Genomic DNA, 57,053 nt, shown 5'->3' on the forward strand with positions numbered 1-57,053 from the left:
CATGGCCCACCTCCATCAACGTTTGGTCACCGCGATGAAGGTTTTAACGGTGTCATGCATGCATTACTTGATCTTAACCAATTGATCTAAATTGGAAATCTGCGGGGAAACCTCAGGGTCTGTCCCCGGTAGTTCTTTAGCTATCAAAGCAGATGGCCCAGCCCCTTTCGGGACTGGGTTTGATGCTAGCCGAAGAAGAACGTTAGCAGAAGGACGATGACTTGAACCAACTGCTGGTAGCTCAACTGAAGCTTGATTGTCAGTTTCAACATGGCATTAGCCCTGTTTACGCTGGCAGCGCTGCCAACTGGTTAGGGTTGGCTATTTGTTACACGCCGTTGCGTGGCGTGGCCCTTGGCTTACCGCGAATGGCCTAGAGCAGCAGCTTGGCTTATCCTTTGGGTAGCATGTGGCGGCTACAGACCTATGTCGCCAGGCCGAAGCGCACCTCCACATACGCCCGCAGGGGCCGCACCTTAAGCCGTGTAGTTGCACGGCAGCTTGGGTTACTAGCCCAAATTTGATATCCCGCACGCTGTTCAGTGCGTGTAGCAGAACGGACAATATGAATATTTCGCCAAAATTGCAAATGGCATTCTATGCACAGCTTTTAGCGCTCATTTAGTAGGTTGGCTGGATTTCGGTTTTGGCCGTTTTTCTCGGTTGACCGTGGGAATTGCTCAGCCCGCACCGCCAGCATCGCCGAGCCGGCTTTCGAGCTGCTCGTATTCGGAAATGACCTGGGCGCCGAGGAGCAGCAGGGTTGCGGCCAGTTCGATGCTGAACAGGACGACGACGGCGGTGGTCAGCGAGCCGTAGACGACGCTGGCGCTCGACAGGGTGGCGAAGTACCAGACCAGGACGTGGCGTACGATTTCCCAGATCACGGTGATGACCGCTGCCCCGAGCAGGGCGTGGCGGATGCGGGTGCGGCCGATCGGCAGCACGGTGTAGAAGAGGGTCAGGATCAGGATTTCTCCGGCCAGCCCCATGCCGTAGAAGGCGGGGCCGGAGAGGCGGCGCAATGACCATTCGGCGCCGAAGACGTAGAGGCTTTCCTGCGACAAGCTCTGGATGGTGACCGAGAGCACGGTGATGCCGAACAGGGCGACGCCAGCGAGCAGGAGCAGGCTGTAGGGCAAGAGCGCGGCGACCAGGGCGTGGCGTTTTTCGGTGGCATGGCGGTGGGCAAAGATTTGCGCCATGGCTTTCTGCAGGATGGAAAAGGTCAGCGAGCTGAAAAATATCAGGGTGCCGAGCAGGACGAACCCTATAGACACGCCGTTGTCGATGAAGCCAGAGACGTCGGCCAGCACGGCAGCGGCCTGGCTGGGCACGAGCCATTCGAGGTAGCGCTGCAGGGTGGCGAGCAATTCTGCCTGATCAACCCAGCGCGACAGGCCAAGCACCAGCAGAATGATCATCGGCAGCAGCGAGAGCAGCGCGTAGTAGGCGACGGCGCCGGCCAGCAGCAAGCCCTGATTTTTGCTGAAGTTGCGCAGCACGGCCAGGGTGAAGTCGATGGGATGGAAGATCAGTTGCTGATCGGTTTTGGTGATGAGGGACATGGGCGCTTGAGGTGAATGCGGAAGGAGCCTTCGGCGAATGACAGCCAGTTATAACCTGAGCGGCTGGCGCTGACTGTAACAATTTTCGATCTCCGGCGGCTCGTGCCCGGTCCGACGCAAACCGCTACACTTCGCGCTCCTGCTTATTTCAATCAATCATGGAAAACCTGCTTTACTGGATCGGCCTCGCCGCCGTCGCTGTCAATGCGCTGACCGGCGTGCTCGATGCCGGCCGCAAAAACATGGACCTGGTCGGCGCCGTCATGGTCGGCAGCGCCACGGCGCTGGGCGGCGGCACGGTGCGCGACGTGCTGCTCGACCGCCCGGTGTTCTGGATCAGCGACCAGACTTACCTGCTCGTCGCCTTCGCGACGACGCTGATCATTTTCTTTGCCGTGCGCGGCCTCAAGCTGGCGCCGCGGCTGTTCCTGATTCCTGACGCCATCGGGCTGGCATTGTTCACCATCGCCGGGACACAGGTGGCGCTGGAATGGCACGCGCCGTGGCTGGTCGCCAGCCTGCTCGGCGTCATTACCGGGGTAGTCGGCGGCGTGCTGCGCGATGTGCTGTGCAATGAAGTGCCGCTGGTTTTCGTGCGCGGCGAGCTCTACGCTTCGGCCGCCTGGGCCGGCGCGCTGGCGCTGGTCGGGCTGCAATATCTCGGTGTTTCGTCGGTGATCGCCGCCTGGGTTGGCATGGGCATCGTCCTCGCCGCCCGCCTGCTCGGCATGACTTTCCGCATCACGCTGCCGACTTATTCGGAGCGGGAATAGACAGTCTGCTAGCTGTCGAGCGACTTGATCAGCTCGAAAAGCCGCTGGTAGAAATCGTGAGCGATCACGGTTTCTTCGCCGACCTTGACCAGGGTGTCCTTGTCGATGGCCCACGGCAGTGAAACCGAGCCGAGCGCTGAAACGCTGACCCCGGCGCTGCTACCCTTGGATTTCATTTCGAACTGGGTTTCCAGGGCGCTGGCGTAGATGACTGCGCCGAGGCTGCTTGGCAGGCAGACGAGAGTGATGCTCAGGCGGTTTGCCTCGTCGGGCCGCGGCCGGAAAAATTTCTCGCCGCGTACGCTTTGCGGTTTTTCTTCATCGATCTGATAGCCTTGGCTGAGCAGGGCGCGCTTGCCGATTTCGCAGGCGGCTTCAGCATCCCGACTGCTGTAGTACTGGAACGGCGTCTCGCTGGAGAAGGCCTCCGACTGGTAGGACCGCGGCGCTTTCGTCGCCAGGCAGGCGCTCAGGCTCAGGCTGGCGAGCGCGGCCAGCGAGAGGGAACGGCACAGCGAGATCAGCGGTGATTTCATGGCTGGGTATTTTAAGGAATTTGTGGGTCAGCCGTGTGGCAAGCTCGACGGGAATGGTTTTTGGCATTTGCCAAGCCATTTCATTATTGGCCGTTTTTCCCGGTTGACCGTAGCAATCCCCTAGCGGCTGCCCTTCCAGTTCGCCACGCAGTTTTGCCGGAAATACTGCAAGGCGCGGTCCATATGGCTGTCCGGCATCTGCGGATCGTTGTCGGCGAGATGGATTTCGGCATCCGGCTGCAAATCCTGCGACCACATGAGCTTGAGGTCTTCACGCTGTTCGAACGGAGCGTGTTCCTCGATAAAGGCGAGCACCGCCTTGCTGTCGAAACCCTGGGTACGGAAGGCGGCGATGATGCTCTTGGCGTCCTTGAGCAGGGCCGCGGCTTTCGGCGGATGGCCGGTGGCGACGCTGAGAAAAATGGTCGCCAGTACGGCCGGGTCATCGGCGTTGCCTTTGGTGATGCGCACCCACTCTTTGGCGACCAGACGGTCGTAGGCAACGACGTCTTCTTCCGGCAGGTCGCGGACAAAAAAGGCACCCTGGGCTTCGGCGTGGAGAATCTCATCGGGCGATTTTTCCGGTGACTTGAGGCGCGGCAGGGCGTCATCGATGAAGTCTTGCATGGCCTGCCGGGTCATTTCCTGGAAGGCTGTCGGCGCTTCACGAAGGAACGCATCGACGCCGGCCGGCTTGTGCTTGAAGGTTTTCTTGCGCAGCGCCTCGATCAGTTTGACGAACTCCCGCTTCGACGGCATTTCCAGCGTTTTGGCGCCGACGTAAAGAAGCAGCATGGCCGAGCGGATGATCTCCTCGGCGCTGTAGTCTTCGCATTCTTCCGGCCGGGTGTTCAGTTGCCGCGCCAGCCAGCGGGCGAAATCGATGCGCATCTGGTTGGCCTGGCATTGCGCCACCTGCGCCCGATAGCTGGCGACGCTGAGCGGGAAGGCAAAGCTGCGCTCGTTGACGAAGATTTTCTGCCCCTGCGCATCAACTTTGCGGGCGTGCAGGCTGGTTTCGCCGGGCATCGCGTGCAGGCGCTTGAGCATTTCCGAGCCGCCGCGCGAATGCGAGAGCAACGTGTTGTCGCGCAAGGACATGGCGGCGGCGCGCAGGTCGCCGTTCGAGAAATCTTCGAGATAAAGGCTGATCAGGTTGGCCATGCGCGTCACGGCGCTTTCCAGATCGGTGCGCAGATATGCGGTGCCGAAATGGTCGGCAATCTGGACAATGCCCTTGGGCGCATCGGCTTCGATGCGGGCTATCGTTTCGCGCGTCAGGATGCCGTGCTCGAGCCCGAAGCGGACGGCTTTCTCGAAGAACGGGCGGTCATCGACAAGCGTGACTGAGTTGTTCATTGCCGCCATCCTTAGAGCGCCGATTCCTCGTCATCCGCTGCCGTGGCCGGGGCGGATTTCGGCTTGCTGTCTTCCGCTTCGCCTTCCTCCAGCACTTCGACGCGGTGCGCCAAACGGTCGCGCAGGGTGATGACGATCTGCTCGAAAATATCCGACAGCTCGTAGCGCAGCACCCAGGCGGTTTCCTGCCAGTCGTGGTCGGCGATTTGCGAACGCGGCACCTTGGGGCGCGAACCGGCGATGGAGTTGCCTTCGTGCAGGGCTTCGTCAAGCTCTTCGATCTTTTCGTTGAGCCACGAAATCGACTTCGATTCATGACCGTGCTCGGCGTCAAAATCCTCGGAGAAGACGCCGGAGATGGCGAAAGCGAGGAACTCGTCGTCGCGCTCGGCGAAATAATTGGCCAGCACTTCGTAGCCGCCTTCGATCTCGCCGATCGCCTCAAGGTACTCGGCGGCCATCTCTTCATCGCGATAGAGCACGGCGTTCATCATGCCGTGCAGGGCGGCGTGCGTCTGGTCGCGGTAGCGCGTTTCAAGAATGACGGCGCGGGCGAACTGCTCCGGCGTGACAAGCATATTGACGACCGACTGCTTGGAGCCGTCGAAGCCGCGCATGACGGCCAGCAAATCCTTCGGCGCGATATCGTTCATGACCTCAACCAGGGCGTCGTCGCCCTCGCTGTCGGCGATGTTGGCCAGCGCCGTTTCGGCGCCCTTGAGGTCGCCGGCCAGGATGAGCTGGGATGTCTTGAGTACAACGGGATGCGTCATGTCTTGCCTTATCAAATAGATCGAATTTTGCGAGCGTGAATCAGGACTTGAGCGAATCGAAGCCCTGTTCGCCGAGCCAGTCGTCGCCAGCCTCGGCCAGGTCGCGATCACTATCATCATCGTCGCGACCGTCATCGTCATCACTGCGCTCGCGGTCCGCATCCTCGTCATCTTCGGCCGCAGCCGGCGGTGCGCTGTGATCGAATTTGCGGATGAACTCCAGACTGGCCGCCGTCACCATGAATTCCTCGCCGGCCCGCGCGGCCAGCACGGCCGTCACGTATGGCGCCGCCCAGTCGGCCACCGTAACCAGCGGGGAGACAGCGTCCCAGCCCGGGAAATCGCCGTCATCCGGCTCGCAGTCGACCACCGCCGCCATCGCCTTCGGATTGGCGAAGGAAAATGCGTCGTAGAACACCGGCACGACCATCTCCGGGGCGAATTCGATCATCGGCAGGATGGACGCCAGTTCCTGACGTTTTTCCTTGAGCCGGGCCTTGAGCGCCGACTTGCCTTCCGAGTCGTTGAGCAGGTCCTGGATTTCGGCGTCGTACGACGATGACAGTTCGGCAAAGTAATAAGATTTTTTCACTGCTGCATTTTTCCTAAATGGCTGGACCAGATTTCGCGGGCTACGGCCAAGGGATCGTCGATCAAACTTGAGCGTCGCGTCTCGTCATAAACCTTGCGGCGATCAACATCCGCCAGCACTTCGTAAGCCTCCTGCACCTCCCGGAACTTGGCGGCCGCATCGGGCGCCGGGTTGCGGTCAGGGTGAAACTGCGCCGCCTTCTTGCGGTAGGCCGCCTTGATCAGCTCGGTGGTCGTATCGGGAGAGACGCCGAGTAATCCGTAATAGTCTTTCATAATCCCTTTGTCAGTGGTCAGGCCGGCACGTTCGCGCCCTGGTTAGCCCGCCATTTTACGCCACTCAGCCCGTGGCCCCGCTTTCCCTTCATCTGCCACGGTCAACGCCGATTTTTGCCTGAAAACCGATTTGCCGATGCCATAACAAAAGATCACCAATAGCTTAAGTGTCCAATAAAAACACGTGACTATTATTTATCAATAGCCCCGCCTAGCATTCAGTCCATGGTTTTTCCCCGACGAACAATCAAGGAGACAAGACGATGGACCAGTCAAACCGCTACGCCGACCTCAGCCTCAGGGAAGAAGACCTGATCGCCGGCGGCCGCCACATCCTTGTGGCCTACAAGATGAAACCGAAGGCTGGCCACGGCTATCTCGAAGCGGCAGCCCACTTCGCCGCCGAGTCATCTACCGGCACCAACGTCGAGGTGTGCACCACCGACGAATTCACCAAGGGCGTCGATGCGCTGGTCTATCAGATCGACGAGGCGACCGAGGAAATGCGCATCGCCTACCCGATCGATCTCTTCGACCGCAACATCACCGACGGCCGCATGATGCTGGTTTCCTTCCTGACGCTGGCCATCGGCAACAATCAGGGCATGGGCGACATCGAGCACGCCAAGATGTACGACTTCTACATGCCACGCCGGGCCATTGAACTGTTCGACGGCCCGGCCAAGGACATTTCCGACATGTGGCGCATCCTCGGCCGGCCGATCAAGGATGGCGGCTACATCGCCGGCACCATCATCAAGCCGAAGCTCGGCCTGCGCCCCGAGCCGTTCGCCCACGCCGCCTACCAGTTCTGGCTCGGTGGCGACTTCATCAAGAACGACGAACCGCAGGGCAACCAGGTTTTCGCGCCGATGAAGAAGGTGATGCCGCTGGTCTATGACGCGATGAAGCGGGCCATGGACGAAACCGGCGAAGCCAAGATTTTCTCGGCCAACATCACCGCCGACGATCATTACGAAATGGTCGCCCGCGGCGAGTATGTCCTCGAAACCTTCGGCCCCGATGCCGACAAGGTGGCCTTCCTGGTCGACGGCTATGTCGGCGGCCCGGGCATGATCACCACCGCCCGTCGCCAGTTCCCCGGCCAGTATCTGCACTACCACCGCGCCGGCCACGGTGCCGTCACCTCGCCCTCGGCCAAGCGCGGCTACACCGCCTACGTGCTGGCCAAGATGAGCCGTCTGCAAGGCGCTTCCGGCATCCACGTCGGCACCATGGGCTATGGCAAGATGGAAGGCGACAAGGACGACCGCGCCATCGCCTACATCATTGAGCGCGACAGCTACACCGGCCCGGCCTACCACCAGGAGTGGTACGGCATGAAGCCGACGACGCCGATCATTTCCGGCGGCATGAACGCCCTGCGTCTGCCCGGTTTCTTTGAAAATCTTGGCCACGGCAACGTCATCAACACCGCCGGTGGCGGCGCCTACGGCCACATCGACAGCCCGGCGGCCGGCGCCAAGTCGCTGCGTCAGGCCTACGAGTGCTGGAAAGCCAAGGCCGACCCGATCGAATGGGCCAAGGAGCATCCGGAATTTGCCCGCGCCTTCGTTTCCTTCCCCAAGGACGCCGACCAGATCTACCCAGGCTGGCGCGAAAAGCTCGGCGTGCATAAGTAATTGCCCCGGCCAACCCCGCTGCGGCGGGGTTTTTCATCTCAGCCTGCGAGAACGACCATGAACCACGCCGACGCCTACAAGCTGCACCGCGAACCCTTCTACCAGCCGCAGGGCAACGAAGTGACGCTCTATGCCGCCGCCTACGCCGCCCGCCTGCCGGTCATGCTCAAGGGACCGACCGGCTGCGGCAAATCGCGGCTGGTCGAATACATGGCCTGGCAGCTCGGCAAGCCCCTGATCAGCGTCGCCTGCAACGAAGACATGACAGCGGCCGACCTGGTCGGCCGCTACCTGCTCGACGCCAACGGCACGCGCTGGCAGGATGGCCCGCTGACGCTGGCTGCGCGCATCGGCGCCATCTGCTACCTCGACGAAATCGTCGAGGCGCGACAGGACACGCTGGTCGTCATCCACCCGCTGACCGACCACCGCCGCACCCTGCCACTCGACAAGAAGGGGGAACTGGTCAAGGCCCACCCCGACTTCCAGCTGGTCATTTCCTACAACCCCGGCTACCAGAGCCTGATGAAGGATCTCAAGCAATCGACCAAACAGCGTTTCACCGCCTTCCAGTTCGATTACCCGCCGGCCGACCTTGAAGCGACCATCGTCGCCAACGAAGCCACGGTCAACCCGGAAATTGCCCAAAATTTGATAATGGTTGCCCAGGCCGGCCGGCGCCTGAAAGGCCACGGTCTGGATGAAGGCATCTCGACCCGCCTGATCGTCTACGCCGCCCAGCTGATCAATCAGGGCGTCGCCCCGGCCGACGCCTGCAAGATGGCCATGGTCCGCCCGATCACCGATGACGCCGACGTGATTGCCACACTCGATCACGCCATCGCTGCCATTTTCGGCTAGCCGGCGATGGCCGTTCCCGGCATCCGCAGCGTCGCCGATGCCCGGCAACGCCTGATGGCCAACCCCGAATCGCAGGCGGCGTGGGCTGTCCTCGACTCCGGCTTCGCTGCCGCCGCCGATGTCTTTGACGAATGCTGGCTGGCGGCCAAACGCGTCATCGCCGCCGACGAGTTACCGGCCTTTCTCGAAGCGGCCCGGGTCATCGGCAAACTCGGGCGCGGCGCCGAACCCCTGCTCGCCTTTCTCGAACACTGGCCGCGCGTCGTCGACGCCAGGCGCTTGGCGCAATCGGCCACGCTGCCAGCCGTCATGGCCGCCATCCGCAGCCTGCAGAAATCCCCCAACGGTCCGGCCGTCACGCCGCTGCTGCAAACACTGGGGGCCGTTGCCGAACGCCTGCGCACGGCCGAGGCCCTGCAGCATTACCTGACGCTGAGCCTCGATCTGGCCGCCCGCACCTCGGGCTCCATCCACGGCCACCACGTCACCGAACCCAGCCCGTCGCTGCCGGTCTTTTTCGGTCAGGCACCGCGTCTGCTCGGCGTTGTTTCGCTGGCCGGCCTGAAGCGCTGGATCGACGACGGCATCCGCCTGAACGGCGACCACCCGGACAAGCAGCGCGCCTATTTCGCCCTCGAATCGCCGGAAAGCCGCGCCATCCTGCAGCGCGAACGCGAAGGCACGCTGTTCGCCGATGTCGAACGCCAGCTGGCGCTGACCCTGCAGGCACTGTGGCAGGACGACAGCGCCCTGGTTCCCTGCCCGACCATTTTCAGCGAGCGGCCGGTCCTGCCCTACCTCGCCGCCGACGGCCTGCGCCTGCCCGATGCGCTGGCCGACAAAGGTGATCATTCGGGCCTGGCCCGCTATCGCGCCATGCTCGCCCACCTGGCCGGCCATCGCTGCTGGAGCATGCCGCTGATCGCCGACAACTGGAGCCCGATGCAGCGCATGGCCGTTGAAACGCTGGAGGATGCGCGCATCGACGCGCTGATCATGCGCCGCTTCCCGGGGCTGGCACCGCTGCTCCTCGCCCTGCACCCGCAGCCGGCCGAAAACGCCTGCGACCCGGCACGCGAGAACTGCCTGCGCCATCGCCTGATCTGCCTCTCGCGCGCCTGCCTCGATGCCGCCCACGGCTATCAAAACCCGCTGCTCGTCGAATTCGCCCAGCGCTTCCGCGCACTGCTCGGCGAGGGCGCGGCGTCGACCCGCGCCATGGCCGATCTGGCCCTGAGCTATGTCACGCGCAGCCGGCAGGCCAGCGACCAGTTCGCCAAGGTGCATTTTGCCGACACCGAAGTCGATTACCGCGACGACAACCGCCACCTGTGGACCTTCATCGAAGCCGGCGACGAGGAGGAAAGTTTTTCGCCGCCGCCAGCCGAGGCCAGCGACGAAGCCAGCGGCCTGCCGCCGCGCTACTACCCGGAGTGGGACGACATCACCGGCGATTTCCGGCCCGACTGGTGCGCTGTATACGAAGCCCTGCATCCGGCCGGCAATCCGGCCGACATCGACCACCTGCTGGAAAAACATGCCGTCCTCGCCCGCCAGCTCAAGCGCCTGCTTGATCTGCTCAAGCCGCAGGACCGCGTCCGCCTGCGTTTCCAGGAAGACGGCAGCGAGCTTGATCTCGATGTTGCGGTACGTGCCCTGGTCGACCTCAAAAGCGGCCATCAGCCGGATTCGCGCATCAATGTCAGCCACCGTACCGCTGGCCGCGACATCAGCGTTCTGCTGCTCATCGACCTGTCGCAGTCGCTCAACGCTACGCTGCCCGGCAGTACGCAAAGCATCCTCGACACGGCCCGTGAAGCCGTCGCCCTGCTCGCCTGGGCCATAGCCCAACTGGGCGACGCCTGCGCCATTGCCGGCTTTCATTCCAACACCCGGCACGAGGTGCGCTATCACCACATCAAGGGCTTTTCCGAACCCTGGGACGATGCCGCCAAGGGACGGCTGGCTGCCGTCGAAGCCGGCTGGTCGACGCGCATGGGCGCCGCCATCCGCCATGCCGGCCACCTGCTGTCGGCGCGGCACAGCGAAAAACGCATCCTCCTCATCCTGACCGACGGCGAACCGGCCGACATTGATGTCAGCGAACCGCAGCACCTGATCGCCGATAGCAAAAAGGCCGTCGAATCGCTGTCGACCGCGGCCATCAGCACCTTCTGCCTGAGCCTGGACCCGCAGGCCGACAGCTATGTCGGCGAGATCTTCGGCCAGCGCTGGCGCGTGCTCGACCAAATCGAACGCCTGCCGGAAACCCTGCCCATGGTTTACCTGAATCTGACACGCTGATTGACGCCCGGAAAAAGCCCCCCTACATTAAGGAATCCATGAACCTTTCTCTCGCACCATTCAGCCACCAATGAACTTCGTTCGCACCCTGACCCTGCGCCAGCTGCAGATTTTCGTCGTCGCCGCCCGCCACCTGAGCTACGCCCGCGCCGCCGAGGAGCTGCACCTGACGCCGCCGGCCGTCTCGATGCAGCTCAAGCAGCTCGAAGACAACGTCGGTCTGCCGCTCTTTGAGCGCATGGGGCGCGGCGTCGCCCTGACCGATGCCGGCGATCTGCTGGTCCATCACGCCCTGCGCGTGCTCGGCGAAATCAAGGATGCCGAAGCCAACCTGCAGGGCCTGCTCGGTGGCGAAACCGGCCAGCTATCGGTCGGCCTGGTCAGCACCGCCAAGTATTTCATGCCCCGCCTGCTCGCCCAGTTTTCGCAGGCGCATCCGGGCATCGAGGTCCAGTTCTCGGTCGGCAATCGCGAAAGCCTGCTGCAAAAGCTGCAGGACAATGCCATCGACCTCGCCGTGATGGGTCGCATCCCGGTCGAAATCGACGCCCACGCCGAGCCGATGGCCAGCCACCCCTACGTGCTGATCGGCCCCTCCGACCACCCCCTGCGTGACGCCCGCCGCTTCGATTTACAGGAGCTGCGCCACGACACTTTCCTGCTCCGCGAGGAAGGCTCCGGTTCGCGCCGCGTCGCCGAGGAAATGTTCAAGAATCACCTGTTCACGCCGGCCAAGACGATCAGCATGGGCAGCAACGAGACGATCAAGCAGGCAGTGATGGCCGGCATGGGCATTGCGCTCATTTCGCTGCACACCCTGCCGCTCGAATTGAAGACGTCCGAAGTCAGCGTTTTCGACGTCATCGGCACGCCGATCGAGCGCACCTGGTACGTCGTGCACATGAACAGCAAGCGCCTTTTGCCAGCCGGCCAGCGTTTCCGCGAGTTCCTCCTCGAACAGGCGGCGCCGGGCCTGGAAAAGGAATTCGGACGCTATCTCACGGCCCGCACCGCATCCTGAAGTCCATACGCTACAATCTGCTGCACCGCAACAATGACGCCACCGACCTCGATCATGCACCCACGTCTGATGCTTTCCGAACTGCAGGAGCACCCGCTCCGCCAGCGCCTCAACAATGAGTTCCACGCCCGGCCGCCCGTGCCGCTGGTCGGCGCGATGCTCGTTTCGCACCTGGTCTTCAAGCACAGCACCGAGAAGGCGCCGGCCGCCCGCGACAACCTCGCCAAGCTCTGCCAGGGCCACGTCTGCAACTCGATCGACAGTTCCGATTCGCACATGATGATCGACACCGGCGCTTTCCGCATGCGCTGGGAGTTGCACACCGAGTTTTCGAGCTACACCTTCTTCCGGCCACTGGCCACCGGCGAGGAACTGCACCCGGACGTCACCGCCTTCGACGCGGTGCATCCCGAGTGGATCGCCGGCATCCCCGGCAAGCTCATCGTCGCCACCCATGTCGAGCTGCGGTCGACCGACGAAATCAGCCCGGATTCGGTGCTCGCCAGCCTGACGCCGAACGGCCGGACGATGGTCGCCGCCCGGGTCGCCGACGACACCGCCTGGATCTTCACCGACTTCAAGATCGACAACGGTTTCTCGCGCTTTCTTGTCCTCAATGACGGCATGACCCAGCGCCAGACCGGCCGCACCGTGCAGCGTCTGGTCGAGATCGAAACCTATCGCCTGATGTCCCTGCTCGGCCTGCCGGTCGCCAAGGAAGTCGGCCGCTGGCTCTACGACGGCGAAAAGAAACTGGCCGAACTGATGGACAACATCGGCCAGGCCAAGTCAGCCGATGACGAGCGCCGGGTACTCGGCACGCTGTCGGCACTGGCCGCCGATGTCGAACATTCAGTGGCCCGCACCACCTTCCGCTTCGGCGCCTCGCGCGCCTATCACGGGCTGGTCATGCAGCGCATCGAGGAACTGCGCGAAACGCGCATTTCCGGCCTGCCGACCTTCTTCGAATTCATGCAGCGCCGCCTGCTGCCGGCGATGAACACCTGCGAAGCGATCAGCCGCCGGCAGGAAGAACTCTCGGCCCGCGTCGCCCGCAACAGCCAGCTGCTGCGCACCCGCGTCGATATCGAACTGGAACGGCAGAACCAGGAACTGCTCGGCCAGATGAACCAGCGCGCGAAGTTGCAACTTCGCCTGCAGGAAACGGTCGAAGGCCTCTCCGTCGTCGTCCTCACCTATTACGGCTCGCAACTTGTGCAGTATCTGGCCAAGGGCACGAAGGAACTGCATCACCTGAACACCGACGTGATCACCGCGATTTCGATCCCGGTGATCGCCGGACTGGTGTTCTGGGGCACCCGCCAGATGCGCAAGAAACTTGCGGCCGAAGCCGGTGAAACGCCGCATTAATTTATAATCCTTCCCTTTTCGCCTTCAGGAAATCTGCCGTGACCACTCCGCTCTTCCAGTCCTCCATCACCAGCCTGCCCCTGCTCAACAAGGGCAAGGTTCGCGACATCTACGCCGTCGACGCCGACAAGCTGCTGATTGTTACGACCGACCGCCTCTCCGCCTTCGACGTCATCCTGCCGGACCCGATTCCGCGCAAGGGCGAAGTGCTCACCGCCGTCGCCGACTTCTGGTTTGAAAAGCTCGGCCACATCGTCCCCAACCAGCTGACCGGCATCGATCCGGAAACCGTCGTCGCCGAAAACGAGCGCGAGCAAGTCCGTGGCCGCGCCGTCGTCGTCAAGCGCCTCAAGCCACTGCCCATTGAAGCCGTCGTCCGTGGCTACGTCATCGGTTCCGGCTGGAAGGACTACCAGGAAACCGGCGCCATCTGCGGCATCGCCCTGCCGGCCGGCCTCAAAATGGCCCAGAAGCTGCCGTCCCCGATCTTCACGCCGGCCACCAAGGCGGCAGTCGGCGATCATGACGAAAACGTCTCCTTCGCCGTCGCCCAGGCCAACTGCGCCGCCGACCTGGCCGAAGCACTGGCCGGCACCGGCAAGAACGGCGCCCAACTGGCCGACGAAGCCCGCATCGCCGCCATCCGCCTCTACGAAGAAGCCTGCGCCTACGCCAAGGGCCGCGGCATCATCATCGCCGACACCAAGTTCGAATTCGGTATCGACGCCGCCGGCACCCTGCACCTGATCGACGAAGCCCTGACCCCGGACTCCTCGCGTTTCTGGCCGGCCGATCAGTACGAAGAAGGCAAGAACCCGCCCTCCTACGACAAGCAGTTCGTCCGCGACTACCTAGAAACCCTCGACTGGGGCAAAGTCGCCCCCGGCCCCAAACTGCCGGCCGACGTCATCGCCAAGACCAGCGCCAAGTACATCGAAGCCTACGAAAAGCTCACCGGCAAGACGCTGTAAACGACCGCCGCTTCAAGAAAAACGCCCGCATAAAGCGGGCGTTTTGTTTTGCGATTCCGGACCGGGAATGGAAAAACCACGAGGGCGAAGGGCGCTTTTGAGAGGTTGGATTGTGCCGAAAGCGGACGCTCTCGAACGATTAGCTGCTTGCCATACGACGACGATTGCCTGCGGTCACCTGACCCAGTTAGATCTTCTAGCGCCCTGCCTTGGCTTGTTCTTTCGAAAGATGCTCCGCATTGATACGCGCAGCAGATTCCAAGAGCCGTCGATATGCATCATTCATCCGCCGTTCGCTGGTGGTATTTAGATGCTCTGCAACTTCACTGTTTGCGAATGCTGTTGATTTTAGGAGCGTTACACCTAGAGGGGATTCATAGAATGCTCGCAGGCCGCTGGCTTCGCTTGGAGACAGTTTTTTAGCTAGGCTCTCTTCCCAGAGGCGAACAATCTGATCGGTAGTGTTGTCGGCTTGCGCTGAAGCTATATATTCATTCGCAGCAAAATCAAGCTCACGACGCGCTTCAACAGAAATACCCGGCCATGATGAATCAACTTGTTGCCAGAATATTGCGATCACCTTGTTAAGTTTTTCGGTTCTCGCTCTGCTGCGTTCATCAACCCAACTCTTAACACCAATAATTTCTCCAATTGCTTTGATGTCTTGTGTCTTCGCGTCGGTTTGAGCGCTGCAATTCTCAGAGGGGCTGGTCAAGGCTAGAACCGCTGCAAGAATGAAGGCGATATTGGATCGATTGCGCATTTTTGTAGATCTGCCGAAAGGTTATTAACCGGACCGACTTGGTCCAAATATCGACCAAAGCGATCAAAGGGGCCAAGCTCGAATTTTCGCCAGCGCCCGAGCCAAATAACGACGAAAGCATACACGTAGTACAGTCGATTGTCCGCTTGAGGAAACAGTGGTCGACCACCGCAATTTGCCCTCAACTGAACCCCGCCCCGCCCCCCCGGTCAAACGTCCGTGATCCTGACAGAGGAGGCTGCCATGAACCCGCTTTCCGATTTCCATGCCCAAGGGGTGCCCTTACCCCACATCCGGCGCATTGCCGCTGACCGCCCTTTGCACTGGCTGCGCGCTGGCTGGCAGGACGTCAAGGCCAATCCCCTGCCTTCGCTGGCCTATGGCCTGCTCTTCGCGCTGGGCGGTGACCTGATCATCCTCGCCCTGCTCCAGAGCCCGCATCTGCTCTCGGTCTCCATCTCCGGCTTTTTCCTCGTCGCGCCGCTGCTGGCGGCCGGACTTTACGAATTGAGCCGGCGCACGGAAGCCGGCGAGAAAATCCTGTTCATCGACTCGCTCAAGTGTTTCCGGCGCAACGGCCAGTCGCTGGCTTTTTTCGGGCTGATACTGGCCCTCATCATGCTGATGTGGGAGCGTTTTTCCGCCGTCGCCTTCGCCCTGATCGACGCCACCTCGGCGCCGATGGCCAGCGCCTACCTCAATGAAATCCTCTTCGACGGCCAACACCTCGCTTTCACCGCCACCTGGTTCCTGCTTGGCGGCATATTGGCGCTCTTCGTCTATGCGCTGAGCGTCGTTGCGGTGCCGTTCATGCTCGACCGCGACGCCGACGTGGCCACGGCCATGATGACTAGCCTGCGCGCCTTCTTGCGCAATGCCGCCCCCCTGCTGCTGTGGGCGGCCATGCTCGTCGGCCTGACCCTGCTCGGTTTCGCCACCCTGCTCTTCGGCTTGGTCCTGATCATGCCGATTCTCGGCCATGCCTCGTGGCATGCCTACCGCGAGCTTGTAGAATAGGGGGTCTGCCCCCAGATTCAACGGGCGGCCTGACCGCCCGTTTTTCTTGCCTGGAATATAAAAATGACGACCGCCAATCCCCTGCTCGACTTCTCCGACCTGCCACGTTTCGACACCGTTCAACCCGAGCACGTCAAACCGGCCATCGAATCGCTGCTGACCGAAGGCCGTGCGCTGATCGAACGCCTGACCGCCGACACCACCCCGGCCACCTGGAAAGACTTCGCCGGCGCCCTGTCCGATGGCCTGGAGCCGTTCGGTCGCGCCTGGGGCATCGTCGGCCACCTGCACTCGGTCAATGACATCCCGGCCTGGCGCGAGGCGTACAACGAGATGCTGCCGGAGGTCTCGCGCTTCTACGCCGAACTCGGCCAGAACCTCAAGCTGTTCGAGAAATACAAGGCGCTGCGTGACAGCGCTGAATACGCCATGCTGAGCGTCGAACAGAAAAAAGTCGTCAACAACGAAGTGCGCGATTTCCGCCTGTCCGGCGCCGAATTGCCGGATGACCAGAAGCCGCGCTTCCAGGCCATCATGGAAGAACTGTCGCAGCTTTCGGCCAAGTTCGCCGAAAACCTGCTCGACGCCACCAACGCCTTTTCCGAAGTCGTCACCGACGAAGCCCTGCTCGCCGGCCTGCCCGACGATGCCAAGGAGGCTGCGAAAACTGCCGCCGAGAAAGCTGGCGTCGACGGCTGGCGTTTCAGCCTGCAGGCCCCGTCCTACGGTCCGGTCATGCAGTACGCCGACAACCGCGAGCTGCGCGCCCGCATGTACCGCGCCTACGCAACGCGCGCCGCCGAATTCCACGACGGTTCGAGCAAGCCGGAATGGGACAACACGCCGATCATCCAGCGCATGCTGGAACTGCGCGTTGAAGACGCCAAAATGCTCGGCTTCAACAATTTTGCCGAAGTCTCGCTGGCCCCGAAAATGGCCGACACGCCGGCCCAGGTGCTGGCTTTCCTGCGCGAACTGGCGGCCAAGGCCAAGCCGTTTGCCGAGAAGGACATCGCCGAACTGCGCGCCTTCGCCAAGGATGAACTCGGCCTGACCGACTTCCAGCCCTGGGATGCCGCCTACGTTTCCGAAAAGCTGCTGCAAAAGCGCTATGCCTTCTCCGAGCAGGAAGTGAAGCAGTATTTCACCGAGCCCAAGGTGCTCGGCGGCCTGTTCAAGGTCATCGAGAGCCTGTTCAACGTCAAGGTCAAGCCGGACACGGCACCGGTGTGGCACGAGGATGTCCGCTTCTACCGCCTGGAAACCCCAGCCGGGGATCTGGTCGGCCAGTTCTACCTCGACCTCTATGCCCGCGAAACCAAGCGCGGCGGCGCCTGGATGGACGAAGCCCGCTCGCGGCGCCGGGTGCTCAACGGCATCCAGAAGCCGATTGCCTACCTCAATTGCAACTTCTCGCGCCCGAACGGCGGCAAGCCGGCGACTTTCACGCACGACGACGTCACCACGCTCTTCCACGAAACCGGCCACGGCCTGCACCACCTGCTGACGCGCGGCGAAGAGCTGGGTGTGTCGGGCATCCATGGTGTCGAGTGGGATGCCGTCGAACTGCCGTCGCAGTTCATGGAAAACTATTGCTGGGAATGGGAAGTGGTCGAGGGGATGACCGCGCACGTCGATACCGGCGCCACCTTGCCGCGCGAACTATTCGACAAGATGCTGGCCGCCAAGAATTTCCAGAGCGGCATGATGGCCGTGCGCCAGATCGAGTTCTCGCTGTTCGACATGCTGATCCATTCCGATTTTGACCCGAAATCCGGGTTGACCGTGATGGATGTGCTCAAGGACGTACGCAAGGAAGTCGCCGTGCTGCTGCCACCTGAATGGCACCGTTTTCCGAACAGCTTTTCGCACATTTTCGGCGGCGGCTACGGCGCCGGCTATTTCAGCTACAAGTGGGCGGAAGTGCTGTCGGCCGATGCCTATGCGGCCTTCGAAGAGGCTGGCGATCCGTTCGATGCCACCGTTGGCAAACGCTTCCTCGACGAGATCCTGTCGGTCGGCGGTTCGCGTCCGGCCATCGAGTCGTTCAAGGCTTTCCGTGGTCGGGAACCGAGCGTCGATGCACTGCTTCGTCATAGCGGTATGATTGCGGCTTAAGCGTTTCAGGGAGAAAAACCATGCGTTATCTGCTTCCCTTGTGCCTGGCACTGGCCGCAGCGGGCGTCCAGGCCGATACCTATCGGTGGACCGACTCGACCGGCCACACCGTCATTTCCGACACGCCCCCGCCTGGTAGCGCAAAGGCCGTCGCCAAGCTCGGCGGCAAGCCGGAAGCCAGCGATGGTCTGTCCTTTGCCACGAAGCGGGCGATGGAGTCGTTTCCGGTCACCCTCTACACATCCGCGGACTGCGTCGCCGAGTGCAAGAATGCGCGCGATCTGCTGACCGGGCGCGGCACGCCTTTCACCGAAAAAATGCTGCAGAAGCCGGAAGATTTTGAAGAACTGAAGCAACTGGTCGGCGACGTTTTCATTCCGTCGATCAAGGTCGGCAAACAGAACTTCCGCGGCTTTGAAGCAGGCGCCTACAACAACCTGCTCGACCTCGCCGGTTACCCGAAGAGCGCAACTTTCGGCACAAAGCCAGCAGGAAGCCCCGACAAGTAAAGAATACCCATCTGGCGTGTGAATTACTTCACATAACGTAATCAAGCAGGGAGTTATTCTGGAAATCCGGCAATGCAATTTGCATCCTTGACGGATATTCGGAATACTCATGAATCAAATTGAAAGCTGCCACAGCATTGAAGCTCTATTAAAAGAGGGTTATGCGCTAGATGAGTTTGCTGCCACCAATAATATTGAGGTTTCAGTCGAGTGGTTCGAACTCCTAGAAAAACACGTCTACTCAAACGATTCTGGCATTCGCTATTACTTTGACGTGAAAGAGGCCCGCCCCTCGACAATTCTGCCATTAAGATTAACCCAAAAAGGGATAGTCAAAATAATCACTTCATTGAGCAATTACTACACATCACTTTTCACCCCCCTGTTAAGCAGGAACAGTGAATTGCTCTCCCTGAGGAACATTCTATCAACCGCCTGCAACGATCATGGCAAAGCTCATGTCATGCGTTTTGACCCGATGGATCCCGAATCTGCCGCTTATAAAGGGCTCATGAATGAACTCAGGGCTATTGGCTGGATCCCTTTCGGTTTCTTCTGTTTTGGCAACTGGTATATTGACATCAACGACAACTGGGAAGGCTATCTCAAGACACGAAGCGCCAATCTGCGCAGTACACTAAAAAGGATGGTCAGAAAATTTACAACTGACGGAGGATCCTTCGAAATCGCAACCGGGCCAGAGAATATTGAGCAAGCGATTGCTGCATTTCAGGACGTATATTCAACAAGCTGGAAGAGTCCCGAGCCTTATACCGCCTTTATTCCATCCCTGATCAGACTGCTAGCATCCAACGGAATGCTTCGACTGGGAATTGCGCGCTTAAAGGGAACACCGATCGGGGCACAACTGTGGATCGTCGGCCAAGGCAAGGCCAGCATCTACAAAGTCGCATACAACGAAAACTTCGCCGAGTATTCACCGGGCACGATCCTGACTGGTTTCCTCATGCAGCATGTCATCGAACAGGATCAAGTGAAAAACGTCGATTTCCTGATCGGTGACGACAAATACAAAAAAATCTGGATGGACAATCGTCGGGAACGGTGGGGGATAGTCGCATACAACCGACGCACGCTCATTGGCTTGGCCTTGTCGGCGAAAGAAGGTTCGAAGCGAATTGCCAAACTAGTCATGAACAAATTCAAACAGGGATTCCTGCAATCCAAGAAATCCGGGCTGAGTCACTAGCAGGGGCTTCTTGCCCTTGAGGGAATTGATTCATCACCGCTATTTCGCCGATGATCACAGCTAGTACAAAGCAGAAGCGTCTGATCGGTCTACGTAGCTGCAGCATTTCCACAAAATCAGGGCCGAACTTAGCCCCAGCCGGGTATATGATTTCTATCTGCGAAATTTGGCATGGCATCATGTTGATTGGAGCAAGACCACTGGGGGAGAAAGAGGTACCTTACCCGCAGCAATCTCATCTATTCGAACCCATTTAGCCTGAACACATCTTGAAAATTGCCTCCTGGAATGTAAACTCGCTCAAGGTTCGCCTGCCGCATCTGCTCGACTGGCTGGCCGCGGCCAAACCCGATGCGCTGTGTCTGCAGGAACTGAAGCTCGAAGACCACAATTTCCCGCGCGCCGAAATCGAGGCGGCTGGTTATCACGTCGCCTTCTCCGGCCAGAAGACCTACAACGGCGTTGCCCTGCTCGCCCGCGAGCCGATCGCCGACGTGGTCTGCGGCAACCCGCATTTTCCGGACGAGCAGAAGCGCCTGATCAGCGGCACGGTCGGCGACACCCGCGTCATCTGCGCCTACATGCCGAACGGCCAGGAAGTGGGCTGCGACAAGTACGACTACAAGCTGCGCTGGCTCGACGGGCTGGCCGTCTGGGTCGGCGAGGAAATGGCCAAATACCCGAAGCTGGCGCTGTGCGGCGACTACAACATCGCACCGGACGACCGCGATGTACATGACCCGAAACGCTGGGCCGACTGTATTCTCGTTTCGCCGCCCGAACGCGCCGCTTTCCAGCGCCTCATCGGCCTCGGCCTGAGCGACAGCTTCCGGCTCTTCGAACAACCGGAAAAGACCTTCTCGTGGTGGGATTACCGGATGCTCGGTTTCCAGAAAAACCAGGGCCTGCGCATCGACCACGTCCTGCTCTCGAAACCACTGGCCGACAGCTGTACGGCGGCCGGCATCGACCGTGCGCCGCGCAAGCTCGAGCGGCCTTCCGATCACGCCCCGGTGTGGGCCGAAGTGGGCGCCTGACCATGACTTCCACGGTCAACCGGGAAAAAGTGCTGAATTTGTACCCGGCGCTGAGCGGCCTGCCGGCCGACCGGCTCGCCGCGCTGCTGCCGCCGCAAGCCTTCATGCACCTGCCGGCCGGCACCCAGGTCTTTGCCGAACACCAGCCCTGCCAAGGCTTTCCGCTGCTGCTCGAAGGCAGTATCAAGGTTATCAAGCTGGCCGCCAGCGGGCGCGAACTGATGCTCTACCGCGTCGCACCCGGCGGCTCGTGCATCATTTCATCGAGCTGCCTGCTCGGCCACACCGACTACAACGCCCGCGGCATCGCCGAGACACCGCTCACCCTGCTCGCCCTGCCGGTCGGCGCCTTTGCCGCGCTGATGGTCGAACATCCGCCCTTCCGCGATTTCGTCTTTCACCTGTTCGCCGACCGCATTGGCGAACTCATGCAATTGGTCGAAGAGGTCGCCTTCGCCCGCCTCGACCAGCGGCTTGCCAAGCTGATCCTGGCCCGCAATGAAACCGTGCTCGGCGTAACCCACCAGCAACTGGCCGACGAACTCGGCAGCGTCCGCGAAATCGTCAGCCGTCTGCTCAAGGGTTTTGCCGCGCAGGGTCTGGTCACGCTCGGCCGCGAGCAGTTGACGGTGACCGATCGGAATGGTTTGCAAAAACTTGCTGCTGTGTGACTGAGGTTACATACGCCCCCCGGCCACAACGTTACATTGGCGGCGTACACCTAACTTAACGGAGAACACACCATGGCTGCAAATGTTGGCGGTATCGACAAAATCCTTCGCATCGTTGCTGGCGCCGGCCTGATCGGCGCAACGGCTGCCGGCCTGCTGCCGGTCTGGGGCTACATCGGCATCGTGCCGCTGGCCACCGGCCTGATGGGCTGGTGCCCGGCCTACACGCTGCTCGGCATCAAGACCTGCCCGACGCAGAAGTAAATCGGCTTCAAGCCTGCAAAAAAACCCGCCGAGGCGGGTTTTTTCATGGACCCGAGTATTTCAATTTCGGGCCTTTTTTCCGGTTGACCGTGGAGTTCCGGCTACGCCCCGGCCGTCAGGTAATTGGCGATGCGCACGTAGTCCTCAACCGAAACATCCTCAGGGCGCAGGGTCGGCGCGATGCCGAGCTCGGCGAATCCGGCGTCGCTGAGCATGCCTTTCATCGTATTACGCAGCATCTTGCGGCGTTGCGAGAAGGCTGTCAGGACGACCTGCGACAGCTTTTCCTGGCTTTTGGCGGTGAGTTCCGAAACCGGTTTCGGAATCAGACGGACGACGGCGGACTGGACCTTGGGCGGCGGATCGAAGCTTTCCGGCGGCACATCGATGAGCCATTCGAGATAGAAACGGTATTGCAGCATGACCGACATGCGGCCGAAATCAGCGGTACCCGGCTCGGCGACCATGCGCTCGACAACTTCCTTCTGCAGCATGAAATGCATGTCGTGCAGGACATCAACGTAGTCGGCGAGGTGGAAAAGCAGCGGCGTCGAGATGTTGTAAGGCAGATTGCCGACGAGCCGCAGATTCTTGCCAATGCGGGCAAAATCGAAGGCCAGCGCGTCGCCTTCGTGGATGGTCATGCGTTCCGGCGTGTGCTGCTTTTTTAGCCGGGCGATCAGGTCGCGGTCGATTTCGACGACATGCAGGTGATCGACACGCTGCATGAGCGGCTCGGTAATCGCCCCCAGACCGGGGCCGATTTCGACGACAACATCGTCGCGCTTCGGGTTAATCGCCGAAACGATGGCGGCGATGACGCCGTGGTCGACCAGGAAGTTCTGGCCGAAACGTTTGCGGGCGACGTGACCCTTCATTGTGTTTTCCTTGTGGCCATGCGGGCGGCTTCGGCGACAGCTTCGAACAGGCTGCCGGGATCGGCTTTGCCTGTGCCGGCCAGTTCGAGTGCCGTGCCGTGATCGACCGAAGTGCGGATGATCGGCAGGCCGAGCGTGACGTTGATGCCCTTGCCGAAAGTGGCGTACTTGAGCGCGGTCAGGCCCTGATCGTGATACATGGCGAGGACGGCATCGCCCTGGGCGAGGATGGGCGGCGTGAACATGGTGTCGGCCGGATAGGGACCGGACAGTTGCATGCCTTCAGCGCGCAGTTTTTCGAGCACCGGCGTGATAACTTCGATTTCTTCCATGCCGAGGTAGCCACCTTCGCCGGCATGCGGATTGAGGCCGGCAACAAGGATGCGCGGCGCGGACAAGCCGTACTTCCCGCGCAGGTCGGCGTGCAGGATGCGCAGGGTTTTTTCCAGCACATCGGCGGTGATCGCCGCTGAGACGTCCTTGAGCGGCAGGTGCGTGGTGGCCAGCGCGACGCGCAACGGGCCGCGCTCGGTGTCGCCGGCCAGCATCATGACGACGAGCGGGGTATTGGTCTTGTCGGCGAGGTATTCGGTATGGCCGGTGAAATGGACACCGGCGTCGTTGATGACGCCCTTGTGCACCGGCGCCGTGGCCATCGCGGCGAACTCGCCGGACTGACAACCGGCCAGCGCACGATCAAGCAGCGCCAGCACGTAGGGACCGTTGGCGGCATCGAGCCGGCCGGCCTGTGACGCGACGGCGAGCGGAATATCGACGACGTCGAGAATTCCACGGTCAACCGGATTATTGGGGCAAAAATCACGAAACTTTGCCGCCAGCCCAATTTGCGACGCCCGCGCTTCAAGCAGATTGCGGTCGCCAAGAATGACCGGTTGCGCGTCGCCTTCATAGCCGGCCAGACGCAGGCAGAGTTCCGGACCGATGCCGGCCGGCTCGCCGCTGGTCACGGCTATGACCGGGCGCATCACTTTTCTTCGAGTCGGTTTTCGACGTAGGCGCGGTCGCGTAGCTGGCGCAGCCAGTCCTGGTAGGCTTCGTCGAGCTTGCGCTCGCGCAGGGCCTGACGGGCGACGCCGCGCTGACGCTCGGCCGAGACGTCACGCTCGCGGCGCTCGATGACCTGGATCAGGTGCATGCCGAACGGTGACTGGACGACCGGGCTGAGCTCGTTGATTTTCAAAGCGTCCATCGCCCGCTCGAACTCCGGCACGGTGTCGCCCGGATTGAGCCAGCCGAGATCGCCGCCCTTGGGGGCTGAACCGTCCTGCGAGTTGAGTCGGGCCTGCTCGGCAAAATCGACGCCATTGACGATACGTTCGCGAATGGTCTCGAGCTTGCGCCGCGCTTCGGCTTCGGAGACCACTTCGTTGATGCGGATCAGGATGTGGCGCGGATGGGTCTGCTGCACCGAGGCCGGGGCACTGCCACCGCGCTTGTTGACCAGTTTGACGATGTGGAAGCCAGCCGATGAACGCAGCAACTCGCTGACCTGACCGGCCTGCAAACGACCGGCCACTTCGGCATAGAGGGACGGCAGGCGATCCAGCGGACGCCAGCCGAGATCGCCGCCTTGCAATCCGTCCGGCGCATCGGAGAAAGCGGCGGTCAATTGGGCGAAGTTCTCGCCGGCCTGCGCCCGCTTGAGGGCCTGCTCGCCGCGCAGACGCAGCTTTTGCAGTTGCTCGGGGCTGGCCGATTCGGGCGCGCGCAACAGGATGTGGGCCAGCTGGTATTCCTCGCCGCTGCCACCGGCGGCGGTCTGGTTGGCCAGATAGTTGTCGATTTCACCGTCGGAAATAATCAGCTTGCTATCGACCTCGCGCTCGCGCAGGCGAACGGTCACCACTTCGCTGCGGATTTCCTCGCGGAACTGGGCGTACTGCACGCCGTCCTTTTCCAGCGCGGCGCGGAACTGCGGCACAGTCATCTTGTTGCCGGCAGCAATACGGCCGATGGCCTGTTCGAGCTGGTTGTCGTCGACCTTCATGCCCGAATCGCGGGCATATTGCAGCTGAACGCGCTCCATGATCAGGCGCTCCAGCATCTGCCGTTCCAGCACATCCTGCGGCGGCAGCGGCGTTCCCTGCTTCTGCAACTGCTTGAGGGCCGCTTCGAGGCGGGTGCGTAAATCAAAATAAGTGACAACCTCGTCGCCGACGACCGCGACGATACGGTCGGCTTCGATGGGTTCCTCCGGCGCGGCGGACACGGGATGCGCCAGCAGGCTGCCGAGGCAGCAGATCAGGACAAGCAGGTAACGAATAGATGAGGTCATGGTCTTCATTGGGAGGTGAGCAGGCTGCTGCTATTGGGCAGCTCGTTTATCTTGCCATAGCCCGGAATGCTGCGCCGGAGCAGGCCAATCGGATTGGTGCCGATACTACCGAAATCGTTGAGTTCCAGCTGGAAAAACAGCGTGTCGTTAGGTGTGCCGGAAATCGCCGCCAGGCGCTGGCCAACAACGCGAACGGCCCAGCAACCGGCGTTGTACTCGACACCGGCAATCGACTCAAGGGTCTTCTTGTCACGCAGCGAGTAGTTATAGCGGCCGACGGCATACCACTTCGAGGCGATCGGCCACTGCCCGGCAACGTCGATCTGGTCGACGGTCGAATCATTGGTCAGCTGATTGCGCGTATAGCGATAGCTGGCCGACAGGACCTTGCCGAGTTCCGGCTGGAAGCGGACACCGGCCGAAAACCGTTCGCTGACGTTGTCGCGGAAGTTGTACTCCCAAGCCACATCGGTATAGGTTTTTGGCGCAACCAGGCCGTTGACCGCAGCGACCAGATTGGAGAAATCGGCAGTGCGCGTCGTTTCGCCGGTAATCGCAACGCGCTGCGGCTTGAAATAGTGACGCTGGCCGACCATGGCCTTGAAACGCTCGACACCGGTTTCCCCGTCGAGCAGGCGCGTCGTCACGGCGGCGGTCAGCTGATTGGCATCGTTGATCCGGTCGTAGCCGCTGTAGCGATTTTCGGAAAAGATCTGGGCAAAGTTGAAATCGGACAGCGCGGTGTCGAAGAGCGGGATCTCGCTCTGGTCGTTGTACGGAATATTCACGTAGTAGAGGCGCGGTTCCAGCGTCTGGATATAGCCGTTGCCGAACCAGTCGCCCTCGCGCTCGAAAATCATCGTCGAATCGAGCGTAAAGGTTGGCAGAACGCGGTTGAAGCTACTCTCCTGACCGACAAGCTGATTGCTCAACCCGTAATGACTCATGTGCAAGCCGACCTTGGGCGTGATCTGGAAGGCCGGATGGACGAGGGGCAACGAGACCTGCGGATAGAAGACGAGACGATCGCCCTGTATCTTCGTGCTGTCGACATGGGTAAAGCGCGAGAACTGGCCGATCATGCTGATGTCGGTGTGCAGCACATTCGGCCGGTAGCCGGTAATGTTGAGCTGCGGCTCGAGAAAGTACGGACGGGTGATCGGCACCGTCGGGTCAAGCTGCAACGTCTGGTAGCGCAAGACCTGCATGCTGCTCTGCAGCCAGGGCGACGGCGCGTAGCTCAGCGAGACCTGCTTGGGCAACTGGGTCAATGAGGTCTGCAACAGGCGCGATGACATGTCCTGCCAGTAGAAGTCGTCAGAAACGCCGTTCCAGTTGATGGCCGCCGTCACCCCTCGCCCGAGATTGTGCACGTGCTCGATCCGGTAGCCGTAGCGCTGGCGATTCAGCGACTCGTCATTCGGCAGATATTCGGCCCGGGTCGTACCCTGGAAATTGTGGTCGAGGTAGCGCGCCTCGATCCCCAGTTGCGTGCCGCGCTTGCTCATGTAGCGCGGGAACAGGGTCAGATCGTAGTTCGGCGCGATATTCCAGTAATACGGCAAGGTGAAATCGACGCCACTGCGCGTCGAGGTCGAGAAATGCGGGTGCAGAAGGCCGGAACGGCGCTGGCCGTTGAGCGAAAACGAGGCGACCGGCGAATAGAAAAGCGGCACGCCGCCGAACCACAGCGAAGCATGTTTGGCCGTGCCTTCGTTGTTGTCGTAATCGAGATGCGTTTCCGAGGTTTGCAGATACCAGTCTTCCCGACCCGGCTTGCAGGTCGAGAAGGTATTCGAAAAGAAGGTGTACTGGTTCTCACCCTCGAAATCGACGCGTTCCGCCCGTCCGTTCGCTTCCGTCGGGCGCTGCGGTGGCGACTGCGTCGGCAGGCCATAGCTGTTGGCGACATTGAGCATCATCGGCGCGCCAGAGGTATTGGCATTGCTGCCGGCGACCGTAACCACGGTTGGCGTCGAGCTGTAGAAACGGCTCGGCGTTTCCTTGAGAATGCGGTAACGCACGTCTTCGGCCGAGCCAATCTGTTCATCGAGCTTCATTTTCAGATGCGGCGTCTCGATCTCGGTGCCGTCCTGCAGCACACGCACCGAGCCGAAGGCCTCGATCTCGTCGTCGAGCATGCGATAAGTCAGACGATCAGCCAGAATCAGCGACCCCGTCTTGCGCAACTCAACATTGCCCTCGGCCACCGTCAGCTCTTCGGCCTGGCCTTCGATCTGTTCGGCACTGACGAACAGCGGGTAATCGTCATCTTTCTTCAGCACAGCAGGAAATTCGATGCCAACCACGGCAGGCGTCGACGCTTGCCGTTTCTTGCCCTGCACATTGAAGCGGCGTTCCTGGCGGAGGCGAAGCGGCACATCGGCTGCTGCCAACAACATGACTTCGGGCGACTCTTCCGACGCCTCGGCAATCGAGCCGACGCCCGAAAGCTGCAGACGCAGCACGTCATCGGCGGCATGGCTCGTCTGCGCCCCGACAAACAGGCAACAGACAAAAACAGCGAGCGGACGGCGGGCAAAACCGGGCATCAAGGCAATCTATGGAAGTCCGGGACCGGAACGGCCGATGCCCGAGTGTTAAAATCGCGCCATTTTACAACGAAGCGAACCCTAGCCGCTTATGGAACCCATGCCGCGCGATCAACTTGTTACAGACTGGGTTGCCAGTCGCTTTCCCGAACAATCCGTCCACATCACCCCGGCCTCCGCCGATGCCAGTTTCCGCCGCTATTTCCGGCTGACCTGGCCAGACGGCCAGACGCGCATATTGATGGATGCGCCGCCGGAAAAAGAAGACTGCAAACCCTTCATCCACGTCGCCGGTCTGCTCGCCAAGGCAGATCTCGCTGCCCCACGGATCCTCGACAAGGATCTCGACAACGGTTTTCTGGTCCTCACCGACCTCGGCCGCATCGGTTATCTCGATGCGCTGAACGCCGACCTGAGCCTGGCCGACCTGCTGATCCGGCCGGTCCTCGATGTGCTGGTCAAGTGGCAATGCTCATCGACCCCCGCCACGCTGCCGCCCTATGACGGCACCCTGTTGCGGCGCGAACTCGATCTTTTCCCGGAATGGTTCATCAGCCGCCACCTTGGTGTCGAGCTCGATGACAGCGAAAAGTCCATGCTCGACCGGACCTTCAAGTTCCTCATCAACAACGCCCTGAACCAGCCCAAGGTCTTCGTCCATCGCGACTTCATGCCCCGCAACCTGATGGTTGTCGAAAGCGCCGAGCGCCTGACGCCGGGCATCATCGACTTCCAGGACGCCGTCTACGGTCCGATCACCTACGACGTCGTCTCGCTCTTCCGCGACGCTTTCATTTCGTGGGAAGAAGAGCAGGAAATCGACTGGGTCATCCGCTACTGGGAAAAAGCCCGCGCCGCCGGCCTGCCGGTACGCGAGGACTTCGGCGCCTTCTGGCGCGACTACGAGCTGATGGGCCTGCAACGCCACCTCAAGGTGCTCGGCATCTTCTGCCGCCTCAAGTACCGCGACGGCAAGGAAAAATACAGCGAAGACCTGCCCCGCTTCATGAACTACGCCCGCAAAACGGCCCACCGCTACGTCCAGCTCAAGCCGCTGCTCAACCTGCTCGACAAGCTGGAAGGCAACACCGAGCAGGTTGGCTACCGGCGCTAAGGGCAACATGAAAGCCTTCATCCTCGCCGCCGGCCGTGGCGAACGCATGCGGCCGCTCACCGACCACACGCCGAAGCCGTTGCTTATGGCCGGCGGCAAGCCGCTCATCGTCTGGCATCTGGAACGATTGGCGGCGGCGGGGTTCAAGGAAATCGTCATCAACCACGCCCACCTCGGTTCACTCATTGAGCAGACGCTGGGCGATGGTTCGCATTGGGGGCTGCACATCCAGTACTCGCCCGAACCACCGGGCGCACTGGAAACCGCCGGCGGCATCGCCACCGCCCTGCCGCTGCTCGGCAACGAGCCGTTTCTGGTGGTCAATGGCGATGTTTATTGCGATTTCGATTTTGGCCGTTTTTTCCGGTTGACCGTGGAAGGCTGGAAACCGGCCGCCCATCTGGTCATGGTCGCCAATCCGGCGCATCACACGGGCGGTGACTTCAGCCTGGACGGCGAACGCGTCATCTACGCCAACGGCGAGCAAACCTTCACCTACGCCGGCATCGGCGTCTTCTCGCCAGCCTTCTTTGCTGACGTCCAATCCGGCACGATCATGAAACTCCGCCCACTACTCGACGCCGCCATCGCCGCCGGAACGCTGACCGGGGAACGCTTCGCCGGCCGCTGGGTCGATGTAGGTACGCCACAACGTCTGGCCGAACTGGATCAGGAACTCAAAAACGCATGAGCCACGCCCACTTTCTCGCCCGCCGCAAGCGCCTGTTGAAAACCATCGGCGACGGCGTCGCCATCGTGCCGACCGCGCCGGAGGTCATCCGCAACCGCGACGCGCATCACCTCTACCGCTTCGACAGCTATTTCTGGTACCTGACCGGGTTCCCGGAACCGGAAGCCGTCGTCGTTCTGATCGGCGGCAAGAGACCCAAGTCCATCCTGTTCTGCCGCGAGAAGCATGAAGAGCGCGAAATCTGGGATGGCTATCGTTACGGGCCGAAGGCGGCCAAGGTCGCTTTCGGCTTCGATGCGGCCTACCCGATCGAGCAACTCGACAAGAAGCTGGCCGAATTCCTCGTCGACCGCGACACGCTGTGGCACGCCATCGGCCACGACGCCGAGTGGGACAGCCGCATCGCCAAGGCGCTCAACGAAGTCCGTGCCCAGACCCGGGCTGGCAAACGGGCGCCGCGCGCCATCCACGACCTGCGGGCCGAACTCGACAGCATGCGTCTGGTCAAGGACAACGCCGAAGCCGGCATCCAGCAACGCTCGGCCGACATCGCCAGCGCCGGCCACGCCCGCGCCATGCACGCCTGCCGCCCCGGCATGGCCGAATACGAACTCGAAGCCGAGCTGACCTACGAATTCCGCAAGCGCGGCGCCGACGCCCATGCCTACACACCCATCGTCGCCGGCGGCGCCAACGCCTGCGTGCTGCACTACGTCTCCAACGACAAGATCCTTAACGACAACACGCTGGTCCTCATCGACGCCGGCTGCGAAGTCGAAGGCTACGCGGCAGACATCACCCGCAGTTTCCCGGTCAATGGCCGCTTCAATGCGGCACAGAAGGACGTTTACCAAATCGTCCTTGCCGCCCAGGACGCCGCCTTTGCCGCCACCGCCCCGGGCCGCCATTTCATGGAAGGCCACGACGCTGCCGTGCGCGTGCTGACGCAAGGGATGATTGACCTCAAGCTGCTCACCGGCGACATCGAAAATCTGATCGAGAAGGGTGACTACAAGCGTTTCTACATGCACCGCACCGGCCACTGGCTTGGCCTCGATGTGCACGACGCCGGCGAATACAAGGTCGGCGACGAGTGGACCCGGCTTGTGCCCGGTATGACACTGACCGTCGAGCCCGGACTCTACATCCGCCCTGGCGCCGACATTCCGCCGGCGCTGGCCGGCATCGGCATCCGCATCGAAGACGACGTGCGCGTCACCGAGACCGGCTGCGACGTTTTCACGACGGCGCCGAAAACGGTCGCCGAAATCGAGGAAGTCATGCGCCATGACTGAAACGGTCGACATCCTGATCATCGGCGCCGGCCCGGTCGGCATGACGCTGCATCTGGCGCTGGCCGCCGGTGGTCAGAAGTCTCTGCTGATTGACCGTCAACCGCAGCAAGCCCGGCAAGACGACCCGCGCGCCCTCGCCCTGTCACACGGCGCCCGCCAGTTGCTGGAACAGATCAACAGCTGGCCGACGCGCGCCGCGACGCCAATCGAAACCATCCATATCTCGCAAAAGGACGGTTTCGGCCGGACACTGATCGACCATCAGGAATACGACCTGCCCGCCCTCGGCTACGTCGTCCGCTATCGCGATCTGGCCAGCGCACTGGCCGCCAATCTGGCCGCTGACGCCGTACTGTCAGAAGCCGAAATCCTCGACATTACGCCGGGCAATGAGTACGTCACCGTCGCGCTGCGCCATGCCGGTCAGTTGCGCACCATCCAGACCAAGCTGCTCGTCCACGCTGAAGGCACGCCAGCCGACGATCCGGCCGTCAAAGTCAGCGACTACGAACAGCACGCCGTGATCTGCGAAGTCACGCCAACGCCAGGCCACAACAAGCGCGCCTGGGAACGTTTCACCCCCGACGGCCCGCTCGCCCTGCTGCCGCTCGGCGACGAATTTTCCATCGTTTTCACCCTGCCCCCGGCCAAGGCCGACGCCGTCATGGCCATGGACGACGAAACCTTCACGGCAGCCCTGCAAGCCCAGTTCGGCCAGCGCATGCGCTTCGCCAAGCCCGGCCCACGCAGCCGCTTCCCGCTGTTTCTTCGCTTGCGTGACACATTGGTCAAAGACAACGAAGTATGGATCGGCAACACGGCGCAAACCCTGCACCCGGTCTCCGGCCAGGGCTTCAACCTCGGCATCCGCGACGCCTGGCAACTATCCGAAATTTTGCTCAAAAACGGCGTTGACCGTAGCAATCTCGAAAACTACGCCGCCAGCCGCCGCCTCGACCGACGCGGCAGCGCCTTCTTCACCGACCAGATCGTCCGCACCTTCTCCAACGATTTCGGCCCGCTCAAGCTGGCCCGCGGCCTCGGCCTGCTGGCGCTGGACATCTGCCCGCCGGCCCGCCACTTCGTCGCCAAGCGCATGATCTGGGGCGCCCGCGCCTGGCCTTGATCCAGCCTAAAGGCAGCAACCCCGGGCATCGGTTACAGTGCCGCTCCGCCCATCCGCCCACTGACGCATGAAAACAAGCACCGCCTGGTTCCTCGCCTGCCGCCCTAAGACGCTGTCCGTCTCGCTGTCGCCGGTGCTCGTCGGGACGGCCGTCGCCTGGCACGACAGCGGCACGCTGCTCTGGCTGCCGCTGCTCGCCGCAGCGTTCGGCGCGGCTTTCATCCAGATCGGCACCAACCTGTTCAACGACGTCGGCGATTTCCTGCGCGGTACCGACACGCCGGATCGCCTCGGCCCCAAGCGCGCCACGGCCGAAGGCTGGCTGACACCGAACATGGTCAAGGCCGGCGCCTGGCTCAGCTTCGCCCTGGCCTTCCTGTGCGGCATCTATCTCGTCGCCCACGGTGGCTGGCCCATCGTCGCCATCGGCCTCGCCTCGCTGGCCGCCGGCTGGGCCTATACCGGCGGTCCGAAACCGATTGCCTACGGCCCGCTCGGCGAATTTTTCGTCTTCATTTTCTTCGGCCTGGTCGCCGTCGGCGGCAGCTATTACCTGCAAACCTTGGGGCTGACAGCCACCGCACTGCTTGCCGCGGCGCTGGTCGGTCTTCACGCCGCCGCGGTGATCACCGTCAACAATTACCGCGACCTCGACGGCGATGCGCAAAGTGGCAAACACACGCTGGCCGTCCGCCTTGGCCGGCCACTGACGCGCCGCCTCTATGCCGCCGAAATGCTCGCGCCCTATGCCTTGCTGCCGCTGCTCGCCGGGCTTGGCTGGCCGGGCGCGCTGCCGCTGCTGTCGCTGCCACTGGCCGTCAAACTGATCCGCCGCTTCAACAGCGACGCCCCCGGCCCGGTGTTCAACAGCATCCTCGCCGCCACCGCCGGATTACAGCTTGTCTTCGCCCTGCTGTTAACACTCAGCTTTACAATTTGACTATTTTTTAGGCGCCGACTCAGGTAAAATTCCCGGCTTCCCGAGATTCGCCAGAGCCCTCGTACGCCCATGGAATTTGCCGGTTTCCAGCTCCGAAATAATTTGTTTGTTGCTCCCATGGCCGGCGTGACGGATCGTCCTTTCCGCCAGCTGTGCAAGAAAATGGGCGCCGGACTGGCCGTGTCCGAAATGGTCACCTCGAACTCCCTGCTCTATGGCAGCGCCAAGACGCTGCGCCGGGCCAATCACGAGGGCGAAGTTGCACCGATCTCAGTGCAGATCGCCGGCGCTGATCCCAAGATGATGGCCGAAGCTGCCAAGCACAACGTCGACAACGGCGCCCAGATCATTGACATCAACATGGGCTGTCCGGCCAAGAAGGTCTGCAACGTGATGGCCGGCTCGGCCCTCATGCAGGACGAAGAGCAGGTCGGGCGCATTCTCGACGCGGTCGTCGCTGCCGTCCCGAACACCCCGGTCACGCTGAAATTCCGCACCGGCTGGAACATCGCCAACAAGAACGCGCCGACCATTGCGCGCATCGCCGAATCGGCCGGCATCCGCGCCGTCGCCATCCACGGTCGTACCCGCTGCCAGCAATACACCGGCGAGGCCGAGTACGACACCATCGCGCTGGTCAAGACACTGATCCGTATCCCGGTCATCGCCAACGGCGACATCACGACGCCGGAAAAGGCCAAACACGTCCTCGACGTCACCGGCGCCGATGGCATCATGATCGGTCGCGCCGCCCAGGGCCGCCCCTGGCTATTCCGCGAGATCGAACACTTTCTGAAAACCGGCGAGCACCTGCCGCCGGCCAGGGTCACCGAGATCCACAGCATCCTGCTGGCGCACCTCGAAGACCTTTACGCTTTCTACGGCCCGGAAACGGGGTTCAAGGTCGCCCGCAAGCACATCTCCTGGTACACCAAGGGATTGGTTGGCTCAGCGGCCTTCCGTAAGGAAATGAACGTCCTGCCCAGCATCGAACAACAGATGCAGGCAGTGAACGAGTTTTTCATCCGCCAGGCGGAAGAAAACGATATTTTAAAATATGACAAAGAGGAGGCGTTGGCAGCATGAGCCAACATGATTTGGGGCAGTGCGTCATCAACGCACTGGAGCAGTATTTCCGCGATCTGGATGGGGAAAAACCGGGCGCGATCTATGACATGGTTTTGAAGAGCGTCGAAAAACCGATGCTTGAAGTGGTGCTCGCCAAGGCCGGCACCAACCAGACGCTGGCGGCGGAGATGCTCGGCATCAACCGCAACACCCTGCGCAAGAAACTCACCGAACACCAACTACTGTAATCGCCATGACCATCAAGCAAGCACTGATTTCCGTTTCCGACAAAACCGGCGTTCTTGAATTCGCCCAGGGCCTTGCCGCCCAAGGCGTCAAGCTGCTGTCCACCGGCGGCACCGCCAAGATGTTGCGCGACGCCGGCCTCGCCGTCACCGAAATCGGCGACTACACCGGCTTCCCGGAAATGCTCGACGGTCGCGTCAAGACCCTGCACCCGAAGGTACATGGCGGCATCCTGGCTCGTCGCGATCTGCCGGAGCATCTAGCGACCATCGAAGCCCACGACATTCCGATGATTGACTTGGTCTGCGTGAATCTCTACCCGTTTGCCGCCACCATCGCCAAGGCCGGCGTGACGCTGGAAGATGCCATCGAGAACATCGACATCGGCGGTCCGGCCATGGTCCGTTCTTCGGCCAAGAACTACAACGGCGTCGCCATCGTTACCGATCCGGAAGACTACGCGCCGCTACTCGCCGAAATGAGGGCCAACGCTGGCGCCCTGCAACTGGCGACCCGCTTTGGTCTGGCCAAGAAAGCCTTCACGCACACCGCCCGCTACGACAGCATGATCGCCAACTGGCTGACCGGCCTTGATGAAGGCGCCGAAGCCAAGCCGGCCGAAGCTGCGCCGGTCCCGGCCATCTTCCCGGCCAAGCTGCAACTGGCTTTCGACCGCGTAGAAACTCTGCGCTACGGCGAAAATTCGCATCAGTCCGCCGCCTTCTACCGCGAACCGAACCCGGTCGCCGGCAGCATCGCCGCCTACACGCAGCTGCAGGGCAAGGAACTGTCCTACAACAACATCGCCGACTCCGACGCCGCCTGGGAATGCGTCAAGTCCTTCGATGCCCCGGCCTGCGTCATCGTCAAGCACGCCAACCCGTGCGGCGTGGCCATCGACGGCACGCTGCTCGGCGCCTATGAAAAGTCCTTCAAGACCGACTCGACCTCGGCCTTCGGCGGCATCATCGCCTTCAACGGCGAAGTCGGCATCGACGTCGTCAACGCCATGAACGAGCGCAAGCACTTCGTCGAAGTGCTGATCGCCCCGTCTTTCACCGCTGAAGCCAAGGCCGCACTGGCCGGCAAGACCAACCTGCGCGTCCTGGTCGTGCCGATTTCCCGCGTACTCAATACGCTCGAATACAAGCGCGTCGGCGGCGGCCTGCTGGTCCAGACGCCGGACAACTTCACGGCCCAGGCATCCGGCCTGAAGATCGTCACCAAGGTCCAGCCGACCGCCCAGCAGATCGAAGACCTGCTCTTCGCCGAGCGCGTCGCCAAGTTCGTCAAGTCCAACGCCATCGTCTTCTGTGGCAACGGCATGACGCTCGGCGTCGGGGCCGGCCAGATGAGCCGCGTCGATTCGACCAAGATCGCCAGCATCAAGGCCCAGCACGCCGGCCTCGACCTCAACGGTTCGGTCGTTGCGTCGGATGCCTTCTTCCCGTTCCGTGACGGCGTCGATGTGCTGGCTGAAGCCGGTGCCAAGGCGGTCATCCAGCCGGGCGGTTCGATGCGCGACGAGGAAGTCATTGCTGCGGCCGACGAACATGGCTTGGCCATGGTCTTTACCGGCGCCCGCCACTTCCGCCACTGATTTCATGTCCGGCTACGCCCTGACTTTGTCGACTTCGCCTCGCCGTGCAATAGCACTGTCTTCGGCTCGTCTTCGCGTCATGGCTTTGCCGGCCACGAAATCATTTCGGACATAACAAGGAAACAGCCCCATGAAACTCCTAGTAATCGGTTCCGGCGGGCGTGAGCACGCCATGGCTTGGCGTCTGGCCCAGACCCAAGGCATGCAGAAGGTTTACGTTGCCCCGGGCAATGCTGGTACGGCGCGTGAGCACGAGCTGGAAAACCTGAACATCACCGACCCGGAAGCGCTGGCTGATTTCGTCGAGCAGAACAAGGTTCACCTCACCGTCGTCGGCCCGGAAGCGCCTCTGGCAGCCGGCGTCGTCAACATCTTCCGCGCCCGCGGCCTGAAGATTTTTGGGCCAACCAGAGAAGCCGCCCAGCTCGAATCCTCCAAGGATTTTGCCAAGCGTTTCATGGCCCGGCACAACATTCCGACGGCTGGTTTTGAGACTTTTTCCGAGTCGACCGCAGCACACGCTTACATCGACAAGCAGGGCGCGCCGATTGTCATCAAGGCCGACGGCCTGGCTGCCGGCAAGGGCGTCGTTGTCGCGATGACGCTGGAAGAAGCGCATGCCGCGATCGACGACATGCTATCCGGCAACAAACTCGGCGATGCCGGTGCCCGCGTCGTCATCGAGGATTTCCTCGACGGCGAGGAAGCCAGTTTCATCGTCATGGTCGACGGCAAAAACGTCCTCGCACTGGCCTCCAGCCAGGACCACAAGCGCATCGGCGACGGCGACACCGGCCCGAACACCGGTGGCATGGGCGCCTATTCGCCCGCACCGTGCGTCACGCCGGAAATCCACGCCCGGGCGATGCGCGAAATCATTCTGCCAACCGTGCGCGGGATGGCTGCAGATGGCATCCCGTTCACCGGCTTCCTCTATGCCGGCCTGATGATCGGCAAGGATGGCTCGCTCAAGACACTCGAATTCAATTGCCGCATGGGCGACCCGGAAACCCAGCCCATCCTCATGCGTCTGAAGTCCGATTTCGTCGATCTGCTCGAACACGGCATCGACGGCACGCTCGATCAGGTCGAAGCCGAATGGGATCGCCGCATTGCGCTGGGTGTTGTCCTTGCTGCTGCTAACTATCCGGACACCCCGAAGAAGGGCGACGTCATTCAGGGCCTGCCGGCTGGCAACAGCTTCGGCGACGATGCGCACGTTTTCCATGCCGGCACAGCCGAACAGGACGGCAAGGTCATCACCAATGGTGGTCGCGTGCTGTGTGTCACGGCATTGGGCGAAAACGTCAAGCTGGCACAGAAACGCGCCTACGAGGCCGCTGTGCAGATCAGCTTCGATGGCATGCAGTTCCGCAAGGACATCGGCTACCGGGCAATCTCCCGCTAAGGAATCAGGGCGATGATGCCATGGTTCGGCAGCAGTCTGAAAATGCGGATTGCCGTCGTATCGGTTCTGCTGTTTCTGGCCGGCATCAGCCTGATTACCTTTTTCGCCACGCGCATCCTGCATGACGACATGCAGGAGGTGCTATCCAACCAGCAGCTGACCGCAGTCAATTACATTGCCCGGGATATCGACGCCAAGGTGACGTTGCGACTGGAGAGCCTGAAGCGGGTCGCGCTGAATATGCCGGAAGCGCTCTTCAGCGACCCACCGGCGATGCAGATATGGCTGGAAGACCGCAAGGCCATCCACACCCTGTTTCCGATTGGCTTGATGGTGATCCCGCCCGATGGCGGGCCAACCATCGGCGAGGCCCCGCGCCTGCAAAACCGGCCGAAATCCTTTGGCGACCGTGACTGGTTTATCGGGGCGACGACGACCCGCCAGCCCTTCATCAGCAAACCCCTGATCACCCGGGCGACCGGAGAACCGGCACTGGTCATGGCCATTCCCGTTTTTAACAAGCAACAAAAACTGCTCGGGATTCTCGCCGGAATCGCCCCGCTGGCCGCTCCGGGTTTTCTCGACCTGATTCTCGGTACCAGCCCCGGAAAAAATGGCAGCTATCAGCTCATTGATCCACAACACCACCTCTTTGTGCTGGCCTCGGAGGTCAATCAAGCCGTCACGCCGATGCCCAACACCGGCGACGATCTGGTGCTTGATGCTGCGGTCAACGGCCAGCGCGGCATCAAGATCATTCGCAACGCAGCCAGCCAGCACGAACTGGTCGCCACCGCCGAAGTGCCGCGCGCCAACTGGCTACTGGTTGCCCGGCAACCGACTGGCGATGCCTTCGAGCCGGTCTCGAACACCCTGCGCAACACGCTGTTGATCACCGCCCTGCTCTCGTTGCCGAGCATCATTGTCCTGCTCGCCGTGCTCAATCGACTGCTCAAGCCTATCGCCCTGCTTGCCCGCGAACTTCACGAAATGGCCGAAGGAAAACGCCCGATGCAACCGGTGGCGACCCACACAGCCGACGAAGTGGCCGACGTCGGACATAGCTTCAATCGTCTGCAGGACCGCCTCCTGGAGCAGGAGCAACGCCTGGCGGAGATGGCCCACCATGACATGCTGACTGGCCTGCCGAATCGCCGGCTGATTGACGAACGACTGGAAAGCGAGCTGCACCGGATCCAGCGCAACCACTTCGGACTGGCCCTGCTTTTCCTTGACATCGATGGCTTCAAGCCGGTCAACGACACGCATGGCCATGGCATCGGCGACCGCGTGCTAGGCGAAATTGCCCGCCGCCTGCAGGCCGCCGTTCGCGATGTAGACACCGTCGCCCGCCTCGGCGGTGATGAATTCCTGATCCTGCTCACCGATACGGAAAAGCCGCAGAAAGCCGCTGAGCGGGTTGCCCAGAAATGCATCGATGCCCTATCCGAAGTGATCGTCATCAACGATCTGCAGATTCATGTCGGCGTTTCGATCGGCATCGCCACCTGCAGCTCTGAACAAGCCGGGACGACAACCGTCAAACAACTGGTCAGCCAGGCCGACAGCGCGATGTACCGGGCCAAGGCGGCAGGCCGAAACCGCTACGAACTGCAGTCGCCGGCCATCCCCCCAACAGATTCCTGAAAACACAAAAATGAGTATCGACACCGCCCAGCTAAAAACCTATTTCACCGGTCTGCAGGCCCGTATTGTCGCCGAGCTTGAAGCCTTTGACGGCCAGCCATTTCGCACCGACAGCTGGCAGCGTCCGGAAGGCGGTGGCGGCATTTCGCAGCTGATCGAGGAAGGCAGTTTCTTCGAGCGTGGCGGCGTCAATTTCTCGCACGTCACCGGCAATTCGCTGCCCGCCTCGGCTACCGCAGTCCGTCCACAACTGGCGGGCCGCGCCTGGGAAGCGATGGGTGTTTCGCTCGTTTTGCATCCACGCAACCCGTACTGCCCGACGGCGCACATGAACGTGCGCTGCTTCGTCGCCCGCAAGGAAGGCGAAGAGGATGTCTGGTGGTTCGGCGGCGGCATGGACATGACGCCTTACTACGGTCAAACGGAAGATGTGGTCCATTTTCACCAGACCTGCAAGGATGCGCTGGCGCCGTTCGGCGACGAGGTCTATGCGAAATACAAGAAGTGGTGTGACGAGTATTTCTTCCTCAAGCACCGCAACGAACCGCGCGGCGTCGGTGGCGTGTTTTTCGACGACCTCAACGAAGGCAGCTTCGAGCGCTGCTTCAATCTGACTCAGTCAGTCGGCAACGCCTTCACCAAGGCCTACCTGCCGGTGCTCGCCAAGCGCCGCGACACGCCTTACGGCGAGCGCGAACGCGATTTTCAGGCTTATCGGCGAGGGCGTTACGTCGAGTTCAATCTGGTCTGGGATCGCGGCACGCTGTTCGGCCTGCAGTCGGGCGGCCGCACCGAATCGATCCTGATGTCGATGCCGCCGATCGTGAAGTGGCGCTATGACTGGCAACCGGAAGCCGGCACGCCGGAAGCCGAACTTTATGAAGTCTTCCTCAAACCGCAGGACTGGGTTTGAGATAAAAAGCCAGGCGCCAGCGGCGCCTAGCGGGCGTCCAGCAGCGCGCTGGCCCGGTAATGTTTGTTGGCTTCTTCGGCCCGGTCGAGCTGGTCGAACAGCCGGGCCAGTTCGAGGTGTCCCTGCTGCGACGGCTCAACCGACAGCGAAGCCTCCAGATAGCTTTGCGCCTTGCCCCACAGACGCTGGCGGATGCACATGCGGCCCAGCGCCTTGAGCAGGCGGGCATCATCGGGGTGCTGGCGTAACCAGCCTTCGGCCTTGGCGATGCGGGCGGTCTGCTCGCTGTTGGTCAGGCGGCCGTAAATGGCCACCAGCTCGGGTTGCCACTCTTCGTTCTTGACCGCATCGAGCACCGTTTCGATCAGTTTCTGCGTCTCAGCCTCGGCGCCCAGAACGACCAAGGCGCGTGCCGCTGCGAGGACGACGCGGCGACCACGCTCGTCTTCGGGTACCGTGCGCAAATAGGCCGTCAGCTTGCCCTGATCGGCGACGCGTTTGGCGATGTTCCCGAGATGAGCCTGCGTGCAGATTTCGCGGACCACTTCAACCGGCAGCGCATCGCGCTTGACCAATTGACGGGCCAGTTTGAGCACGCCATCCCAGTCGCCGACACCCTGACGGGCGCGCAACTCGAGACGTAGCGCAGCGATATGGCGCCCCTGCTTGCCCTGCAGTTTTTCGAGAGCGGCCAGTGCCTCGTCGAAACGACGCGCCTCGTTGGCCATTTCGGCGTCGAGCATGAGCGTCGCCGCTTCGGTCCGCGGATCGTCAGTCTTGGCGTGTTCCAGCCAGTATTGCTGCTTTTCCGGCTCGCGCATGCGCTGGGCGGCGCGGGCGGCGATCAGCGCCGAGAGGCCAGGGGCCGTACCGGCGCCGTGGGCTTCAGTGGCCTTTTTCAAGGCCTGGCCGAAACGACCTTCGAAGAGCAGACGAACGGCGTCCTGAAAGACCAGTGCGGCACTTTCACGCTGGCGCTGGGCGCGGTATTCGCGCACGCGTTTGGGCAGGCCGAAGGTCACCGCCAGCGCCCGCGTGCCGGCATAGAGCACGAAGAACAGGGCGAGCAGCGCAATGATGAAAAGATTGAGCGAAACCTCGGCCCGCCACGGTGGAAAAACCACCAGCACGTAGCCATCGTTATAGCGGGCGCCGAGGGCGACGGCGACGGCCAGTCCGCACAGGGCGACAATCCAGAACAGCCCTCTCACCGCTTTTCCTTGCCCGGACGCAAGTTGCGCAAGGCTGCCTGGCTATCGTTGAGGGTTGGCAGCTCGACGTTGATTTCACTCGCTGTCATCTGGCGCAGCGTGGTCTGTGCCGTCTGGACGGCTTTGTCGCTGGCTTCGAAATGGCGGTTCAACATGTCCTGGGCAACTTTGAGCTCGTTGCGGAAGGTCCACTGATCGCGTGCAAACAGGGCGAGGCGGGCATTGAGCAGGCGCAGCTTGAGATTTTCACGGAGCAGGTAGCCCTGACCGGGCGCCAGCAGCGCCACGTCCTCGCGGTCGAAGCGCTGAATCCGAACGAGGCCTTTCACTTCCTGCCAGATGGCGCCGCCCGTGCGCTGCCACCAGGTTTTCGACTCGGCAGCCATTTCATTTTCAGCCGATTTTTCCGGTCGACCGTGGGAAACCAGCGGCAGCTTGTCGACACCGACCAGCACCTGTTCCAGACGCAGGCTGATGCCCGGCATATCGACGAAAGGCAGCGCGTTGAGGCGGGCCAGATCCTTGGCCAGCGCCTTGCGCAGGGGCAGGTGAGCCGGGCGGTCGAGGCGCGCCAGTTGGGCGTCGGCTGTCTGCAGTGCGAGCACGGCGACCGGCAGATTGCCGGCCAGTTGCAGTTGTTGCCCGGCGAGCACGATGGCCTGTTCGACTTCAATCAGGGCAAGTTCTTCGCGGCTGCGCGCGATGTCCTGATACAGAGCCTGCAAGGTCGTGGACTGGGCCTGGAACTCGGCGATCTTGCCATCGACGGCGCCGAGGCGGGCCTGCAGTGCTTCGACCTGCTCACGCGACAGTTTCTGGGCACCGCGATCTTCCTTGTTAGCGGTGTCGAACTCGGCCAGTTTCTGGCTGAGTTCCTGTTGGACATCGAACAGCCGCTGGCGGGTTTCGAACCACTGCCAGCCAGCCAGCGTCAGCGCAGCAATGGCCACGAACAGCCACGGGCTGATCCGCTTGGCGCGCGGCGCCGGGAGGTAGGTCATGGTCGTCGGGGAGGGATTTTCGTTTTCGGGCATCATGCCGGCCAATTATAAGCAACTAAGCCGGCGAGAATGCCGGCGTCGGCTGCATCGGTAAGGAGAATGTTGCTTAAACCCAAAGCCCGGGCATTTTCGGCAATACGGGCGTGGGGGACGAAGAGCGGCGTTTTTTGCAGGAAGGCACGGCCCTCAGGATCGAGAAGGTCGACCAGATAACGCAGACCTTCGCTGCTCGATACGGTCAGCGCATCAAGGCTACCAGCACGCCATGCCGCCATCAGCGGCTCGACGCCACAAGATGGGCCGGAACGACGATAGCAGGTGACGCAATCGACCGTCGCACCGCGTTCGCGCAGGGTGTCGGCGAGCAGTTCGCGACCGCCATCGCCACGAAAAATGGCGACACGTTTGCCGCTGACGCGCTCAGCTGCCAGCTCCGGCAACTCAAGCAGGGCTTCGGAGTCGAAACGCTCGGTCGGGGCAATGCAGCCGGGGATACCGCGCTCGGCCAGCACTTTCACCGTGCCTTGGCCGACTGCGGCTGGGATCAGCGATTCAGGCCAGGCTCGCTGCGCCAGCAAAACCGGCAGCGCGTGATCGGCGGCGTTCGGGCTGATGAACACCGCCAGGGCATAGTCGCCCAGCCGGGCAGCCGCGTCGGCCAGCGGTTGCGAATTGGCAGCCGGCGATATTTCAAGCAGCGGGAAAATCAGCGGTGTACCGCCGACGGCAACGATCGCCTCGGCCAGGGGCGCAGCCTGCGCCTGCGGCCGGGTGACAGCGATGGTTCGGCCGGCGAGCGGGCCGTTATGAGTCATTTGCAGTGCGCGAGCTTTTCCAGAATCGCGTCGGCGCCCTTGGCGCGCAGTTCGGCTGCCAATTGCAAGCCGAGCGCTTCGTCGTTGGCCGGGTTGCCGCGCAATTCGGCGCTGACCACTTCCTTGCCGTCCGCGGTGGCGACGAAACCGCGCAACCAGAGCTGACCATTTTCGATGATCGCGTAGCCGCCGAGCGGCACCTGGCAACTGCCGCCCAAAGCGCGCGAGAAGGCGCGCTCGGCCTTGACGCAGTGAGCCGTTTCCGGATCGTTGAGCGGGGCGACAACGTCGGCCATGTCGGCCGCGCCATCGATCAGTTCGATGCCCAGCGCGCCCTGACCGGGGGCCGGCAGAGATTGTTCTGCGGTCAACACGGATTTGATGCGACTTTCCATGCCCAGGCGGATCAGGCCGGCGGCGGCCAGGATGATCGCGTCGTATTCGCCGGCATCGAGCTTCTTCAGGCGGGTATCGAGATTGCCGCGCAGGCTCTTGATGACGAGTTGCGGGTACTTGGCGCGCAGGATCGATTCGCGGCGCAGGCTGGAGGTGCCGACGATGGCACCGGCCGGCAGGTCGTCGAGACCGTTGTATTTGTTCGAAACGAAGGCATCGAGCGGATTTTCGCGGGCCGAGATGGCGGCCAGCACGAAGCCTTCCGGCATGACCATCGGCACGTCCTTCATCGAATGGACGGCGAGGTGGGCCTTGCCTTCCTGCATGGCGACTTCGAGTTCCTTGATGAACAGGCCCTTGCCACCGATTTCGGCGAGCGGCCGGTCTAGGATCTGATCGCCCTTGGTGGTCATGCCGAGAATGACAACTTCGGTTCCGGGATTTAAACTCGATAAGCGTTCTCTGACATGCACCGCCTGCCACATGGCCAGACGGGATTCGCGGGAGGCAATGACAATCTTCGAAGGACGGGACATGAGCAGGCAATGGGCAGGGCTTTTGGGAGGGCTGATTCTAGCATGGCTGGCCGCACCATCCTGGGGTGCGACCGACCTGCCAGCCGCCATCGACCTGCGCGCTGAATCGGCACAAGCGGCCAGGGCCGGCGGCCCGCTGATCGTTATCTACAGCCGCCAGGACTGCAAATATTGCGAAGCGGTCAAACGCGACTACCTGAAACCACTCGCCGCCAACCCGCGCTTTCGTGACCGCGTGGTTATCCGGCAGATCAATCAGGATGGCGAAACCCAGGCGCTCACCGACTTCAAGGGCGGCGCCTCGACCCACGCCGGCGTCGCTACCGCCGAAAAGGTCAAGCTGGTGCCGGTCGTCGCCTTTTATGGCCCGGATGGCCGCCAGTTGGCCAATCCTATCGTCGGCGCCCGGCTGCCTGATTTTTACCAGAGCTACCTCGAAGACGCCGTCGAACAATCGGCCCGCGACCTGAAAAAGCCATGAGCGAGGCCATCAAGCCGCCGGAGCAGCGTCCGGAACACCCGGATTTCTGGTGCAAGCGCTTCGGCGAAGGCGTCACACCGTGGGATGCCGGCAAGGTGCCGGATACCTTTGCCGACTTCATCGCCCGCCAACCGGCGCCGCTCAATACGCTGATCCCGGGCTGTGGCAGCGCCTGGGAGGCGGCCCATCTGGCTGAAATCGACTGGCCGGTCACCGCACTCGATTTTTCGCCAATCGCCATCGAGACGGCGCGAAACATTCTGGGCAATGCTCCGGTCGACTTGGTCTGCGCCGACTTTTTTACCTTTTCGCCAGCCCGGCCCGTCGAGCTGATCTACGAACGCGCCTTCCTCTGCGCCCTGCCGCGCAAGCTGTGGACCGACTGGGGCAGGCGCGTCGCCGAACTGCTGCCGGCGGGCGGGCTGCTCGCCGGCTTCTTTTTCCTCTGCGACCAGCCGAAAGGCCCGCCTTTCGGCGTCCTGCCCGACCAACTCGATGAACTTCTGGTTGCCAATTTCGAGCGCATCGAAGATCGGCCAGTCAGCGATTCGATCCCGGTTTTCGCCGGCCGCGAACGCTGGCAGGTCTGGCAGCGGCGATAGTTTCCCCATCGCATTTCCGGGCCTGGGCACCCCACTTACAATTTGTTTCAGGTCGCCGGGTCATCCCGGCAACGATTGAACGCGTTATATAGCCACACCCCAACGAGGAACACACAACATGAAACGCATCTTGATGGCGATGGCCATGACCGTCGCCGCCGCTACCCTCAGCGCCCCCGCCTCCGCCCAGGTCTCGGTCAATATCGGCCAACCGGGCTTCTACGGCCGTCTCGACATCGGCGGTTTCCCGCCCCCACCGCTGCTCTTTCCGGAGCCGATGATGATCCAGCGCGTCCCGGTCAGCCGTCCGCCGCTCTATCTGCGCGTGCCCCCCGGCCATGCCCGCGACTGGCGCCGTCATTGCCATCGCTACGGGGCCTGCGGCGAACGCGTCTATTTCGTGCAGGACAACTGGTATCGACACGAATACGCCCCGCGCTATCAGGAGCGCCATATCCACCGTGACCGCGGCCGTGATGGCTACCGCGATGACTATCGCCGCCATGAGCGACGCGACCATCGGGACGACCATCGCGGTGATGACCGCGGACGTGGTCGCGGCGATGACCACGGTCGCGGGCACGGCCGCGATCACTAGCCGGACTGATGGCGCATGGCCTGCCTGACAGGCCATGCAGCCCGCTGAGGCGGGCCGCCAGCCCCCGGCCGGTTTGGCGTATCATCGACGGTTCCCCCCTGCCGTCCGCCAAAAAATGAAAACCACTACGCCCCAGACCGTTTACCTCAAGGACTACGCCGCGCCTGCCTACCTGATCGACACCGTCGATCTCGACTTCAACATCGAAACTGGTGGTACCACCGTCAGCGCCATGCTGGCCATGCGCCGCAACCCCGCCGTCCCGGCCCAGCCGATGGTACTCGACGGTGACGAGCTGAAAACATTGAGTGTCACGGTCAACCGGAAAAATGTGCCATTTTCGGAAACCGCCAACACACTGACCATCGCCGATCTGCCCGACACGTTCACGCTGGAAACCGTCGTTCGCATCGATCCCGACAAGAACACCCGGCTGTCGGGCATGTACCGTTCAGCCGACGGCTATTTCACCCAGTGCGAAGCGCAGGGTTTCCGCCGCATCACGTGGTTCCTCGACCGTCCGGACGTCATGTCCACCTACACGGCGACGCTGCACGCTGACAAGGCGACCTACCCGGTCCTCCTCGCCAACGGCAACCCGGTTGCTGCCGGCGATGAAGCCGACGGCCGCCACTGGGCCAAATGGGCCGACCCGTTCAAGAAACCGGCCTACCTGTTTGCCCTGGTCGCCGGCAAGCTTGACGTCCTCAAAGACACCTTCCAGACCGCCTCCGGCCGCACTGTTCAACTCGCCATCTACGTCGAACCGGGCAAGCTCGACCAGTGCCCGCACGCCATGGCCGCCCTGCAAAAATCCATGAAGTGGGACGAAGAACGCTTCGGCCTCGAATGCGACCTCGACCACTACATGATCGTCGCCGTCGGCGACTTCAACATGGGCGCCATGGAAAACAAGGGCCTCAACATTTTCAACACAAAATACGTGCTGGCGCGCAGCGATGTCGCCACCGACGTCGATTTCGAGAACATCGACCGCGTCGTCGCCCACGAATATTTCCACAATTGGACCGGCAACCGCGTTACCTGCCGCGACTGGTTCCAGCTCTCGCTGAAGGAAGGTTTGACCGTCTTCCGCGACCAGGAATTCGGCGCCGACCTGCACAACCGGCAGACTGCCCGCATCCGCGAAGTACGTGGCCTGCGCGCCGCCCAGTTCCCCGAAGACGCCGGCCCGATGGCCCACCCGATCCGCCCGAGCAGCTTCGTCGAAATCAATAATTTCTACACCTCGACGGTCTATGAAAAGGGCGCCGAAGTCATCCGCATGATCCAGACCCTGATCGGCCGCGACGGTTTCCGCCGGGGTATGGACGAATACTTCCGCCGCCACGATGGCCAGGCCGTAACCTGCGAGGATTTCATCGCCGCCATGGCCGCAGCCAGCGGTTTCGACTTCACGCAATTCATGCGCTGGTACAACCAGCCCGGCACGCCGCATGTCACGGTCGACGGCTTTTTTGATGCAGAAGCGAAAACCTATACGCTGACCTGCGCGCAGACCAACCCGCGCGCCAGTGATGATGCGCCGACCCTGATCCCGATCCGCGTCGCGCTATTCGCCGACAACGGCGATCTCCTGCCCGGCACCGAGCGCACGCTGCACCTGACTGCCACGACGCAATCCTTCGTCTTCAACGACATCGCCGCCGAACCCGTGCCCTCACTGCTGCGCGACTTCTCGGCCCCGGTCGTCCTCGATTTCGACTACACGCCGGAACAACTGACCCTGCTACTGGCTCATGAAAGCGACCCGTTCAACGCCTGGGAAGCCGGCCAGCGCTTGGCCTCGACCCTGATCCTCGACGCCACCGCCGCCATCGCCGCCGGTCAGGCGCCCGTCTGGCCGGCCAGCTTCGTCGACGCCGCCCGCCGCCTGCTGCAAACGCAAGCCGGGCGCGGCGCCGCCTTCGTCGCCGAAGCCTTGACCCTGCCCGGCGAATCAACGCTGGCCGAAGCCATGACCATTGTCGATCCCGACGCCCTGCACGCCGCCCGCAACGGCCTGCGCAAGCATCTGGCCGAGCAACTGGAAGGCGCATTCGCCGGCCTCTATGCCGACCTCGCCCCGAACGCCCCCTACGCACCGAGCAGCGAACAGGCCGGTCGCCGCGCCCTGCGCAACCTGTGCCTTGGCTTCCTGGCCGAACTCGATATGGCGGAAACCCGGCGCCTGGCCATGCAGCATTTCCGCCAGGCCGACAACATGACGGACCAGTTTGCCGCCTTGGCTGTGCTGGCCAACATCATCGACGACTGCCCGGAACGTCTGGAAGCACTCAACGAGTTCTACGCGGGCTGGCAACATGAAGCGCTGGTCGTCGACAAATGGCTCCAAGTCCAATCGACCAGCCGCCGGCCAGACACCCTGCGCACCGTCACCACCCTGACCGCCCACCCGGCCTTCGACATCGGCAACCCGAACAAGATCTACGCCCTGATCCGTGCCTTCGGCGCCAATCTGGCCCGCTTCAATGCGGCCGATGGCAGCGGCTACGACTTCATCGCCGACCAGGTCATCGCGCTGCACGACCGCAACCCGCAGGTTGCCTCGCGGCTGGCCCGTTGTTTCGACCGCTGGAAAAAGTTTGATGCCGGCCGCCAGGCCCACGCTCGCCTGGCACTCGAACGCATCCGCGACCACGCCGGACTGTCACGTGATGTGCTCGAAGTGGTGACGCGCTCGCTGGCCTGATCCTGTCCGGCCACCGCCAAATACCACGGTCAACCGGAAAAAATGGCCATTTTTGAAATGGCCGTCACCGCGCTTGTCGACACTCAGACAGAACGGGCGTATTCGGCGATCAGATCCGGCGGCATGGGCTTGCCAAAATAGAAGCCCTGAATATTGGTTACCCCGGAATCACGCAGGAATTCGAACTGCTCCTGGGTTTCGACGCCTTCGGCAACAATGTCGACATGCAGGCTGGAGCCCAGGGCGAGAATAGCCCGAATAATGGCGACATCCTCCTCGCAGCCAGGTACGCCATCGACAAAGGATTTGTCGATCTTGAAACAGGAGATCGGAAAAAGCTTGATGTGCGAGAGCGAGGAATAGCCGGTGCCGAAATCGTCCACCGAGAGCGAGATATCCATGTCCCGCAGTCGACGGAGTACGCACTTGACCTTTTCTCCGGCCTCCAGCGCGCCCTCGGTAATTTCCAGCTCCAGGTTCTCCGGTTTCAGGCGCGAATCGATGATGACCTGTTCGACGAAGCTGACGAAATCCGCATTCAACTGCAGTGGCGCCACGTTGACCGCCACGCGGCAGATCGGCACATCGTTATCGAGCCACTCGCGCATCTGACGGCAGGCTTCGGCAAGCACCCATTTGCCGACATCCTCGATCAAGCCAAGCTCTTCCGCCACCGGAATGAACTGGAGCGGCGGAATCAGGCCCCGCGTCGGGTGCTGCCAGCGAACCAGTGCCTCGACACCAATCAGGCGGCCATTGATCGCGCTGATCTGCGGCTGATAGTGAAGGCACAGCTCGCCTTCCAGTATGGCCCGCCGCAGTTCGCCGGCGGCGTTGAATTTTTCGCTGATCTCCCGGCTCATGATTTCCGTGAAGTAGGCAAAACGGTTTCTGCCGAGATCTTTCGCACGATACATCGCCGAATCCGCGGCCTTGATCAGGTCGCCCGGCGAAACGCCATCTTCCGGATAAATGCTGATCCCGACGCTGATCGTCGGCACCAGCCGGTGACCATCAAGCAACACCTCTTGACTGATGTCACGCTGCAGGCGGTTGATTGTCGTGTCGATCCCACTCTGGTCGGTGACGTCCTCGAGGACCATGACAAATTCGTCGCCGCCCCAGCGCGCCAGCGTGTCCTGCTTGCGACAGGTCTGCTGCAGGCGCTCAGAGATCACCCGCAGATAGATATCACCCGAAGCATGTCCCAGCGTGTCGTTAACCAGCTTGAAGCGATCAACATCGATAAACACCACAGCAATTTTTCCGGCACTGCGCCGCGCCCGGTCAATCGCCCCGGCCAGCTGGTCGGTGAAGCGCATGCGGTTCGGCAAACCGGTCAGTGCATCATGATTGGCGAGGAAATAGAGTTTTTCCTCAGCCTGCTTCGCTTTGGAAATATCAGAAAAAACGGTGACATAATTCCGCGCCTTGCCAGTGGCATCAACAATCGCTGTGACGCTGCCCCATTGTGGATAGATTTCACCATTCTTGCGGCGATTCCAGATCTCGCCGGTCCAGCGTCGTTTTATTTGCAAACTCCGCCAGAAATCCTCGTAAAAATTCGGTGTATGCACCCCGGACTTGAGCAGACGCGGCGTCTTGCCGATTGCTTCCTCGGCGCTGAAACCGGTAATTTCGGAGAAAGCACGGTTAACCGACGTGATAACTCCGTTGGCAGTCGTCACCATGACAGCTTCGATAGTCTGCTCGAGAATGACATCGGTTGCCGAAGCACTATCGCTGTCTGCCTGTTGGCCAACATCGCGGAAGACCAGCACCGCGCCGACAATACCCGGCCCATCAAAAAGCGGCGTGCAAACGAAATGAACCGACATCGACTGATCTGTCCGCGGCTGCGGAAGATCGATAGTCCCCTGCCGGGTCTCACCATCCAGCAAGGTGTTCAGAAAAGGGCAAGCTGCTCTTCGCTCGTCTGAATGAGGCCCACGATACAGCGTGCCGCAACAATCACCGCCGACAATCCGGACGCTTTCGATACCGAGCAACTGCCCCATGAACTCGTTGGCGTAAACAATTTTCCCGGACGAATCCAGGCTGAGCAAGCCCTCGCCGGAAGCATCCATGATCCGGGCATTGCGTCGATGCATGTCCTCGATGGCCAGTTGATAGGTATGGCGCTGCGTCACGTCGCGCGCATTGACGACGATTTCCGAGCTCTCTTCGATGCCCCGCGTGCGCTTCAGCGTTGCCTCCACCCAGATAACCCGGCCATCTTCCCGGCGGCAACGGAACAGGGTTGTCGAGTAACTCCCGAGTACGCCGAGTTCGGCCAACTCCCGGACAATGATCGCCCTGTCCTCCGGCAGCACCCACTCCTGCAGGGTTCGCCCCAGCATCCTGTCGGGTTGGCTTCCGAACAAGTCGACACTGGCTGGTGAGACAAAAAGGAAATGCCCCCCGGGGGCAAGACGGGCGATCAGGTCCGTCGAGTTTTCCGCAAGCAGGCGATAACCCGCTTCACTCGACTTCAGAGCATGCTGGGCCAGCACCTCGATCAGAGCCAGCGACAAGGCCCCCGCTGCATCGACTTCGACTTGCGACCAGGCCTGCGACTTGTCGCGATAGGTTTCCATCCACGTATCAAAGGACTGACGCGGCGAAATATGCACGCTCCCATCCTCATCACGAACCAGTTGTTTTTCCGGGCGACCGGCCCAGCGCAAGGTGCGCAACACTCCCGGCCGAAACCACATGACAAAATCACGCATCAGGTGGTCTAGCGGCGCAATCATCAAGCCGCTGACCAGATCACCCAAGCCCTCTTCCATGGAGATAAAATCAGCCAGATGGTCCGTACAGTACACGGCCATCGGCGGCAAAGCCTTGAGGGTGACCAGCAACCTCTCAAGGACGACATCGGGCAGTGTCAGGCCAATTTTGTGGCGAATACCGCCAATTGAAATGACGGCCCCACCGGCGTGAACCAGGCCAAGAAAATCATCCTGATAGGCCTTGACCACTTCCTCCAGATTGCTGCTTTGCCGAATCGACTCCGTAAGGCGCTGGAGCAGTATCCGAATCTTTTCCTGCAGACGCCCCCGTTCTGCACTTTCCATATTGCTCAATTTGAGCGACACCATGCGACCGATGAATTCGTCCATTTCCCGCGAACGCAAAGGAACGTATTTCGGCGAAAAATGATGGCAGGCGATCAACCCCCACAGGCGGTTGTTTTGCACGAGCGAAATGCTCAAGCTTGCCCTTATCCCCATATTGATCAGGTATTGGACATGCACCGGCGACATGCTGCGTAGCCATGACAGGCTTAGATCGAGCGGCTCTTCCAAGGGGCCGCCGGCGGAAAGGATCGGTGTCGATTCGCGCTCCACATCGACGATCAGACGAACCAGATTTCGTGTGTAAAGCGCCCGCGCCTGAGGCGGGATATCCGAAGCCGGAAAATGGTTGCCCAAATACGACAGCGAGCCGTCGACCTTGCTCTCGGCGATTACCTCGCCATCCCAGTTATGATCGAAGCGGTACATCATGACTCGGTCATAGCCGGTCAGTAACCGAACCTCGTCCACCACCGCCTGACTGTAACGCTGCATATCCTCTTCGGCGTCCAGCTTCCATAGCGAATCGCGAATCGGGATGAATTGCTGATGGAAGACATCGTTATCCGCCGGTGGCTCGTTCTCTATTTCAATTACGAGCAAGCCACCATCCCGAAAGACATGGACGTCAAACGCTGTACTGCGACCGTTGCGCATCAGCTCAATCGAGCAAATAACGCTTCCTGGCCAAATTTCCTGTGCTGCAAGATTGCGGAGTTTTTCAGTCTGCTTGCTGCCCAGCAGAAAATCGATCGGTTGGCCGATGACCGCCTGTGCCGACAATCCGAACATATCGCCAAGGTTTGCGCTGGCCATGCGAATGGTCAGATCACCATCATCAACGGCAATCAGCACCCCTGCTGGCTGAATCGTGCCTATCTGGTGAATGCGTTCTTCGGCACACTGCTTGAGTGCCTCTTCGAGAAAATATTGGTAGCGGGGATCAGCTTTCAAATTGGGCATGGCGTTCGTTCAATTGAGCCTCTATCAATTCAAATATCGCCAAGGCAGCCGCTTCAGCGCATTGCAGTTGGTCTGGCTCCCCGGCAAAGGCGTCGGCAAATGCACCGAACTCCCGCCAACACCTTTGTGTTTCACTGGCATCGCCATAGCCATTGAAAAACCGCGCTCCCGAGCCAGCTGTCAGAGAGTGCGTTTGGAAAAGGTGGCTGGAAACCACCTGCCCACCCAGCGTCGCACCCTCAATGGAATAGAGCCAGCCGATCAACGTGCCAACACTGGCTGGCAATGCCAACTCGATCGGCGCCAAAGGTTGCCAAGTCGACATATTCGGGTCGATACCGAAATGATCCAGATCAGCCATCAACCATGGCAGCTTCACTCGCTCGCCATAGCCAAAGGGGAAACAGGAGTTCCGCAGAAATTCGCCAATACCGCGCTCAATAGCCGCATATATATGATAATAAGCAGCCAGCACGACGGTATATTTATCCATCGAATAGCCCTGCTTGGTCAAACCTGAAAGCATGGGGTGCTGATTCAGGCGAACATGCGCCAGATGAGTCACTTGCCGAAGATGGGAACAAACGCCGCTATCACGAATCTTGATGCTCGAATGATGCGAATCCAATTTTTGATGCACCAACGGAATCCTGTTCTGGGCGGCTAGATGAATCATCTGATCCGGGAAGCAACCATGGCTAAATTGTGTCAAAGGCGATTTTTTGCCCGAGCTATGCTAAAGGTACTAAAACATTGAGTCAATTAAATTGTCCAGGCCAACGTGAAGTTTTCGACACTGCAAACGATACTTGCATGCCAATCGGGGTAGTCGAACGCGAAACCGGCCTGACTCGCGACACACTGCGCAAATGGGAAGTCCGCTATGGCTTCCCTGCCCCGATGCGCGACCTGAAAGGTGAGCGCCTCTACCCAACCAGCCAAGTAAAGCAACTCAGCCTGGTCAAGCGCCTTCTCGACCAAGGCATACGCCCTGCCAAGCTACTCCGCCTGAACGCCGAACAACTGCAGCATTTTGCCGAAACGCACACATCACCGGCTTGGCCCAGCCATGAAAAATTTGCAGAAACCGTTCTCGACGCTCTGCACAGGCACGATCCAGCAAGCTTGCGGCAATGCCTGCTACAAGAATTACTGGATAGCGGACTAGGCACATTTGTCCAGGCCAATCTAACTGAACTAAATCAAACCATTGGTGATGGGTGGGCTGATGGCACCCTGACAATCCATCAGGAGCATTTGTATGCAGAAACCGTGCAAACCCTCTTGCGGGAAGCCATTACTCCGCTGACAAAAAGTACGCACAGCCCCCGAATCATGCTCGCCACTCCGCCGGGGGAGTCTCATATCATCGGCATCCTGATGGCCCAGGCGCTGTTTTCGCTGAAAGGTGCCTATTGCATCTCGATGGGAAGCCAAATTCCAATGAGCGAGCTTGCCGCAGCATGCGAAGCTCACAAGGCAGACATTCTTGGGCTGTCATTCAGCATCGCCTATCCGTCGCGCAGAATCGCTCCACTGCTAAGCGAAATCAGGCGAATCCTGAACCCGTCGATTGAAATTTGGGCTGGCGGCATGGGAGTCTCGCGCGTTCGGAGCATTCCTTCAGACGTTCACAAGATCGTGACACTGACGGATGCAGCCGATGCACTGGAAAGCTTTCGCAACCGAACCCGAGTCTCTCCGGATGGATTTGAAGCCGTCATCCGGACTCCGGACTGAGAGCTACAGCCCAGAAACAAAACTCTTCAGAACGATTCAAATAATCAAAAACAAATGCATAAGGCATTCTAAAATACCGGGCAAGACAGCAGCCGGGGTTTGCGGGCAGGCAGATTGCCCGCAAAACAACAACATCTGGCGCGACGCATTGCAGTGATCTACTCAGGGGGTAGTCGTGGGCATTCTCGATCAAATCCGCTCGCTGTTCAGGCAAGCGCCAGCAACCCATGTACCGGCGCCAGTACCACCAGCCCCGGCTCCTGCCGTCGCCAGCACGGCGCCACCGCCCGAACGCCGTGGCAAGGAACGGATCAACGCCCGCGAAGGGACGCGCGTCTTGATCATCGACGACTCCAAGACCATCGTCACGGTACTCAAGAAATTTCTTCGCTCGGCCGGCTATGAAACACTCGAGGCGCTTGATGCAGAAAGCGGTCTGGCGCAGTTGCACGCGCAGCCCCCGGAGCTGATTTTTCTCGACATCGTGTTACCCGGCATCAACGGTTTCGCCGCGCTGCGCGCCATCCGCCGCGACCCGGCAACCCGCGACATTCCGGTCATCATGATGAGCGGCAACGAACAGGCGATGGAACAGTTTTTCGGCACCCGGATCGGGGCCGACGACTTCATGAAAAAACCTTTCTCGCGCTACGAAGTGTTTTTCCGGATAGAGCGCCTGCTTGATCACGATCTCATTCCCCGACGCGCCAAGCCGCGCATCGCCGAGCCGGGGACTCAGGCGCCAGCGTTGACCTGAGGCACTGCCTGGAATCGGAAGATCAGCTGCGTAGCCATGGCCCCAGAAAGTGGCGTAACGCCTGCTCGTTCCAGCCCTTGATAACCTCGTCGCCGACGACGATCAGGGGCACACCATTACCCCCGAGCTTCTTGTGTTGCTGGAGCGCCGTCGAACTTTGCTCGATGTCCTGCTCGGTGTACCGAATGCCGTTGGCGGCAAAGAACTCTCGCGTCATCTTGCAATAGCCACACCAGCTGGTGGCATAAAGCACGACTGCAGGCTGTTCGCCGGAAGCAGTTGCCAGGACCGCCGGGGTCCCCCCTTGCTGGAACAGCGGCCGGCCGAACCAGAAGGCAGCGCCGAGAACAATCAAAATGAGCAGCCATTTGCCCAAGCCACCGCGGCTCTCCGACGCGGCGGCGGCCCCATACTCGCGCAATGTCTCGGGTGGCTGGAAGCCACCGGTCTTGGCATAGGCTTTTTCGCAGGAAGGGCATTGCCAGTCCGGCGCATTGTCGGTGGCCTGGCGGGCATAGTTGCAGTGGGGGCAGATTCGGCTCATCAAAGGTCTCGGCGGGAAATTCAGGAATTCTTGACCAGCGCCTTGGCCGGCACCCACTGGCGGCGACTGACCGGCAACTTTTCCGGCACGCCACGCAGCAGCGCCCAGCCATAGGCTTCGGCATCGTCGCCGGCTGCTTTTTCGAAACCGGCCAGCGCAGACTTGGCAACCAGCACAGCGCGGTGCAGGCGGAGAAAGCGCTCGGCAAACTCAACTTCGAGGTGGGCCAGCGTGTCGTCAAGCAAGTATTCGCGCTCCATGGTCCGGGCGGTGACGTATTTGAGGTCGGCCTTGAAATAGAGCACTTCACCGATCGGCACCAGTAGCAAGCGGCCGCGTTCGTGACAGGACAGATGGGTCCTCCCGCTACCGCGCATTTCGTGGCCGATGCCGGCGAGCAGCGCCAAATCAGGCTGCGGCCCCGGCACCTTTTGCAGGGCGGCGAGCAGACGCTGGGTGCGCACGGGTTTGAGCAGATAGTCGACCGCATTGAGATCGAAGGCCTGCACCGCATAGTTGTCGTAGGCAGTGGTGAAAATGACGGCCGGCGGTTTTTCCAGGCGGCCGAGGTGGGTTGCCAGTTCGATGCCATCCATGCCCGGCATGCGGATGTCGGCGAGCACCACGTCAACAGGGTTTTGCCGCAAGACCTCGAGCGCGGCCAGGCCGTTTCCTGCCTCGCCGACCACTTCGCTCGGCAATTGCCCGGCGATATCGGAGAGCAGGGCGCGCAGGCGGTCGCGCGCCAGCGGCTCGTCATCGACGATAAGGACCCTCAGCGGGGCAGCGGCGGCTTGCGGCGTTGACATGGCAGGATGATGCGAACCTCATAAGAATGATCGTCCGTCTCGATTTCCAGACGGGCTTCGAGATCGTAATACAAGGCCAGCCGTTCGCGGATATTGGCCACCGCAATCTGGTTGCCAGCGGCATGCTGGGTCTGACCGACGGTCGGATTGGCGACGGAGATGCGCAGTTCCTGAGCGCGCTGATCGATGGCAATGTGCACCGTACCGCCTGCCGGTGCCGGCTCGATACCGTGATAGACCGCGTTCTCGAGCAGTGGCTGCAGCATCAGCGGCGGAATCGGCAGGTCCAGCGGAATTGCCCCGATTTTCCAGTCGACCGTAAGACGTTCGCCGAGCCGGAGCGTTTCGAGTTCGAGATACTGTTTGCCCAGCGCGATTTCGTCGGCCAGGCTGACCAACTCTCCCGGATCGCGCATGGCGGCGCGAAAGAGATCGGACAGCGCCTCGAGCGCCTCTTCGGCCTGTTGCGGCCGGGCGCGGATCAGCGACAGCACGGCATTCAGCGAATTGAACAGAAAATGCGGGCGAATCCGCGCGTTGAGCGCCGCCAACCGCGCCTCGCTGAGCACCGGGGTAATGGCGCGCGCACGCAGATCAAAATACATGAGCAACAAAGTGGCGGCGGCCATCGCCAATAGAACGGAGCGCCACAGGCTGCCGCCATCGGCCAGACCGAGCGAGGCCACATAGAAGAACAGGGCCGCCGCGACCCCGCCGGCCAAACCAAGCACGCATGCTTGCCCGAGGCGCAGCGGCAGGCGCCACAGGACATCGCGCAACAACGACAGCAGGCCCAGACCGACCAGCAACTGCGGCTCGACGACGGCCGCCAGTTCAAGATAGTGCGCCGCCCAGCCGGCCATATCCGGCGCCTGCAGCAGCGCAGCCAGGGCGGCCAGCACGTTGATGCCGAGCAGTACGCGTAGCATGACGCCGAAATTGCGCCAGTCAGGCAAGGGGTGAGTCGCGGGAAAGTGCCGTATACTTGTCATCTTTGTGCGGGTTTGTTCCAAATTCGTCGCCGATTTGCCCCATTCTAGACCAGAGTCATGACTTCCAACGCCAATCAATACACCTGGGCCGGACGCTTCTCCGAGCCAGTTTCCGATCTCGTCAAACGCTATACCGCCTCGGTCGATTTCGACCAGCGCATGTGGCGCCAGGACATCCGCGGCTCGCTGGCCCACGCCCGGATGCTGGCCAAACAGGGCATCATCGCCGCCGCCGACCTGGCCGATATCGAACGCGGCATGGCCGTCGTCACCGAGGAAATCGAATCGGGCAAGTTCGAATGGTCGCTCGACCTCGAAGACGTGCACCTCAACATCGAAAAGCGCCTGACCGCAATCGTCGGCGATGCCGGCAAACGCCTGCACACCGGCCGTTCGCGCAACGAC

52 protein-coding genes (1 of these 52 running past the window's edge) are annotated in these 57,053 nt (G+C 61.4%); 32 read left to right on the plus strand and 20 right to left on the minus strand.

Going from position 1 to position 57,053, the window contains the following annotated elements; all coding sequences use genetic code 11:
- Positions 1-680 precede the first annotated feature (680 nt).
- On the minus strand, positions 681-1,568 hold the full coding sequence (locus WBK19_RS08325) for a YihY/virulence factor BrkB family protein (protein ID WP_511288695.1): 888 nt from the start codon (positions 1,566-1,568) through the stop codon (positions 681-683).
- Between the two features lie 158 nt (positions 1,569-1,726).
- On the opposite strand from WBK19_RS08325, the gene WBK19_RS08330 reads away from it, so the two are divergent.
- Positions 1,727-2,341 carry a trimeric intracellular cation channel family protein gene (locus tag WBK19_RS08330; protein WP_511288697.1) on the plus strand — a complete coding sequence of 205 codons (615 nt, stop codon included), beginning with the start codon at positions 1,727-1,729 and terminating at the stop codon, positions 2,339-2,341.
- Between the two features lie 8 nt (positions 2,342-2,349).
- Here the strand turns inward: WBK19_RS08330 and WBK19_RS08335 are convergent, their stop codons facing one another.
- From WBK19_RS08335 to WBK19_RS08355, 5 genes are all read right to left on the minus strand, one after another.
- Positions 2,350-2,877, minus strand: a complete 528-nt coding sequence (locus tag WBK19_RS08335) for a DUF2242 domain-containing protein (RefSeq protein ID WP_511288699.1) — start codon at positions 2,875-2,877, stop codon at positions 2,350-2,352.
- 120 nt (positions 2,878-2,997) lie between these two features.
- A complete protein-coding gene (locus tag WBK19_RS08340) occupies positions 2,998-4,236 on the minus strand; it encodes a hypothetical protein (protein ID WP_511288701.1) in 1,239 nt (412 codons plus the stop codon).
- Positions 4,237-4,247: 11 nt separating this feature from the next.
- Positions 4,248-5,009, minus strand: a complete 762-nt coding sequence (locus WBK19_RS08345; RefSeq protein WP_511288703.1) for a hypothetical protein — start codon at positions 5,007-5,009, stop codon at positions 4,248-4,250.
- Between the two features lie 40 nt (positions 5,010-5,049).
- Positions 5,050-5,601 carry a hypothetical protein gene (locus tag WBK19_RS08350; RefSeq protein WP_511288705.1) on the minus strand — a complete coding sequence of 184 codons (552 nt, stop codon included), beginning with the start codon at positions 5,599-5,601 and terminating at the stop codon, positions 5,050-5,052.
- Entirely contained in the window at positions 5,598-5,876 is a 279-nt protein-coding gene (locus WBK19_RS08355; protein WP_511288707.1) for a DnaJ domain-containing protein, read from the minus strand. The genes WBK19_RS08350 and WBK19_RS08355 overlap by 4 nt, the downstream gene beginning before the upstream one ends.
- A 263-nt stretch (positions 5,877-6,139) precedes the next feature.
- Here WBK19_RS08355 and WBK19_RS08360 point away from each other — a divergent pair, with 263 nt between their 5' ends.
- The 6 genes from WBK19_RS08360 (at position 6,140) to WBK19_RS08385 (ending at position 14,047) form a co-directional block, all read left to right on the plus strand.
- Positions 6,140-7,519 carry a ribulose-bisphosphate carboxylase gene (locus WBK19_RS08360; protein ID WP_511288709.1) on the plus strand — a complete coding sequence of 460 codons (1,380 nt, stop codon included), beginning with the start codon at positions 6,140-6,142 and terminating at the stop codon, positions 7,517-7,519.
- A 57-nt stretch (positions 7,520-7,576) separates the two neighbouring features.
- Positions 7,577-8,380 carry a CbbQ/NirQ/NorQ/GpvN family protein gene (locus WBK19_RS08365; RefSeq protein WP_511288711.1) on the plus strand — a complete coding sequence of 268 codons (804 nt, stop codon included), beginning with the start codon at positions 7,577-7,579 and terminating at the stop codon, positions 8,378-8,380.
- Positions 8,381-8,386: 6 nt separating this feature from the next.
- Entirely contained in the window at positions 8,387-10,684 is a 2,298-nt protein-coding gene (locus tag WBK19_RS08370) for a nitric oxide reductase activation protein NorD (RefSeq protein ID WP_511288713.1), read from the plus strand.
- 70 nt (positions 10,685-10,754) lie between these two features.
- Positions 10,755-11,705, plus strand: a complete 951-nt coding sequence (locus WBK19_RS08375; protein ID WP_511288715.1) for a LysR family transcriptional regulator — start codon at positions 10,755-10,757, stop codon at positions 11,703-11,705.
- Between the two features lie 33 nt (positions 11,706-11,738).
- Positions 11,739-13,076, plus strand: a complete 1,338-nt coding sequence (locus WBK19_RS08380; protein ID WP_511288717.1) for a DUF3422 family protein — start codon at positions 11,739-11,741, stop codon at positions 13,074-13,076.
- Between the two features lie 38 nt (positions 13,077-13,114).
- Entirely contained in the window at positions 13,115-14,047 is a 933-nt protein-coding gene (locus WBK19_RS08385; protein WP_511288719.1) for a phosphoribosylaminoimidazolesuccinocarboxamide synthase, read from the plus strand.
- 196 nt (positions 14,048-14,243) lie between these two features.
- On the opposite strand, the gene WBK19_RS08390 is transcribed toward WBK19_RS08385, so the two are convergent.
- Positions 14,244-14,810, minus strand: a complete 567-nt coding sequence (locus WBK19_RS08390; RefSeq protein WP_511288721.1) for a DUF2059 domain-containing protein — start codon at positions 14,808-14,810, stop codon at positions 14,244-14,246.
- A 243-nt stretch (positions 14,811-15,053) separates the two neighbouring features.
- On the opposite strand from WBK19_RS08390, the gene WBK19_RS08395 reads away from it, so the two are divergent.
- From WBK19_RS08395 to WBK19_RS08425, 7 genes are all read left to right on the plus strand, one after another.
- Positions 15,054-15,827 carry a DUF2189 domain-containing protein gene (locus WBK19_RS08395; protein WP_511288723.1) on the plus strand — a complete coding sequence of 258 codons (774 nt, stop codon included), beginning with the start codon at positions 15,054-15,056 and terminating at the stop codon, positions 15,825-15,827.
- Between the two features lie 63 nt (positions 15,828-15,890).
- Positions 15,891-17,945 carry a M3 family metallopeptidase gene (locus tag WBK19_RS08400; RefSeq protein ID WP_511288725.1) on the plus strand — a complete coding sequence of 685 codons (2,055 nt, stop codon included), beginning with the start codon at positions 15,891-15,893 and terminating at the stop codon, positions 17,943-17,945.
- 20 nt (positions 17,946-17,965) lie between these two features.
- Positions 17,966-18,454, plus strand: a complete 489-nt coding sequence (locus WBK19_RS08405; RefSeq protein ID WP_511288727.1) for a glutaredoxin family protein — start codon at positions 17,966-17,968, stop codon at positions 18,452-18,454.
- 109 nt (positions 18,455-18,563) lie between these two features.
- A complete protein-coding gene (locus WBK19_RS08410) occupies positions 18,564-19,664 on the plus strand; it encodes a GNAT family N-acetyltransferase (RefSeq protein WP_511288728.1) in 1,101 nt (366 codons plus the stop codon).
- A 269-nt stretch (positions 19,665-19,933) separates the two neighbouring features.
- Complete coding sequence (gene xth, locus WBK19_RS08415) at positions 19,934-20,701, plus strand: exodeoxyribonuclease III (protein ID WP_511288730.1); 768 nt, start codon at positions 19,934-19,936, stop codon at positions 20,699-20,701.
- Positions 20,702-20,703: 2 nt separating this feature from the next.
- Positions 20,704-21,372 carry a Crp/Fnr family transcriptional regulator gene (locus WBK19_RS08420; RefSeq protein WP_511288732.1) on the plus strand — a complete coding sequence of 223 codons (669 nt, stop codon included), beginning with the start codon at positions 20,704-20,706 and terminating at the stop codon, positions 21,370-21,372.
- Between the two features lie 72 nt (positions 21,373-21,444).
- Positions 21,445-21,636, plus strand: a complete 192-nt coding sequence (locus tag WBK19_RS08425; protein WP_511288734.1) for a YgaP family membrane protein — start codon at positions 21,445-21,447, stop codon at positions 21,634-21,636.
- Positions 21,637-21,737: 101 nt separating this feature from the next.
- Here the strand turns inward: WBK19_RS08425 and rsmA are convergent, their stop codons facing one another.
- Genes rsmA through WBK19_RS08445 form a run of 4 tightly spaced genes read right to left on the minus strand, consistent with a single transcriptional unit; the run spans position 21,738 to position 27,362 of the window.
- Entirely contained in the window at positions 21,738-22,514 is a 777-nt protein-coding gene (gene rsmA, locus WBK19_RS08430) for a 16S rRNA (adenine(1518)-N(6)/adenine(1519)-N(6))-dimethyltransferase RsmA (protein ID WP_511288736.1), read from the minus strand.
- Complete coding sequence (pdxA, locus tag WBK19_RS08435; protein ID WP_511288738.1) at positions 22,511-23,500, minus strand: 4-hydroxythreonine-4-phosphate dehydrogenase PdxA; 990 nt, start codon at positions 23,498-23,500, stop codon at positions 22,511-22,513. The genes rsmA and pdxA overlap by 4 nt, the downstream gene beginning before the upstream one ends.
- Positions 23,500-24,819 carry a peptidylprolyl isomerase gene (locus WBK19_RS08440; protein ID WP_511288740.1) on the minus strand — a complete coding sequence of 440 codons (1,320 nt, stop codon included), beginning with the start codon at positions 24,817-24,819 and terminating at the stop codon, positions 23,500-23,502. The genes pdxA and WBK19_RS08440 overlap by 1 nt, the downstream gene beginning before the upstream one ends.
- The gene (locus WBK19_RS08445; protein ID WP_511288742.1) at positions 24,816-27,362 is read right to left on the minus strand and encodes an LPS-assembly protein LptD; all 2,547 of its coding nucleotides are present in this window, start codon (positions 27,360-27,362) and stop codon (positions 24,816-24,818) included. Before WBK19_RS08445 ends, WBK19_RS08440 begins: the two co-directional genes overlap by 4 nt.
- A 100-nt stretch (positions 27,363-27,462) precedes the next feature.
- Between WBK19_RS08445 and WBK19_RS08450 the strand changes: the two genes are divergently transcribed.
- The 11 genes from WBK19_RS08450 (at position 27,463) to hemF (ending at position 39,410) form a co-directional block, all read left to right on the plus strand.
- Positions 27,463-28,476 (plus strand): aminoglycoside phosphotransferase family protein, encoded by a 1,014-nt coding sequence (locus WBK19_RS08450; protein ID WP_511288744.1) that lies wholly within the window; start codon positions 27,463-27,465, stop codon positions 28,474-28,476.
- Positions 28,477-28,483: 7 nt separating this feature from the next.
- On the plus strand, positions 28,484-29,167 hold the full coding sequence (murU, locus tag WBK19_RS08455; protein WP_511288746.1) for an N-acetylmuramate alpha-1-phosphate uridylyltransferase MurU: 684 nt from the start codon (positions 28,484-28,486) through the stop codon (positions 29,165-29,167).
- Positions 29,164-30,462 carry an aminopeptidase P N-terminal domain-containing protein gene (locus tag WBK19_RS08460; RefSeq protein ID WP_511288748.1) on the plus strand — a complete coding sequence of 433 codons (1,299 nt, stop codon included), beginning with the start codon at positions 29,164-29,166 and terminating at the stop codon, positions 30,460-30,462. Before murU ends, WBK19_RS08460 begins: the two co-directional genes overlap by 4 nt.
- On the plus strand, positions 30,455-31,588 hold the full coding sequence (locus WBK19_RS08465) for an FAD-dependent monooxygenase (protein WP_511288750.1): 1,134 nt from the start codon (positions 30,455-30,457) through the stop codon (positions 31,586-31,588). Before WBK19_RS08460 ends, WBK19_RS08465 begins: the two co-directional genes overlap by 8 nt.
- Before the next feature lie 67 nt (positions 31,589-31,655).
- The gene (locus WBK19_RS08470; protein ID WP_511288752.1) at positions 31,656-32,528 is read left to right on the plus strand and encodes a 1,4-dihydroxy-2-naphthoate polyprenyltransferase; all 873 of its coding nucleotides are present in this window, start codon (positions 31,656-31,658) and stop codon (positions 32,526-32,528) included.
- Positions 32,529-32,597: 69 nt separating this feature from the next.
- The gene (gene dusB / locus WBK19_RS08475) at positions 32,598-33,614 is read left to right on the plus strand and encodes a tRNA dihydrouridine synthase DusB (protein ID WP_511288754.1); all 1,017 of its coding nucleotides are present in this window, start codon (positions 32,598-32,600) and stop codon (positions 33,612-33,614) included.
- Positions 33,611-33,844: a Fis family transcriptional regulator gene (locus WBK19_RS08480; RefSeq protein ID WP_226496224.1), complete on the plus strand. Its 234-nt coding sequence runs from the start codon at positions 33,611-33,613 to the stop codon at positions 33,842-33,844. The genes dusB and WBK19_RS08480 overlap by 4 nt, the downstream gene beginning before the upstream one ends.
- A 5-nt stretch (positions 33,845-33,849) precedes the next feature.
- Positions 33,850-35,442 (plus strand): bifunctional phosphoribosylaminoimidazolecarboxamide formyltransferase/IMP cyclohydrolase, encoded by a 1,593-nt coding sequence (gene purH / locus WBK19_RS08485; protein ID WP_511288756.1) that lies wholly within the window; start codon positions 33,850-33,852, stop codon positions 35,440-35,442.
- Between the two features lie 130 nt (positions 35,443-35,572).
- A complete protein-coding gene (gene purD, locus WBK19_RS08490) occupies positions 35,573-36,850 on the plus strand; it encodes a phosphoribosylamine--glycine ligase (RefSeq protein WP_511288758.1) in 1,278 nt (425 codons plus the stop codon).
- Positions 36,851-36,862: 12 nt separating this feature from the next.
- Positions 36,863-38,497, plus strand: a complete 1,635-nt coding sequence (locus WBK19_RS08495) for a diguanylate cyclase domain-containing protein (protein WP_511288760.1) — start codon at positions 36,863-36,865, stop codon at positions 38,495-38,497.
- A 10-nt stretch (positions 38,498-38,507) separates the two neighbouring features.
- A complete protein-coding gene (gene hemF, locus WBK19_RS08500; protein ID WP_511288762.1) occupies positions 38,508-39,410 on the plus strand; it encodes an oxygen-dependent coproporphyrinogen oxidase in 903 nt (300 codons plus the stop codon).
- 26 nt (positions 39,411-39,436) lie between these two features.
- Here hemF and WBK19_RS08505 read toward each other — a convergent pair whose 3' ends face one another.
- The 4 genes from WBK19_RS08505 to hemC are packed head-to-tail and all read right to left on the minus strand — an operon-like array spanning position 39,437 to position 43,369.
- On the minus strand, positions 39,437-40,621 hold the full coding sequence (locus WBK19_RS08505) for a heme biosynthesis protein HemY (RefSeq protein WP_511288764.1): 1,185 nt from the start codon (positions 40,619-40,621) through the stop codon (positions 39,437-39,439).
- Positions 40,618-41,622: a uroporphyrinogen-III C-methyltransferase gene (locus WBK19_RS08510; RefSeq protein ID WP_511288765.1), complete on the minus strand. Its 1,005-nt coding sequence runs from the start codon at positions 41,620-41,622 to the stop codon at positions 40,618-40,620. The genes WBK19_RS08505 and WBK19_RS08510 overlap by 4 nt, the downstream gene beginning before the upstream one ends.
- Before the next feature lie 32 nt (positions 41,623-41,654).
- Positions 41,655-42,437: a uroporphyrinogen-III synthase gene (locus tag WBK19_RS08515; protein WP_511288767.1), complete on the minus strand. Its 783-nt coding sequence runs from the start codon at positions 42,435-42,437 to the stop codon at positions 41,655-41,657.
- The gene (hemC, locus tag WBK19_RS08520; RefSeq protein ID WP_511288769.1) at positions 42,434-43,369 is read right to left on the minus strand and encodes a hydroxymethylbilane synthase; all 936 of its coding nucleotides are present in this window, start codon (positions 43,367-43,369) and stop codon (positions 42,434-42,436) included. Before hemC ends, WBK19_RS08515 begins: the two co-directional genes overlap by 4 nt.
- On the opposite strand from hemC, the gene WBK19_RS08525 reads away from it, so the two are divergent.
- The 4 genes from WBK19_RS08525 (at position 43,368) to pepN (ending at position 47,763) form a co-directional block, all read left to right on the plus strand.
- The gene (locus tag WBK19_RS08525; protein ID WP_511288771.1) at positions 43,368-43,850 is read left to right on the plus strand and encodes a SoxW family protein; all 483 of its coding nucleotides are present in this window, start codon (positions 43,368-43,370) and stop codon (positions 43,848-43,850) included. The two genes, hemC and WBK19_RS08525, sit on opposite strands and share 2 nt — an antisense overlap.
- Positions 43,847-44,452 (plus strand): methyltransferase domain-containing protein, encoded by a 606-nt coding sequence (locus WBK19_RS08530; RefSeq protein WP_511288773.1) that lies wholly within the window; start codon positions 43,847-43,849, stop codon positions 44,450-44,452. Before WBK19_RS08525 ends, WBK19_RS08530 begins: the two co-directional genes overlap by 4 nt.
- A 118-nt stretch (positions 44,453-44,570) precedes the next feature.
- Positions 44,571-45,050, plus strand: a complete 480-nt coding sequence (locus WBK19_RS08535) for a hypothetical protein (RefSeq protein WP_511288775.1) — start codon at positions 44,571-44,573, stop codon at positions 45,048-45,050.
- 115 nt (positions 45,051-45,165) lie between these two features.
- The gene (gene pepN, locus WBK19_RS08540) at positions 45,166-47,763 is read left to right on the plus strand and encodes an aminopeptidase N (RefSeq protein ID WP_511288777.1); all 2,598 of its coding nucleotides are present in this window, start codon (positions 45,166-45,168) and stop codon (positions 47,761-47,763) included.
- 83 nt (positions 47,764-47,846) lie between these two features.
- Here pepN and WBK19_RS08545 read toward each other — a convergent pair whose 3' ends face one another.
- On the minus strand, positions 47,847-51,806 hold the full coding sequence (locus WBK19_RS08545; protein ID WP_511288779.1) for an EAL domain-containing protein: 3,960 nt from the start codon (positions 51,804-51,806) through the stop codon (positions 47,847-47,849).
- Entirely contained in the window at positions 51,787-52,446 is a 660-nt protein-coding gene (locus WBK19_RS08550) for a biliverdin-producing heme oxygenase (RefSeq protein WP_511288781.1), read from the minus strand. The genes WBK19_RS08545 and WBK19_RS08550 overlap by 20 nt, the downstream gene beginning before the upstream one ends.
- Positions 52,447-52,511: 65 nt before the next feature.
- Between WBK19_RS08550 and WBK19_RS08555 the strand changes: the two genes are divergently transcribed.
- A complete protein-coding gene (locus tag WBK19_RS08555; RefSeq protein ID WP_511288782.1) occupies positions 52,512-53,546 on the plus strand; it encodes a MerR family transcriptional regulator in 1,035 nt (344 codons plus the stop codon).
- A gap of 175 nt (positions 53,547-53,721) precedes the next feature.
- The gene (locus WBK19_RS08560) at positions 53,722-54,303 is read left to right on the plus strand and encodes a response regulator (protein ID WP_511288784.1); all 582 of its coding nucleotides are present in this window, start codon (positions 53,722-53,724) and stop codon (positions 54,301-54,303) included.
- 22 nt (positions 54,304-54,325) lie between these two features.
- Here the strand turns inward: WBK19_RS08560 and WBK19_RS08565 are convergent, their stop codons facing one another.
- The 3 genes from WBK19_RS08565 to WBK19_RS08575 all read right to left on the minus strand — a co-directional run bounded on the left by WBK19_RS08565 (position 54,326) and on the right by WBK19_RS08575 (position 56,612).
- Positions 54,326-54,556 (minus strand): glutaredoxin family protein, encoded by a 231-nt coding sequence (locus WBK19_RS08565; protein WP_511288946.1) that lies wholly within the window; start codon positions 54,554-54,556, stop codon positions 54,326-54,328.
- 311 nt (positions 54,557-54,867) lie between these two features.
- Positions 54,868-55,656 carry a LytR/AlgR family response regulator transcription factor gene (locus tag WBK19_RS08570; protein ID WP_511288786.1) on the minus strand — a complete coding sequence of 263 codons (789 nt, stop codon included), beginning with the start codon at positions 55,654-55,656 and terminating at the stop codon, positions 54,868-54,870.
- The gene (locus WBK19_RS08575; RefSeq protein ID WP_511288788.1) at positions 55,623-56,612 is read right to left on the minus strand and encodes a sensor histidine kinase; all 990 of its coding nucleotides are present in this window, start codon (positions 56,610-56,612) and stop codon (positions 55,623-55,625) included. The genes WBK19_RS08570 and WBK19_RS08575 overlap by 34 nt, the downstream gene beginning before the upstream one ends.
- A 93-nt stretch (positions 56,613-56,705) precedes the next feature.
- Here WBK19_RS08575 and argH point away from each other — a divergent pair, with 93 nt between their 5' ends.
- Positions 56,706-57,053, plus strand: the 5' end (the start) of a protein-coding gene (gene argH, locus WBK19_RS08580) for an argininosuccinate lyase (RefSeq protein WP_511288790.1). It continues 1,038 nt past the right edge of the window; only the first 348 of its 1,386 coding nucleotides appear in the window; it begins with the start codon at positions 56,706-56,708; the stop codon falls past the right edge of the window.

Source organism: Azonexus sp. (genome assembly GCF_049652925.1).
Classification (GTDB): Bacteria; Pseudomonadota; Gammaproteobacteria; order Burkholderiales; family Rhodocyclaceae; genus Azonexus.

What these genes read in the sequence shown, in the direction of transcription:
- WBK19_RS08335 (WP_511288699.1), bottom strand. Translation starts at nt 2,877, where the DNA reads ATGAAATCACCGCTGATCTCGCTGTGCCGTTCCCTCTCGCTGGCCGCG.
- WBK19_RS08480 (WP_226496224.1), top strand. Translation starts at nt 33,611, where the DNA reads ATGAGCCAACATGATTTGGGGCAGTGCGTCATCAACGCACTGGAGCAG.
- WBK19_RS08365 (WP_511288711.1), top strand. Translation starts at nt 7,577, where the DNA reads ATGAACCACGCCGACGCCTACAAGCTGCACCGCGAACCCTTCTACCAG.
- WBK19_RS08535 (WP_511288775.1), top strand. Translation starts at nt 44,571, where the DNA reads ATGAAACGCATCTTGATGGCGATGGCCATGACCGTCGCCGCCGCTACC.
- WBK19_RS08450 (WP_511288744.1), top strand. Translation starts at nt 27,463, where the DNA reads ATGCCGCGCGATCAACTTGTTACAGACTGGGTTGCCAGTCGCTTTCCC.
- hemC (WP_511288769.1), bottom strand. Translation starts at nt 43,369, where the DNA reads ATGTCCCGTCCTTCGAAGATTGTCATTGCCTCCCGCGAATCCCGTCTG.
- WBK19_RS08380 (WP_511288717.1), top strand. Translation starts at nt 11,739, where the DNA reads ATGACGCCACCGACCTCGATCATGCACCCACGTCTGATGCTTTCCGAA.
- WBK19_RS08460 (WP_511288748.1), top strand. Translation starts at nt 29,164, where the DNA reads ATGAGCCACGCCCACTTTCTCGCCCGCCGCAAGCGCCTGTTGAAAACC.
- WBK19_RS08425 (WP_511288734.1), top strand. Translation starts at nt 21,445, where the DNA reads ATGGCTGCAAATGTTGGCGGTATCGACAAAATCCTTCGCATCGTTGCT.
- WBK19_RS08525 (WP_511288771.1), top strand. Translation starts at nt 43,368, where the DNA reads ATGAGCAGGCAATGGGCAGGGCTTTTGGGAGGGCTGATTCTAGCATGG.
- dusB (WP_511288754.1), top strand. Translation starts at nt 32,598, where the DNA reads ATGGAATTTGCCGGTTTCCAGCTCCGAAATAATTTGTTTGTTGCTCCC.
- WBK19_RS08495 (WP_511288760.1), top strand. Translation starts at nt 36,863, where the DNA reads ATGATGCCATGGTTCGGCAGCAGTCTGAAAATGCGGATTGCCGTCGTA.
- hemF (WP_511288762.1), top strand. Translation starts at nt 38,508, where the DNA reads ATGAGTATCGACACCGCCCAGCTAAAAACCTATTTCACCGGTCTGCAG.
- WBK19_RS08345 (WP_511288703.1), bottom strand. Translation starts at nt 5,009, where the DNA reads ATGACGCATCCCGTTGTACTCAAGACATCCCAGCTCATCCTGGCCGGC.
- WBK19_RS08420 (WP_511288732.1), top strand. Translation starts at nt 20,704, where the DNA reads ATGACTTCCACGGTCAACCGGGAAAAAGTGCTGAATTTGTACCCGGCG.
- WBK19_RS08400 (WP_511288725.1), top strand. Translation starts at nt 15,891, where the DNA reads ATGACGACCGCCAATCCCCTGCTCGACTTCTCCGACCTGCCACGTTTC.
- WBK19_RS08410 (WP_511288728.1), top strand. Translation starts at nt 18,564, where the DNA reads ATGAATCAAATTGAAAGCTGCCACAGCATTGAAGCTCTATTAAAAGAG.
- WBK19_RS08355 (WP_511288707.1), bottom strand. Translation starts at nt 5,876, where the DNA reads ATGAAAGACTATTACGGATTACTCGGCGTCTCTCCCGATACGACCACC.
- WBK19_RS08405 (WP_511288727.1), top strand. Translation starts at nt 17,966, where the DNA reads ATGCGTTATCTGCTTCCCTTGTGCCTGGCACTGGCCGCAGCGGGCGTC.
- WBK19_RS08340 (WP_511288701.1), bottom strand. Translation starts at nt 4,236, where the DNA reads ATGAACAACTCAGTCACGCTTGTCGATGACCGCCCGTTCTTCGAGAAA.
- WBK19_RS08375 (WP_511288715.1), top strand. Translation starts at nt 10,755, where the DNA reads ATGAACTTCGTTCGCACCCTGACCCTGCGCCAGCTGCAGATTTTCGTC.
- WBK19_RS08440 (WP_511288740.1), bottom strand. Translation starts at nt 24,819, where the DNA reads ATGAAGACCATGACCTCATCTATTCGTTACCTGCTTGTCCTGATCTGC.
- rsmA (WP_511288736.1), bottom strand. Translation starts at nt 22,514, where the DNA reads ATGAAGGGTCACGTCGCCCGCAAACGTTTCGGCCAGAACTTCCTGGTC.
- WBK19_RS08395 (WP_511288723.1), top strand. Translation starts at nt 15,054, where the DNA reads ATGAACCCGCTTTCCGATTTCCATGCCCAAGGGGTGCCCTTACCCCAC.
- WBK19_RS08390 (WP_511288721.1), bottom strand. Translation starts at nt 14,810, where the DNA reads ATGCGCAATCGATCCAATATCGCCTTCATTCTTGCAGCGGTTCTAGCC.
- WBK19_RS08470 (WP_511288752.1), top strand. Translation starts at nt 31,656, where the DNA reads ATGAAAACAAGCACCGCCTGGTTCCTCGCCTGCCGCCCTAAGACGCTG.
- WBK19_RS08330 (WP_511288697.1), top strand. Translation starts at nt 1,727, where the DNA reads ATGGAAAACCTGCTTTACTGGATCGGCCTCGCCGCCGTCGCTGTCAAT.
- WBK19_RS08515 (WP_511288767.1), bottom strand. Translation starts at nt 42,437, where the DNA reads ATGACTCATAACGGCCCGCTCGCCGGCCGAACCATCGCTGTCACCCGG.
- pepN (WP_511288777.1), top strand. Translation starts at nt 45,166, where the DNA reads ATGAAAACCACTACGCCCCAGACCGTTTACCTCAAGGACTACGCCGCG.
- WBK19_RS08510 (WP_511288765.1), bottom strand. Translation starts at nt 41,622, where the DNA reads ATGACCTACCTCCCGGCGCCGCGCGCCAAGCGGATCAGCCCGTGGCTG.
- purH (WP_511288756.1), top strand. Translation starts at nt 33,850, where the DNA reads ATGACCATCAAGCAAGCACTGATTTCCGTTTCCGACAAAACCGGCGTT.
- murU (WP_511288746.1), top strand. Translation starts at nt 28,484, where the DNA reads ATGAAAGCCTTCATCCTCGCCGCCGGCCGTGGCGAACGCATGCGGCCG.
- pdxA (WP_511288738.1), bottom strand. Translation starts at nt 23,500, where the DNA reads ATGCGCCCGGTCATAGCCGTGACCAGCGGCGAGCCGGCCGGCATCGGT.
- WBK19_RS08325 (WP_511288695.1), bottom strand. Translation starts at nt 1,568, where the DNA reads ATGTCCCTCATCACCAAAACCGATCAGCAACTGATCTTCCATCCCATC.
- WBK19_RS08370 (WP_511288713.1), top strand. Translation starts at nt 8,387, where the DNA reads ATGGCCGTTCCCGGCATCCGCAGCGTCGCCGATGCCCGGCAACGCCTG.
- WBK19_RS08530 (WP_511288773.1), top strand. Translation starts at nt 43,847, where the DNA reads ATGAGCGAGGCCATCAAGCCGCCGGAGCAGCGTCCGGAACACCCGGAT.
- WBK19_RS08360 (WP_511288709.1), top strand. Translation starts at nt 6,140, where the DNA reads ATGGACCAGTCAAACCGCTACGCCGACCTCAGCCTCAGGGAAGAAGAC.
- WBK19_RS08445 (WP_511288742.1), bottom strand. Translation starts at nt 27,362, where the DNA reads ATGCCCGGTTTTGCCCGCCGTCCGCTCGCTGTTTTTGTCTGTTGCCTG.
- WBK19_RS08545 (WP_511288779.1), bottom strand. Translation starts at nt 51,806, where the DNA reads ATGCCCAATTTGAAAGCTGATCCCCGCTACCAATATTTTCTCGAAGAG.
- WBK19_RS08465 (WP_511288750.1), top strand. Translation starts at nt 30,455, where the DNA reads ATGACTGAAACGGTCGACATCCTGATCATCGGCGCCGGCCCGGTCGGC.
- purD (WP_511288758.1), top strand. Translation starts at nt 35,573, where the DNA reads ATGAAACTCCTAGTAATCGGTTCCGGCGGGCGTGAGCACGCCATGGCT.
- WBK19_RS08570 (WP_511288786.1), bottom strand. Translation starts at nt 55,656, where the DNA reads ATGTCAACGCCGCAAGCCGCCGCTGCCCCGCTGAGGGTCCTTATCGTC.